At 52.4% G+C, this 57,671-nt stretch carries 43 protein-coding genes, 2 pseudogenes and 1 riboswitch (2 of these 46 only partly in view); of the genes and pseudogenes, 4 read left to right on the top strand and 41 right to left on the bottom strand.

Features of this window, described 5'->3' with window-relative positions; all coding sequences use genetic code 11:
- The 13 genes from AC50YG_RS00890 to AC50YG_RS00830 all read right to left on the bottom strand — a co-directional run.
- Positions 1 to 368, bottom strand: partial view of a YIEGIA family protein gene (locus AC50YG_RS00890; protein ID WP_473757536.1) — the start only. It extends 538 nt beyond the left edge of the window; 368 of the gene's 906 nt are visible here — the first part of the coding sequence; its start codon is at positions 366 to 368; its stop codon lies beyond the left edge, outside the window.
- A complete protein-coding gene (locus AC50YG_RS00885) occupies positions 365 to 997 on the bottom strand; it encodes a YphA family membrane protein (RefSeq protein ID WP_494824063.1) in 633 nt (210 codons plus the stop codon). The genes AC50YG_RS00890 and AC50YG_RS00885 overlap by 4 nt, the downstream gene beginning before the upstream one ends.
- A gap of 97 nt (positions 998 to 1,094) precedes the next feature.
- The gene (locus AC50YG_RS00880; protein ID WP_494824062.1) at positions 1,095 to 2,465 is read right to left on the bottom strand and encodes an SMI1/KNR4 family protein; all 1,371 of its coding nucleotides are present in this window, start codon (positions 2,463 to 2,465) and stop codon (positions 1,095 to 1,097) included.
- A 95-nt stretch (positions 2,466 to 2,560) separates the two neighbouring features.
- The gene (gene rpsA / locus AC50YG_RS00875; protein WP_494824061.1) at positions 2,561 to 3,790 is read right to left on the bottom strand and encodes a 30S ribosomal protein S1; all 1,230 of its coding nucleotides are present in this window, start codon (positions 3,788 to 3,790) and stop codon (positions 2,561 to 2,563) included.
- A 106-nt stretch (positions 3,791 to 3,896) separates the two neighbouring features.
- Positions 3,897 to 4,475 (bottom strand): lysophospholipid acyltransferase family protein, encoded by a 579-nt coding sequence (locus tag AC50YG_RS00870; RefSeq protein WP_473757539.1) that lies wholly within the window; start codon positions 4,473 to 4,475, stop codon positions 3,897 to 3,899.
- A 3-nt stretch (positions 4,476 to 4,478) separates the two neighbouring features.
- A complete protein-coding gene (gene cmk, locus AC50YG_RS00865) occupies positions 4,479 to 5,174 on the bottom strand; it encodes a (d)CMP kinase (protein ID WP_473757998.1) in 696 nt (231 codons plus the stop codon).
- 173 nt (positions 5,175 to 5,347) lie between these two features.
- Entirely contained in the window at positions 5,348 to 5,578 is a 231-nt protein-coding gene (locus tag AC50YG_RS00860; RefSeq protein ID WP_494824059.1) for a hypothetical protein, read from the bottom strand.
- Positions 5,579 to 5,637: 59 nt separating this feature from the next.
- Complete coding sequence (locus AC50YG_RS00855; protein WP_473757542.1) at positions 5,638 to 6,291, bottom strand: flagellar brake protein; 654 nt, start codon at positions 6,289 to 6,291, stop codon at positions 5,638 to 5,640.
- Positions 6,292 to 6,350: 59 nt separating this feature from the next.
- A complete protein-coding gene (ypeB, locus tag AC50YG_RS00850) occupies positions 6,351 to 7,718 on the bottom strand; it encodes a germination protein YpeB (protein ID WP_494824058.1) in 1,368 nt (455 codons plus the stop codon).
- A gap of 74 nt (positions 7,719 to 7,792) precedes the next feature.
- Positions 7,793 to 7,951, bottom strand: a complete 159-nt coding sequence (locus AC50YG_RS00845) for a hypothetical protein (RefSeq protein ID WP_338551755.1) — start codon at positions 7,949 to 7,951, stop codon at positions 7,793 to 7,795.
- Positions 7,952 to 8,006: 55 nt separating this feature from the next.
- Positions 8,007 to 8,705, bottom strand: a complete 699-nt coding sequence (prsW, locus tag AC50YG_RS00840; protein ID WP_341278190.1) for a glutamic-type intramembrane protease PrsW — start codon at positions 8,703 to 8,705, stop codon at positions 8,007 to 8,009.
- Between the two features lie 449 nt (positions 8,706 to 9,154).
- Entirely contained in the window at positions 9,155 to 9,769 is a 615-nt protein-coding gene (locus tag AC50YG_RS00835) for a genetic competence negative regulator (RefSeq protein ID WP_046232007.1), read from the bottom strand.
- A gap of 198 nt (positions 9,770 to 9,967) precedes the next feature.
- The gene (locus tag AC50YG_RS00830) at positions 9,968 to 10,288 is read right to left on the bottom strand and encodes a hypothetical protein (RefSeq protein WP_473757546.1); all 321 of its coding nucleotides are present in this window, start codon (positions 10,286 to 10,288) and stop codon (positions 9,968 to 9,970) included.
- Between the two features lie 192 nt (positions 10,289 to 10,480).
- Here AC50YG_RS00830 and AC50YG_RS00825 point away from each other — a divergent pair, with 192 nt between their 5' ends.
- Positions 10,481 to 11,362 (top strand): polysaccharide deacetylase family protein, encoded by an 882-nt coding sequence (locus tag AC50YG_RS00825; protein ID WP_494824056.1) that lies wholly within the window; start codon positions 10,481 to 10,483, stop codon positions 11,360 to 11,362.
- A 30-nt stretch (positions 11,363 to 11,392) separates the two neighbouring features.
- On the opposite strand, the gene AC50YG_RS00820 is transcribed toward AC50YG_RS00825, so the two are convergent.
- Together AC50YG_RS00820 and AC50YG_RS00815 are read right to left on the bottom strand one after the other, a co-directional pair.
- Positions 11,393 to 11,620: a hypothetical protein gene (locus AC50YG_RS00820; RefSeq protein WP_494824054.1), complete on the bottom strand. Its 228-nt coding sequence runs from the start codon at positions 11,618 to 11,620 to the stop codon at positions 11,393 to 11,395.
- Positions 11,617 to 12,222 (bottom strand): CPBP family intramembrane glutamic endopeptidase, encoded by a 606-nt coding sequence (locus AC50YG_RS00815; protein ID WP_473757549.1) that lies wholly within the window; start codon positions 12,220 to 12,222, stop codon positions 11,617 to 11,619. The genes AC50YG_RS00820 and AC50YG_RS00815 overlap by 4 nt, the downstream gene beginning before the upstream one ends.
- A gap of 107 nt (positions 12,223 to 12,329) precedes the next feature.
- Between AC50YG_RS00815 and AC50YG_RS00810 the strand changes: the two genes are divergently transcribed.
- Positions 12,330 to 13,247 carry a hypothetical protein gene (locus AC50YG_RS00810; protein ID WP_341278194.1) on the top strand — a complete coding sequence of 306 codons (918 nt, stop codon included), beginning with the start codon at positions 12,330 to 12,332 and terminating at the stop codon, positions 13,245 to 13,247.
- Between the two features lie 13 nt (positions 13,248 to 13,260).
- On the opposite strand, the gene AC50YG_RS00805 is transcribed toward AC50YG_RS00810, so the two are convergent.
- Positions 13,261 to 13,587 carry a rhodanese-like domain-containing protein gene (locus tag AC50YG_RS00805; protein WP_341278195.1) on the bottom strand — a complete coding sequence of 109 codons (327 nt, stop codon included), beginning with the start codon at positions 13,585 to 13,587 and terminating at the stop codon, positions 13,261 to 13,263.
- A 285-nt stretch (positions 13,588 to 13,872) separates the two neighbouring features.
- Between AC50YG_RS00805 and serA the strand changes: the two genes are divergently transcribed.
- On the top strand, positions 13,873 to 15,462 hold the full coding sequence (gene serA / locus AC50YG_RS00800) for a phosphoglycerate dehydrogenase (RefSeq protein WP_494824053.1): 1,590 nt from the start codon (positions 13,873 to 13,875) through the stop codon (positions 15,460 to 15,462).
- Between the two features lie 436 nt (positions 15,463 to 15,898).
- On the opposite strand, the gene AC50YG_RS00795 is transcribed toward serA, so the two are convergent.
- From AC50YG_RS00795 to AC50YG_RS00685, 23 genes and pseudogenes are all read right to left on the bottom strand, one after another.
- Positions 15,899 to 17,365, bottom strand: a complete 1,467-nt coding sequence (locus tag AC50YG_RS00795) for an ATP-binding protein (protein ID WP_473757553.1) — start codon at positions 17,363 to 17,365, stop codon at positions 15,899 to 15,901.
- Complete coding sequence (locus AC50YG_RS00790; protein ID WP_046231997.1) at positions 17,365 to 18,081, bottom strand: response regulator transcription factor; 717 nt, start codon at positions 18,079 to 18,081, stop codon at positions 17,365 to 17,367. The genes AC50YG_RS00795 and AC50YG_RS00790 overlap by 1 nt, the downstream gene beginning before the upstream one ends.
- A 27-nt stretch (positions 18,082 to 18,108) precedes the next feature.
- Positions 18,109 to 19,371 carry a cytochrome c biogenesis protein CcsA gene (gene ccsA / locus AC50YG_RS00785; protein ID WP_473757556.1) on the bottom strand — a complete coding sequence of 421 codons (1,263 nt, stop codon included), beginning with the start codon at positions 19,369 to 19,371 and terminating at the stop codon, positions 18,109 to 18,111.
- A complete protein-coding gene (gene resB / locus AC50YG_RS00780; RefSeq protein ID WP_494824050.1) occupies positions 19,368 to 21,029 on the bottom strand; it encodes a cytochrome c biogenesis protein ResB in 1,662 nt (553 codons plus the stop codon). Before resB ends, ccsA begins: the two co-directional genes overlap by 4 nt.
- Positions 21,030 to 21,041: 12 nt before the next feature.
- Positions 21,042 to 21,575 carry a redoxin domain-containing protein gene (locus AC50YG_RS00775; protein ID WP_341278201.1) on the bottom strand — a complete coding sequence of 178 codons (534 nt, stop codon included), beginning with the start codon at positions 21,573 to 21,575 and terminating at the stop codon, positions 21,042 to 21,044.
- Positions 21,576 to 21,665: 90 nt separating this feature from the next.
- Positions 21,666 to 22,409 (bottom strand): pseudouridine synthase, encoded by a 744-nt coding sequence (locus tag AC50YG_RS00770; RefSeq protein WP_046231994.1) that lies wholly within the window; start codon positions 22,407 to 22,409, stop codon positions 21,666 to 21,668.
- A gap of 54 nt (positions 22,410 to 22,463) precedes the next feature.
- Positions 22,464 to 22,997: a spore maturation protein gene (locus AC50YG_RS00765; protein WP_494824048.1), complete on the bottom strand. Its 534-nt coding sequence runs from the start codon at positions 22,995 to 22,997 to the stop codon at positions 22,464 to 22,466.
- On the bottom strand, positions 22,990 to 23,658 hold the full coding sequence (locus AC50YG_RS00760) for a nucleoside recognition domain-containing protein (protein ID WP_473757560.1): 669 nt from the start codon (positions 23,656 to 23,658) through the stop codon (positions 22,990 to 22,992). The genes AC50YG_RS00765 and AC50YG_RS00760 overlap by 8 nt, the downstream gene beginning before the upstream one ends.
- Positions 23,659 to 23,759: 101 nt before the next feature.
- On the bottom strand, positions 23,760 to 24,938 hold the full coding sequence (locus AC50YG_RS00755) for a D-alanyl-D-alanine carboxypeptidase family protein (RefSeq protein ID WP_494824045.1): 1,179 nt from the start codon (positions 24,936 to 24,938) through the stop codon (positions 23,760 to 23,762).
- A 248-nt stretch (positions 24,939 to 25,186) separates the two neighbouring features.
- On the bottom strand, positions 25,187 to 25,675 hold the full coding sequence (gene ytfJ, locus AC50YG_RS00750) for a GerW family sporulation protein (protein ID WP_473757562.1): 489 nt from the start codon (positions 25,673 to 25,675) through the stop codon (positions 25,187 to 25,189).
- Positions 25,676 to 25,932: 257 nt separating this feature from the next.
- Positions 25,933 to 26,619, bottom strand: coding sequence for a DUF2953 domain-containing protein (locus AC50YG_RS00745; protein WP_494824042.1), 687 nt, complete (start codon positions 26,617 to 26,619; stop codon positions 25,933 to 25,935).
- Between the two features lie 77 nt (positions 26,620 to 26,696).
- Positions 26,697 to 27,302 carry an SMC-Scp complex subunit ScpB gene (scpB, locus tag AC50YG_RS00740; RefSeq protein ID WP_046231988.1) on the bottom strand — a complete coding sequence of 202 codons (606 nt, stop codon included), beginning with the start codon at positions 27,300 to 27,302 and terminating at the stop codon, positions 26,697 to 26,699.
- Positions 27,271 to 28,050 (bottom strand): segregation and condensation protein A, encoded by a 780-nt coding sequence (locus AC50YG_RS00735; protein ID WP_056028893.1) that lies wholly within the window; start codon positions 28,048 to 28,050, stop codon positions 27,271 to 27,273. The genes scpB and AC50YG_RS00735 overlap by 32 nt, the downstream gene beginning before the upstream one ends.
- Before the next feature lie 150 nt (positions 28,051 to 28,200).
- Positions 28,201 to 28,671 carry a 6,7-dimethyl-8-ribityllumazine synthase gene (ribH, locus tag AC50YG_RS00730; RefSeq protein ID WP_056028895.1) on the bottom strand — a complete coding sequence of 157 codons (471 nt, stop codon included), beginning with the start codon at positions 28,669 to 28,671 and terminating at the stop codon, positions 28,201 to 28,203.
- A gap of 41 nt (positions 28,672 to 28,712) precedes the next feature.
- Positions 28,713 to 29,963 carry a bifunctional 3,4-dihydroxy-2-butanone-4-phosphate synthase/GTP cyclohydrolase II gene (locus AC50YG_RS00725; RefSeq protein ID WP_473757564.1) on the bottom strand — a complete coding sequence of 417 codons (1,251 nt, stop codon included), beginning with the start codon at positions 29,961 to 29,963 and terminating at the stop codon, positions 28,713 to 28,715.
- A 51-nt stretch (positions 29,964 to 30,014) separates the two neighbouring features.
- Entirely contained in the window at positions 30,015 to 30,704 is a 690-nt protein-coding gene (gene ribE / locus AC50YG_RS00720) for a riboflavin synthase (protein WP_494824039.1), read from the bottom strand.
- Between the two features lie 15 nt (positions 30,705 to 30,719).
- A complete protein-coding gene (gene ribD, locus AC50YG_RS00715) occupies positions 30,720 to 31,826 on the bottom strand; it encodes a bifunctional diaminohydroxyphosphoribosylaminopyrimidine deaminase/5-amino-6-(5-phosphoribosylamino)uracil reductase RibD (RefSeq protein ID WP_494824037.1) in 1,107 nt (368 codons plus the stop codon).
- A gap of 154 nt (positions 31,827 to 31,980) precedes the next feature.
- Positions 31,981 to 32,191: riboswitch (FMN riboswitch) on the bottom strand.
- A gap of 251 nt (positions 32,192 to 32,442) precedes the next feature.
- Positions 32,443 to 32,874, bottom strand: a complete 432-nt coding sequence (locus tag AC50YG_RS00710) for a peptidylprolyl isomerase (RefSeq protein ID WP_341278210.1) — start codon at positions 32,872 to 32,874, stop codon at positions 32,443 to 32,445.
- A 56-nt stretch (positions 32,875 to 32,930) separates the two neighbouring features.
- A complete protein-coding gene (lysA, locus tag AC50YG_RS00705; protein ID WP_494824036.1) occupies positions 32,931 to 34,262 on the bottom strand; it encodes a diaminopimelate decarboxylase in 1,332 nt (443 codons plus the stop codon).
- Positions 34,263 to 34,378: 116 nt separating this feature from the next.
- Positions 34,379 to 36,208: a spore germination protein gene (locus AC50YG_RS00700; protein WP_494824034.1), complete on the bottom strand. Its 1,830-nt coding sequence runs from the start codon at positions 36,206 to 36,208 to the stop codon at positions 34,379 to 34,381.
- 55 nt (positions 36,209 to 36,263) lie between these two features.
- The gene (locus AC50YG_RS00695) at positions 36,264 to 36,692 is read right to left on the bottom strand and encodes a stage V sporulation protein AB (RefSeq protein WP_341278213.1); all 429 of its coding nucleotides are present in this window, start codon (positions 36,690 to 36,692) and stop codon (positions 36,264 to 36,266) included.
- Entirely contained in the window at positions 36,685 to 37,335 is a 651-nt protein-coding gene (locus AC50YG_RS00690; protein ID WP_494824031.1) for a stage V sporulation protein AA, read from the bottom strand. Before AC50YG_RS00690 ends, AC50YG_RS00695 begins: the two co-directional genes overlap by 8 nt.
- A 198-nt stretch (positions 37,336 to 37,533) precedes the next feature.
- Positions 37,534 to 37,743, bottom strand: a pseudogene (locus AC50YG_RS00685) (transposase); the annotation flags it as partial.
- A 78-nt stretch (positions 37,744 to 37,821) separates the two neighbouring features.
- Here AC50YG_RS00685 and fabZ point away from each other — a divergent pair.
- Positions 37,822 to 38,238, top strand: a pseudogene (fabZ, locus tag AC50YG_RS00680) (3-hydroxyacyl-ACP dehydratase FabZ).
- A 56-nt stretch (positions 38,239 to 38,294) separates the two neighbouring features.
- On the opposite strand, the gene AC50YG_RS00675 reads toward fabZ, so the two are convergent.
- On the bottom strand, positions 38,295 to 46,085 hold the full coding sequence (locus tag AC50YG_RS00675; RefSeq protein ID WP_494824029.1) for an SDR family NAD(P)-dependent oxidoreductase: 7,791 nt from the start codon (positions 46,083 to 46,085) through the stop codon (positions 38,295 to 38,297).
- Positions 46,086 to 46,099: 14 nt separating this feature from the next.
- Positions 46,100 to 57,671: the 3' portion of a PfaD family polyunsaturated fatty acid/polyketide biosynthesis protein gene (locus AC50YG_RS00670; protein ID WP_494824027.1), read on the bottom strand. 863 nt of this gene lie beyond the right edge of the window; 11,572 of the gene's 12,435 nt are visible here — the last part of the coding sequence; the start codon falls outside the window, past its right edge — the gene reads right to left on this strand; its stop codon occupies positions 46,100 to 46,102.

Here is a 57,671-nt window from a genome sequence, read left to right as displayed (position 1 = left end):
ACGAGGTAATTGCGTCCTTCAAACACCATAGCGATGCCCTCTATATAAGTTGCCCCACGGCTGACGAGCTCCAAGCTGTCGATCTTCGTCAGCGTCTCGCGCTCCATTTTTCTGACATCCCGAAATTGCTGTGCGGCTAGTGATAAAAAGGTAATCGCCGTATAGTCTTTACTGTATAGCGCCGGAACAGCCACTGCCCCAAGCGCCGCAGCAATGACGCCTAGCGAAATATGGATAATCCTTCCGTGTGGATAAGTCGGATATTGGCGATAATCGGTTTTCAGCATCAGCAGCCTTGCTATAATACCGAATGCCATTCCAAGCAATACACCTAGCAGATGCTTATTTACAATTAAATAGTGGCTCATTTCGGGGAGCTCCCTCCTTTATTTCTCCAGCCCGCTCCAGATACCTTGCTGTAAGAAGCACGGAGCAAATAGAAAGCAATACTAATGATCCGCGCACAAGCAAAAGCAAGCCAAAAGCTGTCCCACCAAGCCAAGGAGCCAATTCTAGCCATGTAACCGCCGCTTGATAACAGCCCATTCGCTAATTCCGCCATTATTGCCGCGAGCAGCAATAGGCCAAATTGATGGCCCGCCTTCACCGAAAAAGCAGCTGCGAGCAGTCCGCCTAGCAGGCCTCCATCTGAAACGGGGTCAAGCCAATAAAACACCGGATCAAGCCGATACAGCTTCTGAATACCGCCCAAAATAATACCGGTCAAGCAAGCGCATAACAGCAGGTATCGTCTGGATTCGCCGGCTGCTCCTCTGCGCAGCGTCCAGCAGACAGAAGCTGCCGCAACCATAACACTCCCATAAATCTCAATGGCTGTCCCATAAACGGTTACAAGATAATGAAACGGCTGCGCAAGTAGACACAAGGCAGCAACGAACAACTTTGAGCGCCCTGCTCCGACATATTCCGCCCAGCCTGTCATCATTAATATGAAAGCCATAATCATAATCCAGAACGACAAATACCCTTCGTTCACAGCCAAATCACCCCACGTGAAGCTATTATGCGCCAAAAAAAAGAGGCTATTCCTAATTATGAAACATTAGGAACAACCTCAATTACAGTTCATGCATTTAAAGTTCATCATTTTTTCCAAACAGCTTGCCAACCTGTTTTAAGGCTGAAGAAAGCATCTTATCAAGCTGCTCCATATAGTTATATGGAAACTCCTTAAGCCGTCTCTCAATATTAGACCGAATATAATCTTTGTCAGTCTTATGCTGCTGCAGCAGACGCTCATAAATAGGGAGCAGTAGAGGATTAGTCACTCCAGACAGTGCCTGCAAGGTGATATGCTGTACTCTAACCGCCGGATCATCAAGCAATTGTATAAAATCGGCAACATAATCTGCTTTTTTGTCCGATTGGCCCGCCTGATATACAGCCTGCACGCGAATTTCTTCATTCGGATGCTTGAAAAAAGGCTGGAGCATGGGCAGTAAGTCAACACCGGCTGCTTGCAAAATATAACAGATGAAGCGAAACGCCTCCTCATCTGACTCTTTTGAGAATAGCGCAATTAATTCCTGATTAAAGCGTGAATCTCCTTTTGGCATATACCAATGAATGCACTGTATGGCATGCAAACGATTTTCAGCATGACTGCTTGTGAGCTCCTGCCTAATGAAAATTTCTGCCTCAGCCACATTCATTTTTGCAAGCACCTGCATCGACAGGCATCGCAAGGCTATGGAAGGTCCCGCATACACGTCTATTAAAAAGCTAATCGTCTCCTGCGAAATCTCCTTTAGCTTAAACATGCCGTCCAAAGCCTCGATTTTCACACGTTCATCCGCTGTAGATTGATACAATTCAACTAGCTGTTTATCATCTCCACCACGCCTCGTACCAAACCAGCTCGTTACATACCCGGCAATGACTTCATCTAGCCAGCGCTCATACCAGTCTAAAAAATGGGCTTCATAGGTCACGAACGGCTTCTGATAATCGAGATCAATATAAACGACTTTTCCACGGTATTTGCCTGTAATGACCAGCATCGTTTCGTATGTGCAGCCTTGTTCCCCTATATTGAGCAGTCCTTGGAATAGTTCTACGCTCGCTTTTTCGTATTCTTCATCGCTCAATACGCTTTCATCCTTGATCCAAGGATATTCGCTCTCCCATTGCTCCTTAGTCATTGCTGCTTGCAAAGGAGAAGGCTCACCTATTCGATCCAGATCAATAGCCTGCTTCGTCCCTAATGGATGGATACCATAATAGGGTCCAGCACCGCCATTTCCAATATGCATTAAAAAGGCTGAAAATTCCTCAGGTAAATTGACGCCATTCGCTTGTTCAAACTGACGAAGCTCATCGAGGCTAAGCGGGCTGTTCATTGCATATGTATGGCTTCTCGCCCCAAATAGCTGATGGTCTGCATCGGTCTGAGCTGCGGTCTTCAGCTTTTGCCTAATGCGTTCCAATTGCTTATGTATAGTCATAATATCACCCTATTAATGAGGTATATAAATGCTTATATAAAAAAACAAAAGGCCAAGCAGCTGCCTGGCCTTTCGAGAGAATACCTGTAAACGAATTATTTCAATTTATTCAGTTTGTCGCCGAAACGCTCAGCCAGCGAGTAGCTCATGCTTTGGCTGTTCAAGCTAACATTAGGATTGTTCAGTTCCTCTTGTTTAGGAGCGCGCTCGCGTTGTTGTCTTTCTGGCTTTTGCGGTTGCTCAGGAGCTTCTTCTGTTTCCTTGATGCTCAGGCTAACGCGTTTTTCAGCAGGGTTGAAGTCAAGAACTTTCGCTTGAACTTCTTGCCCTTCTTGCAATACCTCGAAAGGAGTCGCAATATGACGGTGAGCGATTTGGGAAATGTGAACCAAACCTTCAACGCCTGGAGCAATTTCAACGAATGCGCCGAAAGTAACGAGGCGACGAACTGTACCTGTTACGATATCGCCAATGTTGAATTGGCTTCCAGCTGTTTCCCAAGGACCTGGTTGAGCAGCTTTGATGCTTAGGCTGATTTTACCAGCAGCCGGATCAACTTTAAGCACTTTAACCGTTACCGCTTGACCTTCAGCTACTACATCCTTAGGATGAGCAACGTGCTGCCATGAAAGCTCGGAAACGTGAACAAGACCGTCAACGCCGCCGATATCAATGAATGCACCAAATGGTGTCAAACGTTGAACTGTACCTTCAAGCTGTTGGCCTGGCTCAATAGCCGCGATCAATTTTTGTTTGTTGCCTTCGAATTCTGCGTCCAATACTTCTTTCGCAGACAAGATAACTTTGCCGTTTTCTTGGTCGATTTCTTTCACTTTTACGCGAAGTGTGCGGCCTTTGTAGTCGCTGAAATCTTCTACAAAATGACGCTCAACCATCGAAGCTGGAATAAAGCCGCGCACGCCAACATCAGCGACAAGGCCGCCTTTTACAACGTCAGCTACGACAACTTCAAATACTTCGCCGCTCTCGAAACGAGCTTGAAGCGAATCCCAAGCGCGCTCGCCATCTACGCTTTTCTTGGAAAGAACAAGCTTTTCTTTCTCGTCATCAATGCTGATAACTTTAAGCTCAACCTCTTGGCCTACTTGTACGGCATCGTTTGCATTATCCAATTGAACTGCGGACAGTTCGCGAATCGGGATAACACCGTCATATTTATATCCAAGGCTTACGTAAGCTTGGTTATCTTCGATTTTGACGATCGAACCTTTAACTGTATCCCCTTTTTTCAAGGATACGAAATTATCCATAGCCTCTTGATTTTCCGCTACTGCGGACTCTTGCACATTGGTTTCTTCTGACATTGAAATAACCTCCTCAATTCATCCAACAACTTTTCAACTTACAAATTTATTTAAATCCGCCAACGTTCTAAAGTAAAACATTAAGCAGCATTTAAAACAGCTATGTTTATTTGTTCGCTGCAATAAGAGCGCGAACGTCCTTCATAATCGCATCAGTCAGACGGTCCAGCTTATCCGGTGAGGAATCATCAATAAATGCAGTAAGATCAACCGGCTTGCCATAATAGACCGTTACTTTGCGAAACAAGGAATAATTACCCACAATTGCCACAGGAATAACAACCGCATTGCTGCGAAGCGCAATCATTGCGGCTCCCTTCTTCGCTTCCCCGCCTTGATTGCGGCGAGAGCCTTCCGGGAAAATCCCCATTACATTGCCTTCCTTCAGCAGGGTGATCGATGATTTGATCGCCTCTTTGCTCACGCCTCCGCGCTTAACTGGAAAAGCTCCAAATGCCCGAATGAGCGGTCCGAAAACTGGAATTTTAAACAATTCCGCTTTCGCCATATAATGGACTTTCCGTTTAACTTTGACACCTACCGTAGGCGGGTCAAAATTGCTGACGTGATTGGCGCATAGGATAACAGGCCCGTCAGCAGGTATATTCTCAAGCCCTTTGGCTTCAAGACGGAATAGGCATATATAAAGCACACGGAGAAGAAATCGGAACAACAGGTATAACATAGTTTACTTCGCCCCCGCCAATTTGGTTCTGCTTAATTTGACAATAGCCTCGGCGACCTCTTCAATCGACATCGCTGTGCTGTCCAGCAGGATTGCATCTTCAGCGCGGACGAGCGGTGAAATCTCCCGCTGTTCATCCAGTTGATCCCGCTGCGAAATTTCTTCCGCAAGCTGTTCCAGCGTCACTGGCTGCTTGCCAGCTAGCTCCTTGTATCTGCGAAGCGCACGCTCCTCAACGGATGCTGTTAAAAAAACCTTCAACTCAGCGTTTGGAAGCACATGGGAGCCAATGTCCCTGCCATCCATTACAACACCTTTTTCCTCAGCCAGCCTACGCTGGGCTGCGCCAAGAAATTGCCTAACCGCTTCATTCGCCGCATAATGAGACACACTCAGCGTCACATCGCGTGAACGAATTTGTTCAGTGACATTTTCTCCATTCAAAAATACAGTCTGTCCATTGTTGCCAGCCTGGAGCTTAATGTCCAGATGTGTCACATGGTCAGCCAGCTTGCCAGCTTCCTGCGGCCCAATACCCGCCTGCTGCGAACTATAGGTCACGGCTCGATACATAGCACCCGTATCAATGTAAACATATCCTAATTGTTCGGCAACTTTACGCGCTACTGTGCTTTTCCCTGCCCCAGCAGGTCCATCGATAGCAATGTTGATCCGCTCGCCGTCACCGTCTTGCTGCATCACTAAAAGTCAACCCCCCTTATGTCGAGATGGCTGGCTTGATACACCGTGACAGATGCGACGCTAACCTCTCAATAAAAAAGCAGGCTTTGCCTGCGGACGTGAAAATTATACCACACTATACGAGCGGATGCAAAAACCCCCTCCACCCCACTTTCAGGTATTTGAACGCATTATGAAGAAACCTGTCCTTTCAGACGGGTTCCTTCCATACGCTCGGCCCCCGACAGCAAGTGTCTTACCGCGCTGCTTTGCAGCGCCGTTTGCGCAAGCAAACAGGCGATAAGCAGCGCGGCAGCCAAGATGCCAAGCCCTTTTCCTATTTGATCAAACCGAGCTGAAAAAGACTCGCCGGGAGCTTGTCCCACCTGCTGTTTCTTGCTTTGCCCAAACATTCGAGCCATGCAATCATTCCCTTATATCCCTATTAATGGATAGTATACCTAGAGGGTGCCTGCGCTATTCAGCGGTTGCGGAATTCCAGCTGACGCTCAAAGCAGTAACGAATAATTCGCTGGCGGTCTGAATCATTAATGCCGGCAAATTTAATCATCGCCTGATTGCGCCCCGTTTCAAGATTTACAATCCGCACAATTTCAGCATTAAATGATGCATGCTCTATGGAACCATTTTTATAAGGAACCAGCAGCCAGCACTCCAGCACCTGACCTTGGGAAATCGGCCATTTGCCATCGCAAATGAACGAAATTCCACCGCCGCCAACATCATCTGTAAGCGCCACGAAGCGAACCTGATCCGGCGTTTTCACTGCGATTTCAAGCTCCGCAGCTACCCGAAGAAAATTGCGCCGCTGCACCTTTGTAATCTGATCAAGCTCCGGCCTCCGGATTTTGACCAGCTTGACGACATCTTCCCGGAAACCAAGAACGTGGGAATTAAAGAAATGCTTGATTCCGTCCTCCGATACAAAATAGACCGAAAGCTCGTCGCCCAAAAACATTCTTTTCATTCTGCCATTTTGGCTATTTATCGGGTTCTCAATCAAAAAGTCTTCATCCAGCACCTCGGCAATACGTGCCTTGTACTCAATGGTAGCTTCTGCTTCATCAGAAGAAGCAATTTGGAAAAATAGCGTTTGGTTAATTTTCGGCAACAAGTTGGCTCCCCCCTATAATGCTGTCATTATAACACGACATATAGAGAGGAGCCATAAGGTTATTTACCGGAACTTGCCACTTTGTCAAGCGAAGACAAAACTTCAATCGATTCTTCCATGCCGTTGTCTGCATTAATGTAAATGCGGTAATCGTTATCGTTGATCCGGCCCGTATATTCATAGCATAACACTTCATTGCCATCATCGTTTTTGATCAGCGCCATCTGCTCATTCGACACTTTCATTTGCGGATTCAGCGCCTTGCGCGCGTCTGCTTTGGAGATGCCTGCCTTAGGGAGCGTCCGCTTATGATGCTCGAAAACATATTCATTCGCTTGCAGAGCCGCTATATCTCCATTATCAAGGGCAACCTTGATCGTCAGCTTGTCTGGGTAAATCAGCACATCGCCTTGGTTGCCGACGAAGCTGAACGTTCCTGCATTATCATAGGCGTCATAACTGACTGCCTTCATGCCGTCAAATCCATGTTCTTTCAAAAATTTTTCAGCCGCAGCCCTCGCTTGCTCGATGCCCAACTGCTTCTCTCCAATATCACGGGGATCCATATAAGCGATCAGTTGGCCACCCTTTTGCGAAAAATCCATATGAATCGAGTTACCGGACTTATGCTCGGACAATACTGCGGAATACGAAGCATATTCCGTGCCTTTGCCATTTTCCTCCACGCGAATGTTCTTTCCCTCGCCTTTTTTGCCGGCAAACTTGGCAGCGCGCTGCTTAATTTCATCCGGCGTTACAGCTTTACCACTCAGCATGCTGATCGGACGCTTCTCGTACATGCTCGAAACCGAAGGTCCCCAGTTGATTTCCGGATACTCGCTTACCTTTTTATCGACTCCCTTGAAGCCATCCACAATCGTCTGGTCGCCTTTGGCCTGCTGCGCAGCCAATGACAGCTCGACATCCATCCAGCGCAAATGATTGGAGAGCACTTTTTCCTGCATGCCCTGCAAATCTTGTGAAATATCCTTTGAGTTGGCATACAGCGTTTTGAGGGTTTTGAATTCATCCTCTGACAGCGGCTGCTTCGTCAAATCGCGAACGGAAGTTTTATAGGCAAAATTGGAGATGCGCGACAAAAAGTCCTCCGCCTTGTCAAATGGAAGCATCGAAAGCGGCAGCTGGTTGATTTCGTTTTGTGCCTGGCTTGTTAGCCGCCATACGTTAACGAGCCCTTTTCGATGATATGCTTGTGATGTGGAATTAACGGCTAATGTATTGCCAAGCTGCTGATGCAGCTTATCCACATGGTAAGTTAAATCATGGAACGCCCGTTGATACTGATTTTCCGCCTTCATCAAAACCGTATTTTTCTCCTGATGCTCCTGATAGCCCCAATAGAGCGAACCGACCAGCAAAATTGCAGCAATCGGGAACAACACCGCGCTTATCCGTTTATAAACCATACAAAAAGCTCCTTTCTTGTGCAAACCTGGTGTTAGTTTGGTTTGCCGAAAGGAGCTTTATGCATTCAATTTGGTTAAAAAGTATGTTCTTCAATATCAAGATCGTCGATGTTGTTGCAAATGCATTGCTTGAAACCTGTATCTACGCCGCTGCTTTCGCGCTTGCCGCGCAAAACGAACTTCTCGCCACATACATTGCAGCGAATGGTCACTTTCACTCTGACTGCTTCCATCCCTACCTCCAGCTTATCGAAAAATTTCCTCTAGCTGTCAGTATGGACGGCATCGTTACAATTTAACCTCTTCATCCCGCTTCAAAAAACGAAACGGAGAGCGCGAATTAGCCCGCTGCATTTTTCGGAGCCCGACGACCCATAGCACGGCCATGAACGGAATGATGAACCATATCCAGCTGGAACGCATCGTAATCATGATCCAATCATAACTGCCGTGCAGCATAATGGGCAGTAGAAACGATACGATGATATAATTTCTGCGTTTTTTGCCATTGCTTTCGAACTTCGCCTTGCCTACATAATAGCCCATCATAATGCCGAATAGGGCATGCCCCGATACCGGAAGCAGCGCCCTCATTATGAGCGATCCGAACGTTGCGGGTGTCAGGAAGGCATACATCACATTTTCGAGCGTCGCAAATCCGAGCGAGATGGAGGCGGCATAAACGATGCCGTCATAAGGCTCGTCAAACTCCGTATGATTATAAATAAAATGATAAAGAACGAACCATTTTATAAATTCTTCTACGCCAGCCGATTGCACAAAGGAAAATACGATCGGATTGTCCCCCCACCACAGCTGCAAGCCGCGCTGCACAACCATGATCGGCAGCACAATCAGCACGCCCAGCAAAAACATCCGGACGACCATATGAATCGGCTCCGTATCGTATTTGTCCTTTAAATATAAATAAGTCAGCAGCGCTATTCCCGGTGCCACTGCTGCTGTCAACACAGAAATCCACGTCATCGTCGTTGTTCACCCCCTTGCTGCACCCGCCCCCGATAGGGAGGCTTCCTCAATTTACGGCTATTCGCCATATAATCGGCAAGCCGCATATCCACTTTACGGTTTTGATGGATTTCGCATACTTGTACCAAACTGCGTATTATTCATATATCCCGCTTCACATCTATTTCGAATTCATCACCAGCAGCATGCTGTTTGAATCCCGCTTGTCCAACAAATTAGGATGTTCAATCCCTCTTCATTATACAACGCTCCGGACGCATCGGATATACCTATTATCATAATGACATTTCCCCTCACCGCTACGTTCTTCCTGTCTATGGTGCTATCTAGCAGAAGCGGCGGACACTATAATCCTGTTTTTTCATAAAAAAAAGAAGAAGAGCATCAGCAGGCTTGACACTCCCGCAAATGCTCTGTTCATTGCGCCCTCTTCGCTTAAGCATTGCCTAGTTGAAAAAATGAGTGCATATTTCTTTCACTGCCTCGGAAGGCATAATTACTTTCCCGTACTCCTCCAGCATCGCATAAGTGACCGATGTGGCTTCGCCGTATTCCGCCAGCAGGGCGATAACGGCATTATGGCGGGACGTTTCAATCAAAGCCGGTTCCAGCGCCAGTATATATTTATTATTGTAAGCATACAGGCGCCCATCCTCTGTTAGGGCAGCGGCTTGCAGCTGTCTGCAAACCTGTATAACATCCTCGAAATCCCGAAAGGAATACATGACGATATCGCTTTGCTCAAGCGTTACTTCCATTTCGTAGATTTCGTCATCTGCGTCATCATCATCGGAAGTTCTCTCTTCCGAGCTTCCGTTCATTTTGCCGCGAGTGACAATCACGACCATACCTTGGGCCGGCAGGGCAAACACTTCGACCGCTAACGGTCCGCTGGCATCGAATCCAAGTTCACTGTATGCTTGATCCATCATTTCACTGAATAGTTCGTGCACCTTTGGAATTTCGCGCCACATGTCGTCCTTCTGGATCCCTCGTTCCAGCAGGTCGTCGAACGTCAGAAATATTTTTATCTTGTCCTGACTAAGTCGTTCGATCTTCATGACAGGATCCTCCTCTGCAGCATCTGTTGTAACAGCGTATGAAATTAATAAGAAGATGTGACCAAAATGGTCAAATCAAACTATGTAACTACTTTATCATGTTCAAACTCGGATTGCACCTAAAATAGGCAAAAAGAATCGTTCGAATCTGCACTTTTTCAGTGCCTCGTTCAAACGATTCCTTCCAGAAACTGTTGGTTAATGTGTCGTGTTCGACGATTCCGCCATGATCTCCTCGGCTTGCTGTTTCAGCTCCGGATCACTGTTCATCATTGCTTCAATCTGAACCCAGCCGTCTCCGAATTTTCCGGCGGTATCGTCTGTACGCTTTGGGCCCGTATTTACAGCCTTTTGCGTCCAATTGTCGTTCCACAAGGACATCGCCTTATGGCTAATCGATGAGCAAGCGCTCGCCAGCACGCCCGCTGCAAGTGCAGCTGTACCTGGACGCTTGCGAGCAACATAGAGAGCAGCGGCTGCCCCGGCAAGCCCTCCGAGAAGAAATCCTCTTAGCCTCATAGTAGGACAAAACCTCCTTGATTTAGGGCCTTAAAAAAACCCATTCAATATTCGATTTCACCCTTTAGTGTGGCTTGCCCCACCTTATTTATCCTGCTTAATAAAGGAAATCCAGCAGCCTGCAAAACACAGCATTATTGATTATGCTACAATAATACCCATTGACAACTACAATATAAATGGAGGTTCATTATGTTTAAACGAATGACCGCAGCGCTCGCTGTTGTTCTGGGAGCCGCTTTAGTTGCTGCCGCTTGCAGCCAGCAAAGCGTCCCCTCAGGCAGCAGCCTGCCGCAGGAAAGTGCTTCCGCACTGGAAAGTCCAGCAGCAAGGCAGTCGCCTGCCGCTTCGCCAACCCTTCAGCAGGAGGAGCCAACGGCCTCGCCTCTTACAGAAGCCGAAGCAACGCCGTCGCCAAGCGAGGCACCGGCAGCCAAGCTTTACAAAATGGACAGCGTATACCGCTTCAAGCCGATTGATAAAGGGGTGGCGGACAAAGTCGTGCTGCTGACCTTTGATGATGGGCCGCACAACAAGGAGGTGCTGACCAGCCTGCTCGATACGCTGGACAAACACAAGGCCAAAGCGATCTTTTTCGTAAACGGCTACCGGGTTAAAGCGAATCCTGATTTGCTTTTGCTCATTCATGAGCGCGGACAGACGATCGGCAACCACTCCTGGGACCACATCAATTTGAAAAAAGAATCCGCCACTAAAGTGGAGCAGCAGGTGGCTGATGTCCAGGATAGCGTCATGAAGCTAACCGGTGAAGCGCCAAAGTTTTTCCGTCCGCCTTATGGCTCCGGCAACGATAGCGTTAAAGAAATCGTCAAAAACCACGGCATGCTGTACATGACGTGGTCCAACGGTTCGCTCGATTGGGAGCAGAAATCTCCCGGAGATCCTGATAAAGTCGTCGCGAGTGTGCTGGAGCAGCTCCATCCAGGCGCCAACATTTTAATGCATGAGCTGGCCTGGACCGCTGAAGCGCTTGACAAGCTGCTGACGCAGCTTGAAGACAAGGGCTATGGCTTCATCGATCCGGCTGCAATTGATACGGAGCAAACGAATTAAAGCGCTGGGGTAGCCAATCGCTGCAGCAGCTTAATTCGCATATTTCACTCCGTACCAGAACAATAAGCCGACCAAGCTCAAAAAGAGGAAAAACAATACATTATAATACCATCTCGTTATTTTGCTAGCGCCCGAAGGGAACTTTTTCCGTCTTGGGGGAAGGATATCCCTTCCCTCTTCATCAATTCGGGAAGCTTCCGTTGTCTCGGGCGACGGCCCTTTGCGCGTGGCTTTCCCGAATTTTTGTACCCTGCTCATAATTGCCCTTTCGGTTCCCTCCTGAATCTTATAATAAAGCCCATAATCATATCTATCGCAAAGTGCGCAAGAATTGGGGCCCATAAGCTGCCGGTTTGGATATAAATCCATCCTAAGCCGTAGCTAATGGAAAACACAAGTCCAGTTGGAATCCAATGCTTTAAATACCGGACATGAATGGCTGCAAAAATAATGCTTGTCCAATACGGCCCGAACGCATGCTGCAGAGCGCCCCTGAAGAGGAGCTCTTCACAAACCGAGACGACAAACGACAATACGATAATATGCCAAATCGGGCGTTCACGAAAAATCCGGTCATTTACACCGCCATCATCGGCTGCTTCATCAGGGACAAAACGGGAAATAGACAAATCTACAAGCAGTACAACCGCCGCCAAACCTAGTCCAAACCATACGACGGCAAGCTCTTTCGGAAAATGAAATAAAGTAATTATGCTTTGACGCTGAAATAAAACCCATATCAAGCCGATAATAAAAGTAAGTGCTTGCGTCATGTACAAATTAATGAGCAGCATGCGATCGTCAAGCTCGTCAACGGTCACCTTGCGCACTCGTATTTTACGGATGTCGAATTTTTTCATAACTTCCCGCCCGTCCTGGAGGTTCGTATTTTTGAAGTAAATTCACCTGTACGCACAGGCTGCAAAAGAGAGCAATAATGAATACATACATAAAAGGGAGTTTTGTTATGGAAAAGCAGCTAACCCGTTCCGCCATGTTTTACAGCATAGGTTTTATTTTCATGCTGGTTTGCGCAGTTGGCGCATTTTTCTACGGTGTACAGTACGGCAGTGAGCAGACAAAAACCAGCTACGAAATGAAACAGTTAAACAGTGAGGCAAAATCCAAGTCGACTCCGTATCAGCAGCAAGATCTCGTCTCCTACTATCATACTGTATTTCTGCCCTACCGTGAATTCCAAAACGAATGGTTCAATGCTATGAAGAAGCTGGAGCAGGATGATTCAGCCGATGGCAATGCCATTTTCAAGGATTTGTCCAAGCTGGCCAAGAAAAAGGCAGCCGAGGTCGCCTCCTTCAACATGCAGCAATCGCCACTGCTCGGTGAAGCACAGGCGAGCGTCATTAAAAGCCTTGAATTGTTTGAGCAAACGTCTAATAAAGCAGCAAACAAGGCGAAGACGCTCAATTCTGCGAAGCTCATTGCAGCCGTTGATGACGATTCCATTTACCAAGCAGCCGTGAAGCAAACCCTGTCCTCGCAGCAATCTTATTACAGCGCGATGATGAAATGGGCGGCTACCGTAAACAGTGATATTCCTAACGAATACAAATTCCCGAATATTTTGGAAATCAGCAAATGGAACAAGCTGCCCCTCATTGTGAAAAACAAATTAATGGCAGACCATTTGCTGTCGCATAAGCAGCTAACGAATTACTATCCACAGGATCTGGTTATCCGGATCGATGAATTTATTAAGACGGGGCAAGCGAGCAAAATGAAAATCCGCTCCATCGCTGCCATTGCTGAGCTGCTGATGAATACAGCCGCAGTACGCAACGGTGACTACAGCAGCGGCTCAGAGCAAATGTACAGCAAGGAAGTGCTGCCGCTGCTGCCTTTCTTCACCACGACTTCGTCTTAAGCGCCAGCTGGTGCTAATCGTATTGAAACCCTTGAAGCAGGGCTATGGCCGCCATCCCTCCCGTCACATTGAGGAGGCTGCCGTAGCCCTGCTTTTCTAAATATCCGCATACATTTGCGCTGCGAACGCCATGAGCGCATACGATATAAAGCGGCTTGTCATCCGCTAATTGTCCCAATTGCTGAGGGATCGTATTCATCGGAATAAGCGTGGACTGCTCCAGATGATAATAATCCCATTCAAATGACTCACGAACGTCAATGACTTGCCCTGCCTCTATATGTCCTTTCTCCAAAAGCTGCAAAAAAACATCCGCTTCGATCTCTTCCCAATTGTTCATGTCTCGTCTCTCCCCTTTATCTATTTAAGCAGGCAATGCATGAATCATATCAAAAAATTTCACATTTGATCAAGTTTGAGGATTGCAATTGTCCATGTTAATGCTTTAAAATGATAAAGGCTATCCTTTCTGTCCGTTCGACATGATTCGAGTAGCCGTTTGACTATATGAAACTCTCGCCTCGCATGCATAGTGTGCAAGGGCGGTTTTTATTTTAGTATCACACCTGATGTAGCTTACGAAATGATTTTTACATTCGCAAAAATTTTAGGGGGCAATCTACTTATGTTTAAAGTGCTAGTATCCGATCCCATCAGCGATCTGGGCATCCAACAGCTTGTAGACGCGGAAGATATCATTGTCGATAAAAAACCAGGTTTAAGCGAGGATGAGCTCGTCGCCATTATTGGCGAATATGACGCTCTGCTCGTTCGCAGCCAAACGCGTGTAACAGCACGCATTATGGAAGCTGGCAAGCTTCTGAAAGTCGTTGGACGTGCAGGCGTTGGCGTAGACAACATTGATCTGGACGCTGCAACCCAGCGCGGAATCATCGTTATTAACGCTCCTGACGGCAATACGATTACAACTAGCGAGCACACTTTTGCCATGATGATGGCTGTAGCCCGCCATATTCCTCAAGCTTATATGAAAACGGTCAATGGCGTTTGGGATCGCAAATCCTTCCTTGGCGTAGAGCTTCGCAACAAAGTGCTCGGCGTTCTCGGCATGGGCCGTATCGGCAGCGAAGTTGCAAAACGTGCAAAAGCTTTCGGCATGGACATTCTCGGCTACGACCCGTTTATGACGGAAGAGCGTGCAGAAAAGCTTGGCATTAAGCTTGCATCGGTGGAAGAAATTGTCCGTAACGCGGATTTTATGACGGTGCACACCCCGCTCACACCTGAGACTCATCATATGATTGGCAAAGACCAATTTGCTGTTATGAAGCCTGGCATGCGCATCGTAAACTGCGCTCGCGGCGGCATCATTGATGAAATTGCTCTGGTTGAAGCGGTCGATCAAGGCATCGTCGCTGGAGCAGCATTCGACGTATTTGAAGTAGAGCCTCCTGCTGAGGACCACCCGTTCCTGAAGCATCCGAAAATTATCGTAACGCCTCACCTTGGCGCATCGACAGTAGAAGCGCAAGAAAATGTTGCGATTGACGTTTCGGAGCAAGTGCTGCACATTTTGCGTGATGAGCCGTTCAGCAACGCAGTCAACATGCCGCCAATTCCGGCTGGCCTGCAAAGCAAGCTTCAACCGTATTTCATTCTTGGGGAGAAGCTTGGCAGCTTTATTTCCCAAATGACAGACGGTCCTGTACAGGAAATCGTTGTCGGTTATTCCGGTGATCTTGCGGAAGTAGATACTCAGCCACTGACTCGCTACGTTGTCAAAGGCATTTTGTCCCACCACCTTGGCACAGAGCAAGTCAATATCGTCAACTCGATGCACCTTGCGAAAGAGCGCGACGTCAACATTGTCGTTCAAAAATCGCATATTTCGAAGGACTTTACGAATCTCGTAACCGTATCGCTGCGCACGAAGAAGGAAGATCGCGTCGTTGGAGGCACACTGCTTACGGGTTACGGTCCTCGCATTGTGCAAATTGACAACTTCCCTGTCGATGTTACACCTGAAGGCAACCTGATTCTGATATCGCATAATGATAAGCCTGGTATTATCGGCCGCGTTGGTACGCTGCTTGGTACAAATGACGTGAACATCGCAACGATGCAGGTGGGTCGTCAGCTAGAGGGCGGCTCCGCGATTATGGTACTGCGTGTTGACAAAGGAACCCCGAAAGAGGTTCTTGAGCAGCTTATGAACTTAACTGAACTGAACACTGCAAAAGAAATCAAAATCTAATAAGGACTTCTGTCCATGCAAGAAACCCCTAAGTGTTCTTAATTGACCACTTAGGGGTTTTTGTTTGCCAATCGGCTTGCTATGGCCCTTCTCTACTCCTATTCCTGACAACAGGCTGCTACACGCTACACACTACACACGGCCTGATCGGCTTCTACCGCCTTAAATGTCTTGCCGTGTAGGTGATTAGCAATGCACCGCTATCGCCAAGATTGAACGTATCTGGACCCTTAAGCTCGTAGGACATTCCTACCTAAAGTGTAAGGCAGCCACTGCATCTGCATCAACTGCACATTCGCCGTATCCGAGGTTCCTGTCATTTAAAAACATTTTTTGTTAGAAAACTCTATTCTATTTATGAAAATGTTTCACGAGCAACAAGATTTAATGCTTCTTTTCAACAAAAAATAGCGCTCCGATAGGAGCGCCTTGACAGCTAATGCTTCGTTTCGACAGGCAGCAACAGCGTAAAGGTCGTTCCTTTGCCGAGTATGCTGTCTACTTCGATTTGCCCATTATGCTGGGTTATAATATTTTTGACGATCGCAAGACCGAGACCCGTTCCAACAGAGGTGCCTCGCTTGCGCGATTTGTCCGCTTTGTAAAACCGTTCGAAGATATACGGCAAATCCTCGCTAGGAATGCCCTGTCCTTCATCTTTAATTTGCATTTGAATAAAATGGGTCTGATTAATCGTCATTTGGCTTGCCGCAATCGTCACGGACTTGCCAAGCGGCGTATGCCGCAGCGCATTATCCAGCAAATTTGTCAGCACCTGCTCTAGCCGATCTTCATCCGCCCCTAGCAGCAAGAGCGGTATATCAGGCAGCTCTGTCTTAAACATAACTTCCCGTTCTTTGGCAAATACTTGGAACTTGCGATGCACACGCCTTATAATTTGCAGCAAATCGACCTGCCGCAAATTCAGCTCCACATGCCCAGCTTCCATACGCGCCATATCCAGAAAATCATTGACTAGCCTGCCCATACGCAGCGACTCATCATAAATGACCTGCACAAGCTCCTTGCGCTCCTCTGGAGAAGCCACAATATCATCAAGCAGCGCTTCGCTGTAGCCTTGCATCATCGAAAGCGGCGTTCTAATCTCATGTGAAACATTCGCCACAAAGTCACGCCGCAGCTTCTCCAGCTTATGCTCCTCCGTCACGTTCCGAATAACTGCGACCGCTCCGCGGGCAACGCCCTCGCGCAGCAGTGGAGCCATCACGACCGACCACATGCTGTTGTGCACGTATACTTTATTCGAAACATCGCGGCCTTCGTCCATGACCTTCTCGAATATATCAAGCAGCGGTCCAGGGACAGAAGAGTATGGCTTTGTGCTATCGTAAAAAGCATCGCCCCACTCCTGATTCAGATCAGCCCAGCGGTTTATAAGCAAATGCCCCGGCGGATTTGTCAAAATTATTTCGCCTTCAGCATCGAACGTAATAACTCCGTCCCCCATGCTGCGCAGGATGCTCGACAAATGCTCCTTCTCATGATTAAGATCATGAATTAGCTTATCGACCTGCTCAGTCATATTATTGAACGTATTCGCCAGCTCGCCAATTTCATCATTTGAGCGAATTTTCACCCGCATCTGATAATTTCCTTGCGATATCGAATCCGCAGCCTCCTTCAGCTCGAGCAGTGGCTGCTGAATTTTACGCGATAGAAAAAAGGCAAAGAAGGTCGACATCAGAAAGCCGATAACTGCAACGATGACGAACAGCAGCATCACTTCATGGCTCGCATCATTTTCAAATAAATACCCGATATACGGAATAAGAAATACGCCAAGCGTCAGCAGAACGACGGCCACGAGCAAAATAATCGTCACCCACAGCTTGCCTACGACGCTATGCCACAGTAGAAAAGGAGAGTACTTCCTCCAGTTCATTACTTTGGCACCTCAAGCTTGTAGCCGACGCCCCATACCGTTGTAATCATGGCTGCTGCATCGCCAGACACTTTGTTCAGCTTCTCGCGCAGGCGCTTGACATGCGTATCAACGGTTCGGAGATCACCGAAAAACTCATAGTTCCATACATCCTTAAGCAGCTCCTCACGGGAAAACACTTTATCCGGCGAAACAGCCAAATAGTGCAAGAGCTCATATTCCTTTGGCGTCAAGCTCACTTCCTGACCTGCCGCTGTTACCCGGTGGGCATCATGCTCAATGACCAAATGCGGAAATACGATATTGTTGCTGGAATTGACTTCCTTCGTCAAAAAGGCAGTCGCCGAGGAGCGGCGCAAAATCGCCTTAACCCGATAAATGACTTCGCGCGGGCTAAATGGCTTAACGACATAATCGTCAGCCCCCACTTCAAATCCTTGCACGCGATTCATTTCCTCGCCTTTCGCCGTCAGCATAATGACAGGCGTCGCCTTCACTTGACGAAGGCGGGAGCACATTTCCACGCCATCAATGCCCGGTAGCATAACGTCGAGCAAAATCAGCGCGTAGTCCGTAGCCGTAGCCATTTGCAGCGCGGATTCCCCATCTTCCGCTTCATCAATGACGTAGCCTTCCTTTTCCAAATACATTTTGAGCAAACGGCGAATCCGTTCTTCATCGTCAACAACCAAAATTCGGCTGGCGAAATTAGACATATTCACTAACCCCTTTCCCAATCGCGATTAATTCGTTCCCGCGTAAGAATGAAGACCCGCTATTACCAGATTTACACCCACAAGCGTAAACAGAATAACGACGAAGCCAATGACCGCGAGCCAGGAGGACCGCAGGCCCTGCCAACCGCGCGACAATCTGAAATGCAAATAAGCACTGTAGTAAAGCCAGGAAATAAGCGCCCAAACTTCCTTCGGGTCCCAGCCCCAGAAGCGCCCCCATGCAATATTGGCCCAAATCATGGCAAAGATGAGCGCACCGAGCGTGAAAATCGGAAAGCCAATCGCAATGGCGCGATAGCTGATTTCATCCAGATCATCCGGGTCTACCCCCTCCATGACTGGATGAATAACTGCTCCAAGCGGCTTGCGGAATACGAGGCGGAGCAAGCCATACAATATCGTTCCAGCAATAATCGACCAAATGACCGTATTGAGCTTGCGACCTGCATTAACGCCGTTCATCCAAGATGGTGCCTCCAGCTTCGTGTCTGTCATGCCAAGGAAACTGTCAGAATGGACGACCTGGCTGTTATAAGGCTTCACAATCGGAGGCAGGGAATAATCAACCGTTTCGACTTTAGACGACTCCATTCCTTTGGAGTCAACTGTCGACATCTCCTGCGAGAACTGAGCTTCATAACCAGCGGCACGGAAACCGAATACCGCAACCAGAAAACCAATAATAATAATAATCGTATATAGCGAAAACTCTACCCAAAAACGCGATCTCCGCGCTTCCTTCGTCTCGCTATTGAAATCAACAACCCGCAGCAAATACATAAGCCCGGCAGCAAAGCCGACGGCAAAAAAGGCTTCGCCAAGCGCAGCAGTCGTGACATGTACTTTAAGCCATATGGAGTTAAGCGCTGGAATTAGCGGCTGGACCTCCTGTGGAAAAACCGAAGCATAAGCTACGATAATAACGGTTAGCGGCAGGGAGAACATGCCCAGCAGCGCTTTACGATAAATCGCATATATAATCGTAAAAGCAATCATTATCGCCATACCGAGGAAGGTCATAAATTCGTACATATTACTCGTTGGAATTTGACCGCTACCTGCCCATCTTGTGAAGAAGAAGGTCAGATGGGCTGCCAGCCCCAAGCTTGAGGTGACAAACGCAATGCGTCCCCAGCGCTTCTCATGCTGAAACGGATCGCGGTTGCTCCACTTTTTCCCCGCAATCGCAATGACATAAAATAAAAAGGCAAAGCAATACAGAAAAAAAGCGGCTATAAAAGCATCACTGCTCAAATCAACTAAACTCACGCGTTATTCCCTCCGTTATCTAGCGACTTTGGATCTACGGTCACGCCAATCTTTTGAAGCGCGCCTGCCACATCCGCCCGCATGCCGTACCAGTTTTTATTCGTGTGTGCGCCAAGCGACAGCTGGCCGTCGTCAATGCGCAGCCATATTCTGCGATGCTGCCAGTATGAACCCATCAACAAGCCGATCATTGATATAGCTGCACCGACCCAGACAAAATTCAGCGCCTTGTCCACACGAACATTAAGCGAGGTAGAAGCTTCTGAGAAGTTGACATTTTGCATCCCGTCAACCTTGATCTCAAACTTGCTTGCTAAAGCGCCATTAATTTGATCTTGCCCAAACTTCTCCTTGTCCTTCTGCATCGGGAAATACATATAAGGCTGTCCCGCTTCAGGGAGTCCCGGACCGGTAATCAGAAAGACGAATGCTGGCGCATTTGGTTCACGCCCGAGCGTCGTTGGTTCGCCGTTCTCGCCAACTGCAAAATCCATGTAATTGGCAATCAGCCGCATTTTGTAAGGGCCGAGCTCATAATCGAGCGCAGCATCCTTCATCGTCAGCTCGAAAGGCCCGTATTTCTCGCCCGTCTCTTTGTTAATCAGCATAGGCTGGACGCTTATGAGTTTAGGCGTCAGATCGAAGTCAAACTGATACAGCTTTAAACCTTTGTATTTCAGTGGGCTGTTGACGATAATATCATGCTTCGCTACTTCCTCAAGCACCGGCGTCTCGCCAGCCTCGCAGCCGCTTGTACATGTATAAAGCACAGCCGCCGTTTCATAAAGCTTTGCCCTAGCTTGTCCCTTCAGCTCCGGCGGAAGCTCGTCATCCGTATAAAAATCAACGGTAAACTTTTCATTTTTGACATAATAGTTGGTGCCTTCAATCGGCACGGTCGCGCCGTCAGCAATCGAAATATAGCTGTCCATTTGCCAGCCAGGCAGGCTGCGGGCGAGTATCGACAGCAGAAACAAAATAAGGCCGATATGATTAATATAAGGCCCCCATCTGCTAAATCGGTTTTTCTCCGCAAGCAGTGCCGAGCCGTCCATATGAACGCGGTAGCGCTTCCGCTTTAGCTGAGCCGCAAACTGCTCCACCCATGCTTCGGCGGGCTCGTCCATTTTTGCGGAATATACCGTCTTCTGCCGATTGATGAACTGGAGATGCTTGCGAATTTGCTGCTTGCTCAGTGCCCTATAAAGCGGCAAAATCCGGTCCAGACTGCAAATGACGAGTGATGTACCGATCATTACAAGCAGCGTAATGAACCACCAGGACTCGTAAGTGTGCGACAAACCTAGCATATGATAGATTTTGCCTGGTGTCCCATATGTACTTTCATAATAAGCCGCAATATCAAAGTTATTGATAAATGTGTTTTCCTGCGGGTAAATCGTTCCGAGAGATGCGCTGACAAACGTCAGCACAATTAAATAAATGGCGATTTTCACAGAAGAAAAAAAGCTCCAAATCCGGTCGATTGGATTTTGGTTTTTTTTCTGCGAACGCCGGGCAATGCCGTCATAACGCATTTCCAGCGGCTCACTTTGCTGCTGGTCCTCCATAAGCGGCTTGCCGCAGCTTTCGCACAGCACAGTTCCAACCGCGTTCTGATGCCCGCATTCACACTTAGTGTTATGTATAGCTAACACGGAAGAAACCTCCTAATACGTTAACAGCTTCTCTATTCGCTCATCAATATATTCTTCAGTCATTCCACCAACCGTAATATCCATTATTGTACCATCCGGTTTAACGAAAAAAGTAGTCGGATACGATCTTAGTCCGTACTCCCGCTCCGTCTTCCGGTCCACATCCCGCAATATCGGATAGTTCAGCTCAAACTGATGGACAAAATTGTTAACGGTGAGTGTATCCTCACTCAAATTAATAGCCAGAATTTCGAGGCCATCATTTTGCCATTTGGCAAATTGACGCTCGAATTCCGGCATTTCCTTCACGCATGGCGGGCAAAATGTTCCCCAGAAATTAACGACAATCGCTTTGCCCTTGTAATCGGACAGCTGATGTACGTTGCCCTGTATATCTACAAGCTTAAACTCCGGAGGTGTGCCTCCCACCTTCGGAACGCCCCCGCTTTGGCCGGAAGCAAACAAAGTTGTTCCAATCGCATACCCTCCGATAATGAGCACGGCTGACAATATGACGATCTGCATGATTTTGCGTGACGATTTCATAGAGCTTTCATCACCTGCATTTCGATTAGTGTATCAACATAGATAGATCCATTATAACGAAAAGCTGGCGGCAATTGCCGCTGCCGCCGTCTACTTTTTATGAACTTTATGTGACTTACGAGCAGCTTCGCGCAGCTCCTTCACTTCTACAGGCGTCAGATGGCGGAATTGCCCCCTTGCCAAATTATGCAAGCCCAGCTCGCCGAACTTCACCCTTCTCAAGCGAACAACCGGATGATTAATCGCTTCGAACATCCTTCTAACCTGGCGATTACGGCCTTCATAGATCGTAATACGGACAGTCGATGTATTTTCTTCCGTATTCACGTCCTGGTACTCAACCTCAGCAGGAGCGGTCATGCCGTCTTCAAGCTTAACGCCCTTCTTCAATTGATCCAGCAGCGTTCCGTGAGGCACGCCCTTTACTGTCGCATAATAGGTTTTTGGTACATGATGGCTCGGATGAGTCAGAAGATTGGCGAACTCGCCGTCATTCGTGAGCAGCAGCAGCCCTTCCGTATCGTAGTCCAGACGGCCTACCGGATAAACGCGCTCTCTGATGCCCGGCAAATAGTCGGAAACGATTTTGCGGCCTTGCGGATCGCTCGCGCTCGTAATAACGCCCTTCGGCTTATTCAGCATCACATACACTTTTTTCTCATTTCGGATCGGCTTGCCATTCACGAGAATGACATCTACAGCAGGGTCCGCTTTCACACCGAGCTCGGTCACTTTCTCGCCATTGACTTCAACCACTCCAGCCAAAATCATTTCCTCGCATTTTCTCCGGGATGCGATGCCCGCTTGCGCTAATATTTTCTGTAAACGTTCCAATACTTTCACCTCAAACTTTATCATAACGATATGAGGCGCAAAGCACAAGCGCTGTTAACCGAATATGTACATGCAAATGAAAATTGCTGCTAAAAAACCGACCAGATCGGAAAACAAGCCCACTTTAAGCGCATATTTGGTTTTTCGGATTCCGATAGCTCCAAAATAAACGGTCAGCACATAAAGCGTCGTATCCGTGCTTCCTTGAATAGTAGAAGCAATTCGCCCAATCATCGAATCCGGGCCATAGGTTTGAATCAGATCTGCGGTAAAAGCAAGCGACCCTGCCCCAGTTAACGGCCTAAGCACCGCAAGCGGCAATACCTCGCTCGGTATGCTGAGCCAATCGAACAGCGGGCGAACGACGCCAGTCATAAAATCCATCGCGCCAGAAGCACGAAACATGCTGATTGCGACCATCATCCCGACGAGATGGGGAATAATTGCAATGGCTGTACCGAAGCCATCCTTGGCACCTTCAGTAAATGTCTCATAGACGGGAACTTTGCGAAAAGCCGCATAAAGTGGAATAAATACGATAATAGCAGGTATCAACCATGCTGATGCTCTGGTAAAAGCGTCAAGCAACGCCGCCACCTCCCCCCGAAGCTGCCGCTGCTCCCGGCTTGGCTGCTGGGGCAAGAGGCTGGGAAGGACCTTTGACAATAGGCGGCTTCTGCCTGCTTCGGTACCAGCGATCGGCCACAATCGCCGCGGCGGTAGCAATAAACGTAGCGGCGAGCGTCGTGCCGACGATTTCCGCCGGATTCGCCGAGCTGTAATTCATGCGAATTGCAATTAATGTTGTCGGAATCAGCGTAATGCTGGATGTATTTAACGCGAGCAGCGTACACATGGCTGGAGTTGCGACAGCTGGATCTGGGTTCAGCTTCTGCAGCTCCTGCATCGCCTTAATGCCCATCGGCGTTGCCGCGTTGCCTAATCCGAAGAGGTTGGCGCTCAGGTTGCTCATAATATAGCCGAGTGCCGGGTGGTTTTTGGGCACATCCGGAAATAGGAAGCGAACGATGGGGCCGAGCAGCTGTGCCATTTTTTTCAACAATCCTGCGTCCTCTGCTATACGCATCATGCCCAGCCAGAACACCATAATGCTGATCAGTCCGAAGCTGATCGTCACGCCAGCTTGCGCTCCTGTGAACGCAGCTCCGGCTACTGCATCAATTTTGCCATTAAAAGCGCCGACGACGACGCTAATGACAATTAAAAACAGCCAAATAAAGTTAACCATGCTTCCCGCCTCCCCAAGCAGTCAAGCGTAAACGGCGGCTACCTTTTCAATACGAAGCAGCCGTTTCAGATTCGATTAAAATAGACAAGCTGCTGGCTTTTTCATTTAAACAAAGCCCGAATAGCCTCGCCTGCCGACGCCAAATAACTTCTCTTCCCCAATCCATCATTGAAAAAAGCATCCGCCTCAGCCTTTCTGCGCTCTGGAAGCGTAAGTCTGCTGCTCCCCGTATCATAGATGGGCACAGCTCCTATTTTCGCCCCGTTCATATACCACTCGAGCGAACCTCTTTCGCCTAATGCATAACGCGTCGTTGCTGTATTTACAACGATAAGCCGTGAAGTCAGCTGGCCTTTTTCCTCCTCCGTTAGAGGGTAGCTGAAGGTTTGCCCTACAGCATAAGGATAGCCGGTGAGCGCCTGTCCTTTGCCCGCTATTTGGGCTAGCGGATAATGCTGAAAGCCCCAATCAAGCATATGGCGATGATCCGCCCAATCGTCTCCATCGCTTAGCGTGACAGCTGCCAGCTGCTGACCGCCTCGGGTGGCGGAGCTGACAAGGCAGCGCAGCGCCTGCTTCGTGTAGCCAGTCTTCACGCCATCTGCGCCATCATACATTTGGAGCATTTTATTTTTGTTCACCCATTTATATTGCCACTGCTCATGCGGGTTTGGGACCTGCTTGACGGGTGTGCTGACAATTTTAGCGAATACAGGATTGCGGAGCGCATAAGCGGTCAGCTTAGCAAGATCGTTAGCTGAGGAATAATGCCCCTTCTCATCAAGGCCATGCGGGTTTTTAAATTGGGAATTTGTCATTCCCAGAAAAGCCGCTTTTTCATTCATCAGCATAACAAAGCCTTCCTCTGAACCGCCGACATGTTCTGCAATCGCGGTTGCTGCGTCATTTCCCGATCGCAGCATGAGGCCATACAGCATGTCCTGCAATTTCATTTCTTCATTAAGCTGCAAGTAAATCGAAGAGCCTTCCTTGCCTACCGCCCGCTTGCCCGTCTTGACGGTGCCTGACAGATTGCCATGCTCTATCGCTACAATTGCCGTCATAATTTTGGTTAGGCTGGCTATAAGCATCGACTTGTCTCCATCCTCACTGTAGAGCAATCTGCCCGAGGTGACATCAATCAGCGCCGACGCTGATGCATGTGTGCTCAGCGGTTCTGGTTCAGCCGCGTAGCCTGGCGCTGGCAGGCTTGTCCCTAACAAACAGATCGCCAAACCTAACAAGAGCGATATACGAGCTATTTTCACATTGCTAATCATTGTTCGCGGCCCCTTTCCTATGTGTAAGTCCGATACTCATGAGAGGACAATGCCTTCCCCGCAGACTTTTAAACGCCTTGTACACTGTATGCTTGTCTCGGCAAAATTAGACTGAGATGTGTAGATGGCTTCCTCTTTTCTCGGCGGACAAATGCCCGCTTTGCATAAATAAAACCCTATTTATATCGGCTCCGCTTATAAAATTTTGTGCTTTAAATGAAAAACTGCCCTTGCGGGCAGCTTTGGCCTTAAATAACGGTTGAGTCCGTTGTACTCATATAGCCTGAATTCATATTGGTGCCTGCTAATTGGCTCGTGCCACTGGACGAGCTGCGCATCATGGATTGCACCTTATCGAAAACATACGGTGTCGAATCAATAATTCGCTCCAGCAGATGCGTGTTATTATCGAGCGGCACGATTTTGACGCCTTGTGTGCCAACAACGAGAAAGGCAATAGGCGTGATTGATACACCGCCCCCGCTTCCTCCGCCGAATGGCGCAGCTATTGCCGCCTTGTGGCTGTCATCGGAGCTGCTCGACGAAGCTGAACTGTCACCGCTGAACCGCATATCACTGCCGCCTGCAACAAATCCAAATCCGACCTTGCTGATCGGCATAATAATACTGCCATCTGGCGTTTGCACCGGGTCGCCAACAATTGTGTTTACATCGACCATTTCTTTAATATTTTCCATTGCTGTCTGCATAAGGCCTTGTATTGGATGCTCTTGCACGACATCTCCTCCTAATTGTACAAATCAATTTAATGCAGGCTACGCTAATAATGTTTCCCGCAGCCCCACATTGTATGTATTAAGCGTAAACGGTTGAAGCCGTCCTATGGCGGCGCCGCGCTTTTCAGTCAGAGAAATAAAAGCATAGTGCGACGAAAAATTATGCTTTGCTTCTAAAAATAAAAAAAGCAAAACCCCGCTCTTCTTTAAGGAGGCGGCTTTGCTTTATTGCGAAATATTCTGTTTATACTCATCCATTATTTAAACAAAATTTGGTGCCACATTTGGATGCCATGAGAGCCTTTTTTGAGTCTAAATAGCAAGCTAAGGCCTGATTTTACCGCATGGAACATGCTAAGCTTGGCCGTACATTGCCATTCAGTCTGAAAATAAGTCCCTTGGTACATCGGCTGCACCTGAAGCACCGGATCGGCTTTAAGCAAAACGAACTGTGATATGACGCCCAGCATCGTCGTTTTAATCGACCACACAGCCCCAGTCGTCATGGCCGTCCACATCGCGTCCCCAACGCCTACCGTTGTCGACCATTTCCATTCGGTCAATTGCACCTTTTTCAGAAGCTGCTTGACCCAGCCTCGCAAATTATCGGTTACTTCCAGCGCATGCTTCAGTTTTTCAATAAACCGCTGTACATTTTCGGCGTCAATTTTCCCCTGCTGCTCCTTGGAATGCTCCACGCCCGCCTGCTTGGTGCTAATTTGCTCATGCAGCCGGATTGTGGCTCCCTGCAATTTCAATTGTGGGATCTTCACCTTATAATGCAGCAGACCATACAGCCCTACAATTCGCACATCGATATGGTCAAGGTCGCCCTTCCTTCTAAGCTTTCCATATACGCGCACCGGCGAAGCAAGGGCAAGCAGCAATAAGAACAAAAAAAAGAGACCTGCCGCCGTCATCAAGCCGTAAAGGTTTCCGGGCATAGTGCTTCCTCCGTTTTCCTATTATGGGTTGAATATAGTATGACCCGGCGGTCAAATCTCATTCTCTGCAAGCCTGATTAATTCGGCGGAATCTCGTCAATCGTCATTTGCCGCTCGCCGATGCGTTCAAACAGCATTTGTGTCTGTTCTTCAAGGGCGTCTTCCACATCGATATGCTTCGGCTCTGGCAAAGCTTTAATGCTGGACAAGCCGAAATAATCGAGAAACGCTTTGGTCGTGCCATACAAAATAGGACGTCCAATTGCTTCCGCGCGGCCCACCTCTTCAATTAAATCTTTGGAGACGAGCGACTGAATTGCTCTATCGGTTTTGACACCGCGAATTTCCTCGATATCAATACGGGTAATCGGCTGGCGGTAAGCAACGATTGATAATGTCTCCAGCGCTGCTTGCGATAGCTGCGAACGTGTTGGCGTATAGGCCATCCGCTCAAAATAAGCGGCGTGATCGGGATGAGTCGTCAACCGATAAGCACCAGCAACCTCCGTTACCTGAACGCCTCGCTCCTCTCGAGCCAAATCCCGATGCAGCTCATACACCAAATCGGCAGCAAGCTCGGCATCAAACTGCATAATATCTGCAATTTGCCGCTTCGTCAGCCCTTCATCGCCTGCCATGAACAGCAGGCCCTCAATAATCGACTTCAACTTCTGATAATCCACTGTCCTCCGCATCCCCTCTCCAATGAATCACAATATCATCAAACAGCTGATGCTGAAAACAACGAATATGCTTCATCTTCATCAACTCCAATATCGCCAAAAACGTTACGACGATTTCATGCTTGTCCATATTTTCACGAATCAGCTTTGAAAACTGCACCGTCTCATACTGCCGCAGCACCTCTACAATGTCGCGAATCCGATCCTTTACGGATATTTCGTCCCGCTGCACAGTCGCCACAAATTGGCGCCTCGCCGCCTTTTTGAGCGCACGCTGAAAAGCCGCAACCAGATCAGACACATGCAGGCCCTCAAGCGGGTTAATGTCCTGCTCCTGCAAAAAGGGGGTCATGTCCTCCGGCTCACGCGAAAAAACGAGGCTCCGCTGCGTTTCCTTCTCCCGCAGCTGCTCGGCAATTTGCTTGAATTTTCGATATTCAACGAGCTTCTGAATGAGCTCATCGCGAGGATCAAGGCCATCATCCGGCCAGTCCTCATATTCTTCCTCAAACACGGGCGGCTTCGGCAGCAGCTGCCTGCTCTTAATGGCCAGCAGTGTAGCCGCCATCACCAGAAACTCGCTGGTCACCTCAAGCTCCATCTCCGTCATTGCATTCAAATAGTCCATATACTGATCTGTAATCTCGTTGATTGATACCTCATGAATATCGATTTCTGCTTTATCAATCAAATGCAGCAGCAGATCCAGAGGCCCTTCGAAAGATTCCAGCTTGTAAAGCACTGACACTGCCATTTCCTCCCGACTAATCTTCCGATAAAATCGCTGCGCCACTCGTAAGCGTAAACAGCTGATGCCAACCAACCGCAACCATCCGTTACGCCAAAAATAGAAAGGCCTCTTCTCAGAGGCCCTTCTCGTGAGCTGCAAGCCTTAAGCTTAATTATGCAGCAATTTTGTTAAATTAGCCATCTCTATTGCACTGGCTGCAGCTTCGTACCCTTTATTTCCAGCTTTTGTTCCTGCACGCTCAATCGCTTGCTCGATGGAATCAACCGTCAATACGCCAAAAATCGTCGGTACGCCCGTTTTCAAGCCAACAGCCGCCACTCCTTTTGCCGCCTCATTGCACACGTAGTCAAAATGCGGTGTTGACCCCCGAATAACGGCACCTAGCGTAATAACCGCATCGTATTTGCCGCTCTCTGCCATCTTTTGCGCGATAAGCGGAATTTCAAAAGCTCCCGGTACCCAAGCAACCTCAACCTCGTTATCCAATGCACCATGGCGTTTAAATGCATCAAGCGCTCCGCTAAGCAGCTTGCCGGCAATAAATTCATTAAACCTTCCAACAACGATTCCGTAACGCAAGCCTTCCGATACTAAATGTCCCTCATATACATGTGGCATAATTAAATTCCTCCCAATTGGTTTTTATAATGCGTGTAATATTACTTTTGTTCCTGATTTTGATCCTGAAAATCAAACAGATGACCGAGCTTCGCTTGCTTGGTCCGCAAATAACGGTCATTGTCCTTATTCGCTTCCATTTGAATCGGCACACGCTCGGTAACTTCAAGCCCGTAGCCTTCCAGCCCTTTAATTTTGCGCGGGTTGTTGGTGAGTAGGCGCATTTTGCGAATGCCGAGATCGCGCAAAATTTGTGCTCCAATGCCGTAGTCGCGCAAGTCCGGCGCAAATCCAAGCTGCAAATTGGCATCGACCGTATCAAGCCCCTGCTCCTGAAGCACATAAGCTTTGAGCTTGTTGATTAGGCCGATTCCGCGTCCTTCTTGGCGCATATAGAGCAGCACGCCATTGCCCGCTTCCTCAATCTGCGTCAGCGCTGCCGCAAGCTGCGGTCCGCAATCACAGCGATGCGAATGGAATACATCGCCCGTCAAGCATTCCGAGTGCACGCGCACAAGCAGCGGGCTTTCCGGATCAATCTCGCCTTTTACAAAAGCGACATGCTCCTTGCCGTCTATATCATTCGTAAAACCAATCGCTTTAAAATCTCCGAAATCCGTCGGCATATTAACTTCAACGACACGCTCAACGAGCTTTTCCTTCGCATTGCGGTATACAATTAGCTCTTGGATTGTAATAAGCTTGAGATCATGCTCATGCTTAAACTCAACAAGATCCGGCAATCTTGCCATCGTGCCATCTTCATTAATGACTTCGCAAATGACCGCTGCGGGCTCTGAGCCGCACATTAAGGCCAGATCAATACCCGCCTCTGTGTGGCCTGCCCGTCTTAGCACGCCGCCATCTTTCGCAATTAGCGGAAAAATGTGGCCCGGCTTGCGGAAATCCGCCGCCTTCGTATTCGGGTCAATGAGCGACTTGACCGTCTCGGAGCGCTCATGCGCAGAGATGCCGGTCGTTGTGGAAATATGGTCAACGGAAACGGTAAATGCCGTTCCATGAAAATCCGTATTGCGTGCTACCATCGGCGGCAGCTCCAGTTGCTCCGCCCGCTCTGCGGTAATCGGAACGCACACAAGCCCGCGGGCCTTCGTAATCATAAAATTGATCACTTCAGGCGTCGCCATTGAGGCCAGCGCAATGAGGTCGCCTTCATTTTCACGATCCTCATCATCTACAACGATAACGGGCTTGCCAAGCAGCAAATCCTCAAGCGCTTCCTCAATCGTATTAAACAATGACTTCTCCAAAGGCTGATCCTGCTGTCCCATAAAGCTTCCCTCCCTGATCGTTCACCACTTCAACTAAACATCTATTCGTTATTACATAAATCCATTTTCACTTAAAAAAGCATTGCTCAGCTTCGTTCCGCCTGCCTTGCCAGCTTTGCTGCCGGAAGTCGCCCCAGCCTCGCGAGCTGGCTTGAAATGCAGCAAATGCTCCACATATTTGCCAATCATATCGCATTCGATATTAACGGAATCGCCTATGCGCTTATCGAGCAAAGCCGTTTCGCCAAGCGTATGCGGGATGACGGACACCGAGAAGCCCGAATCATTCGTGCCAACAACCGTTAGGCTGATGCCGTCAATGGCGATCGAACCTTTCGGAATGACATATTTCAGCGTTGCCGCATCGTTCAGCTTAATACTGAATATAACAGCATTGGCGTCGGTTGCCCTTTTTGCAATGACGCCTGTGCCGTCAATATGCCCCTGCACCATATGACCGCCAAAGCGCCCTCCAGCCAGCATCGCGCGCTCCAGATTGACCTGTTCACCGGGCTTTAGCTGGTGAAGATTGGAGCGCCGGTATGTCTCCGGCATTACATCAGCGTCAAAGGTGCTGCCTGTAAAGGAGATGACCGTCAGACAAACGCCGTTTACGGCTATGCTGTCGCCCAGCGCCACACCTTCGAGGACGCGGGAGGCGGCAATCGTTACTACCATAGCCTCGCCCTGCTTGACCACCCGCTTCAGTTTGCCGACTTCTTCAATCAGACCCGTAAACACGGCTAACCCTCCTCTCTAAACATGACGGTAGACCGGGTAGCCGCTTATGCAAATATCAGCTCCCGCTTGCTCCACCTGCGTGCGCTCCAGTTCAATAGCCTGCGCCATTTTTTCAAAGCCTTCAAAATCAAAGGTGCCGGGAGCTGCTGCTCCGCCAATGATTTTGGTAGCCATGTAAATCATGATTTTATCGATGAGTCCTGCTGTTAGCATTGCGCCATTGAGCTTACCTCCGCCTTCCAGCAAAATCGACCCTATTTCCAGCTCGCCAAGCTTTCTCATCGCTTCCGGCAAATCAACCTGCTCTCCGGTGCCTGCCCGAATGAGCTCGACGCCAGCAGCCAGCAGCTCCTGCGCCTTGGCGTCATCCGCCTGCTCAGTCGCAATGACGATCGTTCTTGCTGTCCGATCCGTGACCACGCGCGCGGTGAGCGGCAGCTTCAGGCTGCTGTCGATGACAATACGCACCGGATGCAGCGCCGGTACGTCTGCTCTTGTCGTGAGCTGCGGATCGTCTGCAAGAACGGTGCCGATACCGACCATGATACCCATATGCTGATGGCGCAGCGTATGCACCTGCTCCCTTGCAGCACTGCCCGTTACCCATCTGCTGTCGCCGGTGCGGGAAGCAATTTTGCCATCGAGCGTGCTCGCTGTCTTAAGGGTGACAAACGGCAGCTTCGTTGTAATGTATTTATTAAATTTTTCATTCATTTGGTTGGAACGTTCCCCTAGAAGGCCCACCTCAACCTCAATACCGCATTCCTTCAGCCGTTCAAGGCCCCGCCCAGCTACCTGTGGGTTCGGATCGGTCGTTGCAACGACTACCCTTGCCACCTTGGCATCAATAAGCCGCTCGCAGCAAGGCGGCGTCTTGCCAAAATGGCTGCAAGGCTCCAGCGTTACATACGCGGTAGCACCTTCCGCTTCTTCGCCCGCCATTTGCAGCGCATGCACCTCAGCATGCCCGGTTCCCCGCTTGAGATGTGTACCAATGCCGATAATTCGGCCTTCCTTTACAACGACGCAGCCGACGATTGGATTAATATCCGTCTGTCCAGCCGCCTTCTCTGCCATATCCAGTGCTAAGCTCATATAATAACTGTCATTCAAAATATCCATGAACGCAAAAAACCTCCATTAGCAACATAGCCAACGGAGATGAGAGTATATCTTAGAGACCCGCTTTCAAGTACACAAATAATCGATTTTAACAGACCTAATTGCCCAGCGAAAAAAAGTGCAAGCAAATAAGCATGAAATCACGCCTTGAAAGTGTCTCCTTCTCCCATCCAGACTGTACTGTCGGTCCCGGAATTGCACCAGGTCAGCCGTACACAATCCGTTCATGCGTTCACACGCTCTGAATTCATTGTATACGGGTCACGGACTGACAGGCAGCATATCTGTCGCTTCAACGTTCCAAGCGCTTAGACAGCCTCCTGATCACCGCCGGTTGGGATTTTCACCCGACCCCGAAGGAAAGCCACTGTATTATTTTTTTCTATACGTTTCGCCAAAACGATGGCGTCTAATAGAAAGAACGCCGTCAGGCGTTTTTCTTATAGTCACTTACTTTTAAAATGTAACTCTGATGAAATGTTACCACCGCAAAATTGAAAAAGCAAGAGTTTTCGATTCTGATTCTCAATTAGCATTCATAATGTTTGAGCCTTTTATAAAAAAAACCGCTCGTTCCCCCGACCAATCGGAAAAACAAGCGGCCTTCTCGCAACGATTAAACCGTTACAATTTCAACTTTTTCCATTTTTTCGCCTTGGCGGAACGTGTCAACATGTTCCATGCCTTTAGCTACTTTGCCAAATACAGTGTGTCCGCCATCCAGATGCGGCTGTGGAGCATAGCCGATGTAGAATTGGCTTCCGCCTGTGTTGCGTCCAGCATGCGCCATTGCAAGGGAACCGCGCTCATGCTTGTTTGGGTTGATTTCACAGTTGATTGTGTAGCCAGGTCCGCCAGTGCCGTTGCCAGTAGGGCAGCCGCCTTGAGCAACGAAGCCCGGGATTACGCGGTGGAAAGTCAAACCATTATAAAAACCATCGTTGGCAAGCTTCTCAAAGTTTGCAACTGTGTTAGGCGCATCTTGATCAAAGAGGTCAATAATAACCTCTGCTCCGTTTGCCATTGTAATTTTCGCTTGTTTTGCCATCTATTAAACATCTACCTTTCTATATCCGAATAAGACTACGTTACCAAATTTAACCCTTATTTCGCAAGGGCTGTTTTGCGAAGTCTTGCCGGAAGCAAGTCATTGCCGACAATATTGTCCAAAGATTCGCGCTGAACGACGAGATCAGACACGCCATCTTTGACAAATACGACAGCTGGACGGCGGAAACGGTTGTAGTTGCTCGCCATCGAATAATTATAAGCGCCTGTGCAAAATACTGCAAGCAGATCGCCGCTGTTTGCTTTCGGCAATTCCAAATCAATAATGAGCTTGTCGCCGCTTTCGCAAGCTTTGCCCGCTACGGTAACCGTCTCTTCGCTTGCCTCGTTCGCACGATTTGCAAGCACCGCTTCATAAACGGATTGATAAAGCGCCGGACGCGGGTTATCCATCATGCCGCCATCTACAGCGATATATTTGCGCACGCCTGGAATTTCCTTGCTAGTTCCAACTGTATAAAGCGTTGTGCCTGCATCGCCGACGATGCTGCGGCCCGGCTCAACCCAAATTTCAGGAAGCGGGAATTCCGCTGCCGTAAAGCTGGAAATGAGCGTATCCGTAATCGCTGCAACGTATTGAGCAACTGGAAGCGGGGAATCTCCGTCTACATAACGGATGCCGAAGCCGCCGCCAAGGTTTATAACCTGGAACGTCAAGCCAAGGTCTTGGCGAATTTCAATTGCAAACGCCGACATTTTCTCAACAGCCATCTTAAAGCCGTCTACTTCAAAAATTTGCGAGCCGATGTGGGAATGAACGCCAAGCACATCCAGATTGGACAGCTCCATCGCTTCCATAATCGCCAGTTTAGCCGCGCCATTCGTCAAATCGAAGCCGAACTTGGAATCTTGTTGGCCCGTGGAAATATAGTCATGCGTATGCGCCTCAACACCCGGCGTAATCCGCAGCAAAATTTTAACCGTCAAGCCTTTGTCCTTCGCCAGCGCATTAAGCACTTTAAGCTCAGTAGAGTTGTCTACTACGAAGCAGCCGATGCCTGCATCCAGCGCCATATTGATTTCATCCGGCGATTTATTGTTGCCGTGGAAGTGAATGCGCGCTGCTGGGAAGCCCGCTTTCAGCGCCGTGTGCAGCTCTCCGTCGGAAACGACGTCAAGCGACAGGTTTTCCTGCTCGGCAAGCGCACACATTGCCATTGTGCTGAATGCTTTGCTTGCATAGGCCACTTGAAATTGCAGGCCGGATTTTTGAAAAGCGGTCACATATTCATTCGCGCGCTTTCGCACTAGCGCCTCATCGACAATATATAGCGGCGTACCATATTCTTTCGCCAGCTCCGTTACATCACAGCCGCCGATTTCCAAATGCCCCTGGGCATTAACTTTGCTCGTTCCGTGCAAGTACATTGTTATTATTCCTCCATACGTGAATAGATTCGATTTACACCAATAGCAACAGTATATCGCAATCTACCCGCAAGCGTAATGGATAATTTAACAAGTCATTTGCATTATTTACGGCTTTACTCCGTTTCGGGCATTTTATCGAGCTGCTGGGGCCGCAGCAGATTGGGCCGCTTGCGATTTTGCAGCACGGGCGTCCGGAAAATGATATTCATCATCGCCCGGAAATCAAACGGAATGAACGGCCACATGTAGGGACGATTGAACGAACGCTCCATGCACAAAAACAGCAGGATAACCGTCGTCCCAACAATGAATCCCGGCACCTGAAAGGCTGCCACAAGCGTAATGAGTACAAGCCTGACAATGCGGTTCGCCAGCCCCAGCTCATAGCTCGGCGTCGCAAACATCCCAATAGCCGCAACCGACATATACAAAATGACCTCATTGACGAAAATGCCCGTCTGGACCGCAATATCGCCAATGAGAATAGCTGATACGAGCGACATTGCCGTCGCCAGCGAAGTTGGCGTATGCACCGAGGCGAGCCGCAGCAGATCGACACCGACCTCCGCCAGTAGAAATTGTACGAGCAGCGGCAGCTTGCCTGTTTTCGATGGCCCGAGAAACTCCAGCGCCTGCGGCTTCAGCTCCGGATGGATAACGAACAGCAGCCAGAGCGGCAACAGAAAAAGCGAGGCGAATATGCCAATAAACCGTACCCAGCGCAGATAGGTGCCGATAAATGGCGTCTGGCGATTTTCCTCAACATGCTGGATAAGATCGAAATACGTCGTCGGCAAAATCATGACGCTGGGCGATGTGTCCACGAAGACGACAACCGCTCCTTCCAGCAAATGCGAGGCCACAACATCCGGACGCTCCGAATAACGGACGAGCGGGAATGGGCTCCAGCCCCGTTTAACGGTCGCCTCCTCCAGCTGCTTGTCGGCAAGCGGAATGCCGTCTACCTTGACCAGCGAAATTTTTTCCTTAACGGATTTAAGCAATTCCTTATCTACCAAATCATTAATGTAGGCGATACATACATCCGTCTGTGTGCGCTCGCCAATCTGCACCAGCTCGTAACGAAGCTGCGGATCACGCAGCCTGCGCCTTACAAGCGAAATATTCATCATCAACGTTTCGACGAAGCCGTCGCGACTGCCTCTGACGACCCGCTCCAGGCTTGGCTCGTCCGGCGAGCGTGCCGGAAAGTTTTTGGCGTCAATAAGCAGCGCCGTTGCTTCCTTGTCGATGAACAGCGCCGTTCCGCCAGAGAGAATGCCCGTCAGCAGCTTATTCCAATCCTGCTCGGACTTGACCTGGGATGCTGGCACATACATATCGAGAAAGGCATGCAGCGCATCGGATGATAAATCATCCGGCTGCAAGTAGGTCAGCCGCTTCAGCACTTCTGTTTGCAGCGTATCCTTTGCCAGACCGTTCATAAACACGAACGCGACTCGCCGCTCGCCGAATATCATTTCCCGAACAACAACATCGAAGCTGCTGCCGTAGCCAAGCTCATTTTTCAGCCGCTCCAATACATCATCCAAATCCGAAGGAATCCGCTCCTCGCGACCATCCTGCCGTTGCTCTCTGCCTTGCGACTTCCCTCGATCCTGCGTATGCCGCTGTCCCTGCCTGCTTCTTTGCGCTTTGGCACGGGCCTGCAGCGGCTGATCGTGGCCATGCTGCCCTTCCTCCCTATTTTGCTGGTGGTCGCTTCTACTCTCCACGTGCGGGTTCTCCTTCTCCCCGCCAGCAAGCTGCTTGGCATGAATAAACCCCTTCACCTGCCGCCAGCCTCGCTCTCTTTTACCGGAAGAATGCTTCTCCCTGCCCGCTTCGGTGTCCGGCTCATTTCCCAGCTTCATCATGCCAGGAATGCTAGCCTGCCTGTAATCTTGCCCCGGTTCATTGTGCTGCTCTTGATCCTTATCCATCTTCTTCCTTCACCTCAGTTCTCCAGCATAGCCCTGCTCATTCTCTACCATTTCCCTACCATTGATACCAAAGCCAGTCCAGCAGCGACCCGAGCGTCTTGCCAAGCACCATCGCCATCACAAGGCCAACTAAATAGTCCGACAGATGGATGCGTTTGGCGAGGATGGGAAACACATTCAGCACTTCCGTCAGCGCCGCCGCAAGCAAGCCGACGAAAATGCCATTGAGCAGCCCGACAGCAATCTGTGACGTAATGCCAGCAAGCGAAAGCTTCCAATCGAAAAAATCTGCGAATGTCCAATAAACCGCACCGCTTATTACCGCCGTTTCAAACCAAATGGACAGGCTGTAGGCATAGGCAATTTGGGCCAATCGCGGAATAAGATCCAGCACTGTTAGCAGCGCCACCAGTCCGCTGCCTACCGCAAGCCCTCCCGATAAGCCCAGCATGACAATAAACGCATGAATCGGCCAATCAAGCATCGTCCTCACTCCGAGCGGTTTGACGATCATTTTTTTTACGCATCTCGTCGGCGATAACATAGGCGTTCACATTTTCCTGGTAGGTGAACAGCTCTACTTCTAGCGGATTCGGCTCTTCATTGAATTTTTTTCGGAACAGATGGTTGAAAAACAGCACCATGCCAAGCCCAATGCCGAAGGAATATGGAATTTGAAACCAAAGCGGATGTTCATTATGCTCTCCGGTAATCAGCTCGACGATCCGAATATGGACCTCCTTCATACTGACATCCGTATGGAAGTTCATAATCGCCAGACCTGCGCCGAAAAACAGCAGCAGCCATGAAAAAATCAGCAGCGGAATGCGCGGCTTTGGCGGCTTATCCGCAATCATAACCAGCACCTGCGGATCGCCATAGGCTTCAATAGACAGACCAGGCTCCAGCTCGCGCAGCCGGCTGACAATTTGCAGCAAATCGATGACGACGCGGTTGCCGTCCGGCTTGCTGTGACGATATAGTACGAGCTGGCCGAGGCGCTGTTCCTGCTCTTCGGACTCGCCAAGCAGCCTCGCCGCCTGCCCGAGCGTCACTTCCTTCTCGGGACGTATCCCAATACGCTTGCGCAAACGCAAATAGAAAGGCTGCCGCTGCGTCGTATCCATCCGTCATCAGTCCTTTATCTGTACTTTGGGTTCGTTTCCCTTTTAGTATGAGAAAAACAGGAATCAGATAGTCACGACGCAGCAGGTAAAAACAAGAAAAAATGGGCTGTCCCAAAAGTAGTTTTTTATCTACCTTGTGAAGCCCTTACCGCTTCGAATTTTGAATGAGATAAAAAAAGCGCGAGTTTCGGGGCTAAACTAGCCCCAGAACTTGCGCTTTTGCTTCAGCGTTGCCCACTTGAGCAAATTGTGGGCAAGCGAAAGCCACCTGACCTCAAGACTCACTTTGGGTAAGCCACGAAGCAGATAACGCCGGAATCCCCGGTTACTTTTCGGTTGCCCAAAGACACTTTCGGGTTCAATCATACGACGAACCGAAAGGTGGTACCCTTCTTCGCTTTGAAGCAGTTGTATTGCACGGGTCGCAGCGTTCGCGGGCAGAGCTCGGACCTCGGGCGTACGGAAACGATTGAGGAGACGGCGGAGATGGTCACCCAGGCCGGCGGCCTCGGGATTGCGGTGCAGATCGATCATACGGAGGAAGAACAGGTGCGGGCGCTGTTTGCATTCAAGAATGTCAGCATCAACGAACCGTTTTTCCAAGGGCATTTCCCAGGATTTCCGGTGATGCCGGGGGGGGGGGGGGGGGGGTAGGGCGAGGCAATGGCACAGGTTGGGGGAGTCGCAATGTTGAGCGTGCCGGACTTTAAAGGCAAGATTGCCTTCCTGGCAGGTATTGACGGTGCTCGCTTCCGCCGCCAAGTCGTTCCGGGCGACCAACTGCGCATCGAAGTCTCGATCACGAAACTCAAAGGCGGCATCGGCAAAGGACAGGCCGTTGCTTATGTCGACGGCGAGCTGGCCGCTGAAGCGGAACTGACCTTCGCAATCAAAAAAGACTAATTTTGAAGGCAAAAAAAAGGGATTCTCACGACCCGCGTGAGAATCCCTTTTTGGCGTTATGAAGTGGTGCCGACGCAACTGCGATGCTCGTGGGCAAACGTTACAAGGAACGTCGGGTCCAGCCCGAATGCGGAGTAGAGCTCTTGGCTGAAGGCAAGGATCGATGCAGCTGCTTTTGGTTCCGAGAGCAGCATCATGTGGTTGGACGAGTCAATGTCGAATAGGTGGAAATCGTCGATCTGACGTTCAAATTCGGACCAATAATCCCCTTGGTCGAATACGGGGCTCGTCTTGACTTTGAAGTACGGTTCCAGTGCCCCGAGGAACGAGCCGCTTTTGTTGCGGAAGAAATAGGCGCTGACCTCTTGCGGATAGGTCAACGGCAAGATGGTAAATCCACTGCGGTCGATCGCTTCCTGCACGTCAGAACTACTCTGAATCATGGTGTTTAGGTAGTCTTCCGTGCGCTTGTAGCCGCGCTCGCGGGCCAGGGTCAGCAACTGCTTGGAATATTCCTCATCCGAGAGCGTCGGGTCCAGATCATCACGGTGAATCAATGTGGTCGGAATCTTCTCCGGCTCGTGCTGAATCTCGGTGAGCAGGGACATGTTGACCGACTGCAGGATCGCGGTTTTTCTATTGAACATCGCTTCCGGCAAAATGGTCTTGGTATAGATTTTGTCCGAATACAAGGTGTCGAGGAACATGATGGAGTTCACCTTTTGCCCCAGTTCCTGCAATTGACGGGCCACTTCGTAGGCGAGAAGGCCGCCGAGCGAATAGCCACCGAAGTCATAAGGCCCTTCCGGCTGCACGCTCTGAATGATGTGCACGTAATACGCGGCCATCGCATAGATGCCTCGGATCGGGGTGCGGTTGCTCATCCAACCACGCGCTTTGATGCCGTAGAAGGGTCGGTTGCTCACTTTGGCGATCATCGAGTAGATGCCGACGCCGCCTGCCGTCCCGTGCATCCAGAAGATCGGACGACCTTCCGTGGCTTGGTTCAGCAGGACGAGTTCCGGGAACTGCGGCAAGCTGGTCTGCACGGGCTTGTGGGCCGGCGGTGCTGCGAGCGGTGCTTGCGGCGGTGTGGGAGTCTGGCTCACGATCTCCGCTTTAGGCTTCGCCTTGGTTGTCCCATTGGGAACCAGCTCTCGAATCAGGTCTTCCATCGATCGGCAATCGCTCAGTTTGACGAAGGAGAAAGATGGGTCGATCTGCGTTTGTATCTGCTGCAGCAGTTGCATGAACAGAATCGAGTCAAATCCGTAGTGGTCGAGCGGCTTGTTCACCTTAAGCTCCGCAGGCTTGAGACCCACCAGTTCGGAGATGATGCCGATGACTCGCTCCTGCAGATCCTCCGCGATGGCGAGGTCCTGTTCCTCCGAGACGGGAGCCGCCTCGGAAGCAGAAGCTGCAGCAACTGCTGGCAGGCTCTGCGTTGTCAGCTCTCGTCTTGCGATTGTCGGAGCGGTCAGCCAGCAGCGGCGGCGCTCAAACGGATAGGTCGGCAAGGAGATGCGACGAGCGGATGCTCCGCCTTGCAGCGCTTCCCAAGGAATCTTGCCGCCTTTCGCCCAGTAGAGGGCTAATTTTCCAAGATTACCCTCTGCCAGCAAGGCTCGAAGAACGGTCTCTCCGGTGATCACGGCCAGAAGATCGAGGATCTCGGAATGAGACTCGTTCAGGTCGCCGAGATAGAGCACGATGGGCGCGTCGCCTTTTTTCAAATAGCCTCGCAGACCTTGCATCAGCTCGTCGCGGCTTTGTACCACCATCGCAAGTCGCGCCTCCATCTCGTCACGGCCGACTTGCAGCGTGTGCGCGATGTCAGGCAGCTTCAAGCTCTCGTCGGCTTCGAGGAACGCGAGCAGTTGTGCGGCAACCTCGTCCAGACGCTCGCGATTCTTCGCGGAGAGGACGATGATCTGCGGTGCTTCCGTCGGTTCTTGATCGACCGCCTCTTGCTGCGCCGGGATGTATTCTTCGACTACAAGATGCGCGTTCGTGCCGCTGATGCCGGTCGTGCTGACTGCACCGAGGCGCGGGCGCTCATCGGCTGTGGTCCACGATCTGTTCTTGGTATGAATCACGAACGGGCTGTCTGTCAGGTTGATGTAGTCGTTGCTCGATTCATAGTTGTGCAGAGCCGGAATCGTCCGCTCTTTCATCGCCATCAGCATGGAGATCAAGCTGACGACGCCGGATGCGGCGAACGTATGCCCGATCAACGGCTTGATCGAGCCGAGCGCGCAGTATTGCGTCCGGTCAGTGTGTCGGCGGAAGGCGTTAGTGAGCGCCTGCACCTCGATGGGGTCTCCCAATTTGGAACCGACGCTGTGGGAGAGCACAAACTGGATGTCGGCCGGGTTGATGCCGAAGCGCTTGTAGACTTGATGAAGCAGGTCTGCTTGGCTCGCAGGGCTCGGCGCGGTGATGCCGTTGGTCTGGCCGTCGTAGTTGACGGCGCTGCCCTTGATGCAGCCGTAGATCTGATCGCCATCCTCCAGCGCTTTGCTCAGCGGCTTGAGCACGACGACAGCTACCGCTTCGCTCGGCACCAGGCCATTTGCACGCCCGTCGAACACAAAGCAGGTGCCATCCGGGGAGAGCATGTCGAGCTTGCCCATGCCGTTGTGGATCATCGGCGAGACCAACAAGCTGACACCGCCAGCCAGCGCCATGTCGCATTCGCCTTGGCGCAGGGCTTGGCAGGCTTGGTGAATCGCGACGAGACCGGACGAGCAGGCGGCGGTGATCGCCATGTTCGGGCCCTTGAGGTTGAGCGCATAGGAGATGCGGGCCGCGAGCGTGGCGTTCTGGTTGCTGTTCAGCGGACTGTCCTCTCCGGCCAAGAACCCGTACTCTCCCTCTTCCACCCCGACATAGACGCCGCATGCGGTTCCACGAATGCGCTCGCCCATATAGCCGGCATCTTCCAGCGCATGCCATGCTTCCTGCAGGAACAGGCGCTGTTTCGGATCGATGTACTCCGCTTCTTTGGGCGAGATCTTAAAGAACAAGGGATCGAAGCGATCCACGTCCGGGACAAATCCGCCCCATTTGCCCATGCCCTTCTCTTCCCGCCAGTCCCAGCGGTCAGACAGGACGGCCGTGATCGCTTCCTTCCCGTCTCGGATGTTTTTCCACAGTTCCTGCGCGTTGCTCGCCTGCGGGAATCTGCCGCTGATCCCGACAATGGCAATCGGCTCCTGCGCACTGCGCACCGCTCCTCCGGCCGCGAATCGCGCCTTGCCGGTCTTTTTGCGCGAAGGGCGCTTGGACGGAGTGCTGACGATTGGAGCGACTGGTGCTGCCGCGATCGCCGGTGCGGATGCCGCTTGCTCTTGGTAGAAGCCCCGCATTGCCTCCCCATGTGTGACCGCGTAAAACTGGGTCAGAGCTCTGATCGTGGAATGATCAAAGAACAAGGCTGGCGTCACGGCAATGCTGTAGTGTTTCGACAGGAAACCGGCAAACTCGGCCAAGCTAATCGAATCAAACCCGAAATCGGCCAAGTTCTCCTCGACGTCCAGTTTGGTGCGCGGAATCTTGAGAACGGAGCTGATCTGCTCTTTGAGATCCCACCCCACGCACTGTTCGAGCGTGAATCCTTTCATCTCCGGACGTCTTCCCTTGCCGCAAGAGGTGTTGCTGCCGGAATGCACGGGCACCGGAGTGGGCGCTGCCGACTTCGCGAGGCCCAGCATGTGTTCGATGCGGCTCGGCTGGCCGACCATCACAAGATGCTGGGTGCGGTTCTGCGACAGGATGCGGTCAAAAATCGCAAGGCCCTCTTCCACTTCCAAGAAGCGTTGCCCGCTGGTCTTGAAGTAGGCTTCCGTGTTTTCTTTCTTCTCAAAATGCATGCCCCCGGCTTTCCACAGCGGCCAGTTGATGACGAATGTTGTCCCGTTGCGCAGCTCGCCATAGGCCATTTGGAAGCGGTTAGCAATCGAATAGTCGCACGAGCCGAAGTCCCCGATGATCGCCGATGAAGAGGAGAAGTAGCAGGTAAAATCAAGTTCCGGCTCCCCTTGCAGCAGTTCGTCGAGCAGAAGCGTTCCTTTGACCTTCGGGTCGAGCACTTGCTGGAACCGGCGGTCATCCTTGTCGAGAATGCTTTCGGCTCCGACGAGGCCGGCTGCGTGCAGGACGCCGTGAACACGGCCGAACTGCGACCTGGCTTCTGCAAGCCCCACCTCCATACGCGTGCGGTCACATACGTCCGCTTGCAGATAGAAGACGCGGCTGTCTCGTTTTTCAAGCGCTTCGATCTTCGCCTGTTTGGCAGCATCGAGCGCCGAGCGCCCGGTCAGGATCAGGTTGACCGGGTGTTTGCCAGCCAGATGCTCGGCGAGCAAGTAGCCCAGACCGCCCAGACCGCCAGTAATCAGGTAAGTGCCTCCCGATTTCAGCAAGGTGGAAGAGCCCGCTTGGATGCGGGTTGGCTGTACCTTGCAGACGTGGCGCTTGCCGTTTTGGTAGAGGACGCTTTCGATTTTGGAAGCATTGAGCTCGTCCAGAAGGAGATGCATGTTCTCCTGCAAGGAAACGGCCCCGGCTTCTTGCATCACGACAGCCGCTCGGGTATCTGGGAGCACCAAGCCCAAGGAGCGCTCAAAGCCGATCCATGATTCAAGGAACGCACGCTCGGTCGTATTTTGGTGCTGGCCGACGAGCATCAGGCTCTTGGCTTTAAGCTTCGTCGTCGCAAGGGCTTGTACGATGTCGAGGATCGGTTTCGTGTCCTCCACGAGCGAAGCGTCTTCCAGCGGCCAGAGGTAGAGCAAGGCATCAACTTCCCCCTGCTGTTCTTGGACGCTGCGGAGCGCCTGCTGACAGGATGTCCCTTGCGCGACGAAAAGGACCTGCGTCTGCGGGCTTCGCGCTTGCACCGCTTCCACGACCGCACGCTGAGCCTCCGCATTCGAGAGGAAGCAGAGCAGCGTGTTCAAGTTGGAAGGCGCGTGGTTGTTTCGAGCTTTTTCTTGCCAGATCTCCTCAAAGGTCATCAAGGCAAACGGCTCGGCGGATGGAGAGACCGCTTGCGGGCGGTTCTTCTGCGTTTGCAGACCGCTGATTTGCAGACAGACCTTGCCTTGTTCGTCGCAGAACGTGAAGTTGCCGTCGTCTGCCACAACCCACATGGAGGGAGGGCAAGGGGCATAGATCGCGACCTCTTGCAAGGTGGCGGGCACACTCCCTTGCAGCACGGTGTCCAGCAAGTGCGGATGGAGCAGAAACTGCGAAGGCACCATCGGCAGCGTGACGCGCGCGCCCCGCTCCTGCAAGGTGGACGCATCGAGGAGTGGCGCTTCGTCCTCTGTCAGCAAGGCGCTTCCTGATGCGTGCAGCTCTTCCTCGTCATTGTAGATCTCAAAGGAGATCTCGCCATTAGCGGCCAGGTACAGTGCGATGTGCACCTGCGACCCGTCAGCACCCACTGCGAGCGGCGACTCCCAGACGATATTTTGCAAACAAAGGCGGGTGCGACCTTCCTTTAGAGCGCCGGACGCCTGTTCCACAGCCGCGCGCGCCATCTCCAACAGGGCGAATTCCGGCACCATCCGATCGCGAAGGAAGGTTTCCTCGCCGACGAAGACGGTGCTGTAGCGCATTTCGTTCAGGTCTGACGTGTTGCGATGGAGCAGCGGATGCAAGACGTTGACGGCAGATTTTTCCTGCTTGCCGAAGCCTGTCTGCACGATTTGAAACGCAGGCAACGGGTAGCGCTCTTGCGCAAACGAATAGGTCGGCAGTCCGGTCAGTCGCTTGACCGTCCCCGCCGGGTAGAGCCCTTCCCAGTCGATCCGGGTGCCGTTGACCCACAGTTCTGCAATCGTCTTGAGCTTGCAGTTGTGAAGCAGGCTCAGGAGGAACGCTTGTCCCTCTTCGGTGTCGGCCAGATTGATCCCGTTGACGCTGCCGTTTTTGCCGACGGTGCCCTCGAAGACTTCTCCAGACTTGCCGGCCCCTGCTAGGTAGCGTTCGAGCTGGCCGATCAGCTGGTCCCGGTCTTTGACAACGATGGCAAGCCGTTGTGCCATGCTCTCTCTCGCCACTTGGTAGGTGTACAGGAAGTCGGGGAGCGAGACGTCCGGGTGAGAGCGGAGGTAGCGGAGCGCGGCATCGGCATTGGCTTGCAGCGATTCTGCACTTTGGGCCGACAGCACGAACAGACCTGGCATCGCTTCATTGAACGGCGCTGCAATCGCACGCGACGGATTGGAATAGTCTTCAATCACCATATGGGCATTCGTGCCGCTGTAGCCGAACGAGTTGACGGCAGCCAGGCGCTTGCCATTTCGATTTGGCGTCCACTCGCGACGAGCTGTGTTGACATATACCGGGCTGTTGGCAAAGTCGATGTGCTTGTTGCCCTGTGCATACTGGATGGAGGGTGGCATCTCTCCATGCTTCATGCTCATCAACACTTTGATCACACCAAGCACGCCTGCTGCAGCCGTCGTGTGACCAATGTTCGCCTTGAGCGAACCGATTCCGCAGAAGCCTTTCTGACTCGTGAACTTGCGGAAGGTGTTGTTAAGGGCGTGAATCTCGATCGGATCGCCAAGCTTGGTGCCCGTGCCATGCGCTTCAATGTATTGAATGTCTTCCACGTCGATCTCGTACTTGCGGTAGATCGATTCTTGCAGCTGGCTCTGCGCGAGGAAGCTCGGCGCGGTGATGCCTGAGGTCTGGCCGTCTTGGTTCGTGCCGCTGCCTCGGATGATGCCGTAGATGTGGTCGTTGTCCCGCTCGGCATCGCAGAGGCGCTTGAGAATCAAGACCCCGACGCCGTCGCCTACAACGATGCCGTTCGCTCCATCGTCAAACGGACGGCACTCGCCATTGGGAGACAGCATCCCGGCGTTGTGCATGGAGATGAACGAGCCCGGATGGCTGTAGACCGTGATTCCGCCTGCGATGGCGAGGTTGATCTCCCCGCTCTTCAACTGCTGGCAGGCCAGGTCGATCGCCACCATCGAAGAGGAGCAGGCCGTATTCACCGCCAGCGCCGGCCCTTTCAGATCCAGATAGTACGCCATGCGAGCCGCGAGGATGCTGATGTCATATCCGAGCATGGAATAATGGGAAAAATCTTGAGCGAGCGCCGAGGAACCGGCGGTGCCGATAAAGGTGCCGACGGGCTGCCCGCGCAGCTGCGTCGGGGTGTAGCCGGCATCTTCTAAAGACTTGTACGCTTCTTCCAGCAAAATACGCTGGGTGACATCCATCTTCTCAGCTTCGATGGCCGAGATATTAAAAAAGAGCGGGTCAAAGCGGTCGATGTCGTCCATCTTGCCATAGTTGATCGGAAACGGATTGGACGAATGATCTTGGATGTATTCCAGCCGTTTCGGATCGCTCACTTCGCTGATGCATTTTTTCCCGTCGCGAATCAGGTTCCAGAATTCTTCTTGGTCGTTCGCCCCGGCACTCCGGACGGAGAGACCGATGATGGCGATCTCCTCGGTCTCGACCCGTGCTTCGCGAGCGGGCGGAGTGGGTGTCGGTGCTGGTTTCGGTGTCGGTGTCGGCGTTGGTGCCGATACCGTCGGCTGTGCTTGTTTTGCAGGTTGTACGAGGGTATGGAACTGCTTTTCCATGTAGACCGCCAGAGACTCAAGGTCTGCACATTCAAATACGATGCTGGTCGGCAGGTTCAGGTCGAACCGGACGTTGATCGCTTCGAGCAGTTCAACCGCATTGAGCGATCCGATTCCCAGTTCTTTGAAGGTATCCGATTGCTCCAATTCGGTGCGTTCCAAACCCAAGGTCTGTTCGAAGATATCGAACAGGATCTCTTTGATCTCAGTTCTGGTAATCCCGTAACTCATGCTCCCTCACTCCTTTAGATTTGTTGCAACATGTTGCGCCGAGCTTCCAGATACGGTGTCCTGTTGGACATCTGCTTTGCGTTGTGCTCTCGCAGTTCTGCCGGGCTGAGAGCTGAATTTTTGATGATGACGAACAAACAGTAGCTAATCCAGCCTTTCTCAAGCGCGATCGAGCTATTGGCAAAGTTCCGAATGGAATTTTGTACGACTTCCGGCAGACCTTTCGTATTCTCCGCGTGCTCAGGATCATGCAGAGAGTTGGCGACCTGCTTGGAGACGTCAATCACTTCGTCAAGAACGAGGTGATGCTCCGCCAGCAGGTCGATCCAGCCTTGTACAGTCGGGATGTAGATGTCGATGCTCGGATCGGCAATGGCTCCGCACAGGTTCGCGATGAAGTCCATCATCAGCACCTGCCCCCCTTCGTTGAGCGCCGAGGACATGTTCTGGAACAGCCCCTGCTTGCCAGGGATGTGGCAGCTAACTTCGATCCCGATCATCATGTCGTAGCGACCTGGGAATCGGTCTTTGGAGCTGTCACCATGGAAGATGGCAGCTTGTGCGCCCAAATTCAGTTCTTGAATTCTCCGGTTGCCAAGGTCCACCTGCGCCTCCGTGATCGTAAAGCCCTGCGTTTTCAGATGCGGGTAGCGCTTGGCCAGCTGAATCACGTCCGTCCCATGACCGCATCCGATGTCGAGCAGAGCCTGCGCGCGCTGGAAATCGCCTCGGCTGAACAGCACGCGGCGCATCTCGATCTGCTTGCTGCGCACCATCTCAAGTTCGGCTGGATATTGTTCCGGGTTCAGGTACACGCGGCTGATCGAGAAGTCGGGAATTTTTTCCTCAAACGGGCAGAAGGTCAGATACTCTTCTTGGAAGCCGGAGTCTCCGCTTTCGACGACGCGCGTATAGAACTCGGCCGCCTTGTTGGAGATGGCAAATTCCTTTTCTTGCGGTTTCGGCCCCTCCACCCAGCATCTACGCTTCACAAATGGATAGGTCGGCAGCGAGACGCGCTGCACGTTCTTGTCGTCATGTAGTCGCTGCCACGGCACTTTGCTGCCGGAGAGCCAGAGGGCGGCCAGTTGCTCAAGATTGCGCTCTTGCAGCGCGGTTTCCACAAGGGCTCTGGCTTGGTGGCGATCCGGTGCAGGACGTGTCTCGTCCACAACAGGCGAGGAGATGTATTCCTGCAAGCGCTGCAGCAGTTCTTCTTTGGAAGAGACGATGAAGGCTGCGCGCTTTTTCATCGGCTCGCGACCGACTTGCAGCGTGTAGGCGATCTGGGCGAGCGTCAGGGATCGGCCCGCTTCGCTCGCGAGATGCTCGGTCAGACGAGCCGCCATGTGCTGCAGGCGATCGTGGTTTCGGGCCGAGAGGATCACCAGTTGCTGTGCTGCGCCAAGTCGTTCTACCTGCACAGCCATCGCGGTCGGAATGTATTCTTCGATCACGGCATGGGCATTCGTGCCGCTGATCCCTGTCGTGCTGATCGCGCCGACTCGCGGGCGGTCTTCCTGCGTCGTCCACGCTCGGTTCTCGGTGCTGACGACGAACGGACTCTCCTCAAATCGGATGTATTCGTTGCTCGATTCGAATCCGTGCAAGCCCAACAGGGTGCGTTCGCGCATCGCCATCAGCATGCTGATCAGGCTGACGATGCCCGATGCGGCAAACGTGTGCCCGATGAGCGGCTTGATCGAGGAGAGCGCACAGTTCTGCTTTTGAGCACCAGGCTTGTGGAAGGCGTTGGTCAGCGCTTGGATCTCCATCGGATCACCTAGCTTCGACCCGGTGCTGTGTGACATGACGAACTGGATATCAGACGAATCGATTCCATAACGGTCATACACGCTGCGGATCAGATCGGCTTGAGCGTCCGGGTTAGGCGATGTGATACCATTCGATTGGCCGTTGTAGTTGACTCCGGTCGCTGTAATGCAGCCGTAGATCTGGTCGCGATCGGCGATTGCTTTGGACAGAGGCTTGAGCACGACGACGGCAACGGCTTCGCTCGGCACCAACCCGTTCGCACGCGAATCAAACACATACGAGTGTCCGTCCGGGGACAGCATGTCGATCTTGCTCATCCCTTGGTAGATCATCGGGGAGATCAAAAGATTGACCCCACCGGCCAGCGCCACGTCGCAGTCCCCTGCGCGCAAGGCTTGGCAGGCTTGATGTAGCGCAACCAGCCCGGAGGAGCAAGCGGCGGTCAACGCCAGATTCGGCCCCTTCAAGTCGAGGGCGTAGGCGATGCGGGCGGCCAACGTCGCATTTTGATTGCCGTTGAGCGGGCCCCCATCCCCTGTCAGGAACCCGTATTCACCCTCTTCGACACCGACGTAGACGCCGCACAACTTGCCGCGAATCTGATCGCCCATGTAGCCGGCATCTTCGAGTGCATGCCATGCTTCCTCCAAGAACAGGCGTTGTTTCGGGTCCATGTACTCTGCTTCTCTCGGCGAGATCTCGAAGAACAGCGGATCGAAGCAGTCGACGTCTTTTACGAATCCGCCCCATTTGGACGTGATTTTGCCTTCTTCATAGTCACTTTGCCAGTCCCAGCGATCCGAAGGAATCTCGGTGATCGCGTTCTTTCCCGATTTGAGGTTCTGCCAGAAGTCCTGCACACTGTCCGCTTGTGGGAAGCGTCCGCTCATCCCGATTACGGCGATCGGTTCGTGAACGCTGGATGTCGGCGGCGGCACGAGAATCTCTTTTGTCACCGCGACTTCTTGCCGGGCCGGAGCGACAACCGGAACGGGTGTCGGTTCAGGGGCTGGTTCAGCAGTCGGTTCAAGGTAGTACTGCGTCATCAACGCCTCGTGTTCGCGCAGGAAGTGCAGGGTCAATTTTTCCATCGTGGAGTGGCTGAAGAACAAGGCCGGCGTCACTTCGAGGCCGTAGTTTTTGGAAAGACGGTTGCCAAGCTCGGCCAAGCTGATCGAGTCAAACCCAAAGTCGACCAGATTTTCCTCGATATCGAGTTCGTCGCGGGAGATTTTCAGGATCTGGCTGACCTGTTCTTTGAGATCCCACTCGATGCATTGCTCAAGCGAGAATCCTTGCAGCTCCGGACGCATCGCTGTACCCGACGAGACGCTGACAGTCGGCGGCGTAGTGGGTTGAACCGCTGTCGGCGCTTGTGCAGCCATTCCGAGGAAGCGTTTGACGCGGCTTGGCTGCCCGACGAAGATCAGATGCTGCACGTCGTTCTGCGAGAGGATCAGGTCAAAGAGCCCCACTCCCTCCTCCGCTTCCAAGAAGCGCTGTCCGCTCGACTTCAGGTAGTTCGCCGTGATCTCTCCTTCATCAAGACCCATTCCGCCTTCTTTCCAGAGCGGCCAGTTGATCACCAGCGTCTGGCCCGGCAACTGCTGTTCGTGACGGTGTTGCGCGTAGGCCATCTGGAAGCGGTTGCCGATCGCGTAGTCGCAGGAACCGAAATCGCCCAACACGGCGGATGACGAGGAGAAGTAGCAGACAAAATCAAGATCGGTCTCCTCCGCCAGCCATTCGTCGAGCAGCAGGGTTCCTGCGATCTTCGGGCTCAGAACCCGTTCAAACGCCTTGATGTCCTTGGCAAAAAGGCTATCGTCCCCGGACAATCCTGCTGCGTGTAGCACGCCGTGCAGAGGTCCGAAGCGATCGCGTGCACGAACCAACCCGGCTTGCATCTGCTCTTTGTCACATACGTCCGCTTGCAGGTAGAAGACTTGGCTACCCAGCATCTCCAGATCGCTCAGCTTTCTTCGCTTCTCTTCGTCGAGCTCGGAGCGGCCGGTAAGAATGAGGTTCACAGGCTGTTTTTGGGCCAGATGCTCCGCGAACAAGTAGCCGAGCGCACCGAGGCCGCCGGTGATCAGGTAGGTACCGCCTGCCCGCACCGTGCGCCCGCCCGCTTCAAGGCGGGTCGGCTGGACGGTGCAGATGTGGCGCTTGCCTGCTTCGTACAGGACGCTTTGCGCTTGCGGGGCATGGAGTTCACGCCAGAGCAGCGGCATCCAGTCTTGAAGCGAGGAAGAGCCCGCCTGCAAGACCGCCGTCACCTTCGTGTTAGGCAGCACTAGGCCCAAAGATCTTTCAAAGCCGATCCACGATTCGAAGTAGCTTCGCTCCACTCCGTTCTCGAATTGCCCAGCCAACAGCAGGCGTTCGGGCTTCAGACCGGATGCGTCGAGGAACTTCAGGATGTTCACGATACTGGAGTACTCTCGAATCAGAGACTTGTCTTCAAGCGGCCACAGATACAGCATCCCGAAGACGTCTCGACGCTCCTCCTGCATACGTTGGAAGGACTCTGGAATCGAGCTTCCCTGTGCGATGAACTCGACTTGCAGGCTCGGGCTCAGGAACTTGAGCGCCTCCCGCACCGTTTGCTGCAGTGCCGGATCGGACAGGAAGAAGACGAGCGTTCCAACGTTCCGGACTGTGACAGAAGGCAGGGATTGCTCTTGCCAGATTTCTCGGAATGTCATCAACTCGAAGGATTCCGGCTGCTTCTTGGCTTGTGCAGGTTTCGCTTGTGCAGGTTCAGCCTGCAGTCCAGTCAGGCGAACGCAGGTGTTCCCTTGGGCGTCGCACAGTTCGATGTTGAGCGTACCATCGCTTCCCTCTTGCACCCTTGCTTGCAGGTTCGTCGAGACCGGGGCCAGCACTTCAAGGTTTTCCACGACGCTCGAAGACATCAGGGTGCGTGCCGCTCCCGCCCTTCCTTCCGGCACCCAGTATCGCTGTTTGGCAAACGGATAGGTCGGCAGGCTGATGCGGCGCGGCTTGTGTTCGCCGTATAACTTGTTCCAGTCCAGCTCCAATCCTCGGACCCACAGGTCGACGAGCTTGACGTGCTTGCGGCGCTGAATCCATTTTTCAATCGCTTCCTGCAGCTCTTCATCGGCGAGGAAGAGCGAAAGGGTGTCTCGGTTGGCTTTGACATGACCGCGATAGAGGGTTGGGACATTCTCTTGACCGGACACGCAGGCGCGCAACTTGGTCGCGAGGTCTTGAAGCGAGTCGACGAGCAGCGCCATGCGCGCATCGTGCGCTTCGCGACCGATCTGCAAGGTGTAGGCGATGTCAGCGATGTCAGCATCTGTGAACGGCTGAGTCTCGATCGCGTGAAGCAGACGCGCGGCCAGCTCCTGCAACCGTTCTTCGTTCTTAGCCGACAACACGATCACGGCCGGATTCTGCGGCGTCACCTCGACAGGCGTGCGCAGCGACTCTGCCGGTACGTACTCTTCGATGATCACGTACGCGTTGGAACCGCCCGCTCCAAACGATGAGATGCCAGCTATGCGCGGCACTTCGCGAACCCGCCCGCCGATCTCCACCAGCGGGCGCTTCCACTCCGCCAGCTCCTGCTGCACGACAAACGGGGTCGCGTCAAAGTCAATGTTCGGGTTGAGCACCTTGGCGTGCAGCGATGGTGCGAGTTGACGATGCTTCAGCTGCAGCAGCACCTTCGTAACGCCGGCGATGCCCGCTGCGCTCTCGCAGTGCCCAATGTTTGACTTGGCCGAGCCGATGGCACAGGATTGCAGATTAGCGTTTTTCCCTGCTTGGAAAGCCTTGGTCAAGCCGGCGATCTCAATCGGGTCGCCAAGCGAGGTGCCAGTTCCGTGCGCTTCGATGTAAGAGACCATGCTCGGGTCAAGCCCTGCCTGCCGCAGCGCCTGCTCGATCACATTCGCCTGCGCATTCGGGTTCGGGACGGTGTACCCGTTGGTTTTGCCCCCGTGGTTGATCGCGGTGGCCTTGATCACGCCGTGGATCTGATCGCCGTCTTCAATCGCCTTGGACAGAGGCTTGAGCAGCACCGCGCCAACGCCTTCGCCCGGCACGTAGCCGTCGCCCCCTTCGCCAAAACTCTCGCATCTGCCCTTGCTCGAAGCGAACTTGCCTTGGCCGAGCAGCAGGTACTTGTTCGGGTGAATCGAGACGTTGACACCGCCGGCGATCGCCAGTTCACAGCCGCCTTGGAGCAAGCTCTGGCAAGCCAGATGAATCGACGTCAGCGAAGACGAGCACATCGTATCGACGGCAAGGCTCGGCCCGTGCAGGTTGAAGAAGTACGACACCCGGTTGGCTATCGACGAGGGGTTGCCAGACAGGGCAAGCGGTCGGCCGAGGATCGTCTCCTGTGCGCCGTACAACTGATACTCTTCGTACATCACGCCGACATAGACCCCGACGTTGCCGTCAAGCCCCAGCCCGCGATGTTTGGCGAGCATCTCGCGCGTATACCCCGCATCTTCCATCGCCTCGTAGACGGTCTGCATGAACAATCGCTCCTGCGGGTCCATGATCTCCGCCTCGCGCGGGGAGATGTTGAAGAACAGCGGATCGAATTGATCCACGCCGTCAATAAATCCGCCCCATTTGCTGTTCGTCTTGCCCGCCTTGTTTTTGTCCGAGTCAAAATAGAGGCTATGATCCCAGCGTTCTTGCGGAATTTCCGTAATCGAATCCTCGCCGTTCCGCAGATTGCCCCAGAATTCCTGAAGGTTGCGCGCCCCCGGATAGCGCCCGGAGACGCCGATGATCGCGACGTCCTGTTCTTCCTTGGCCGCCTTCGCAGGTTGCGCGACCGGCGCTGCATGCACAGCCGTCGAACTCGTGGCCAGCCTCGAACGTCTGCGGCTGCTGATAGCCGACGGCTCAGGAGTGGACGTGGACGCCACCGAAGCGGATTCCGAAACCCGCTCCTGCTCCCTTATGCCCAAGAGCTGCTGCAAGAGAACACGATGGGCGTCCAGGAAGTATCCGGTCAGCTCGCGGAGGTTTTGATATTCAAAGAACAGCGTTTTCGGCAAGGAGCCAAACGTCTTTTCCAGTTGGTTGGTCAGCTGCATGATCAGAATCGAATCGATGCCGTATTTTTCAAAAGGCGCATTGGCTTCAAGCCGGCTGGCTGGCATCTTCAGGACGGAAGAGAGCAACGTCTTGAAATACTCGATCGCTCTCTCTTCAAAATCGCACGAAATGAGAGTCGGCTCTTCTTCCAGCCTAGACACTGGCCCAGCTGCGGCTGTCGGTGCTGTTTTTACAAAAACGGTGCGGATGCGATCCAGATCGCCTTCGCAGACAAGAATCTGGTCTTGCTCGGAAGCCATGCCCTGATACAAGGCGCGAATCCCGGTTGCCGTCTGCATCGGCTTCATGCCGAGGGTCTCTCGCAACGTCTGCTCCGTCTCCTGCTCCACCTGCATCCCGCCGTCTTGCCAGAGCGGCCAGTTGATCGACAGCGTCCGGCCGGAGCGTTTGCCGTTTGCGACCCGCTCGTTTCGATACCCCGCAAAAGCATCGAGGAAGGCATTGGCCGTCGCATAGTCCGCTTGCCCCGGGTTACCGATGGCTCCGGCCACCGAGGAGAACGTCACGAAGAAGTCGAGCGGCAGATGTTGCGTCGCCTCATCGAGATGCACGGCACCGGCCACCTTGGGAGCCAGCACGTCCTGCAACTCCGCTGTCGTCTTCTTGAGGATCAAGTTGTCGCGAATCACGCCTGCGCTGTGCAGGATGCCGTGAAGAGCGCCATGCTCAGCTTGAATGCTCTCAATCAGCTGCATGACCCCCGCGAAGTCGGTCACGTCCACTTGCCTGTACACAACATTTGCGTCCAAGGACTGAAGTTCTGCCTGTTTCTCAGCGCTCAGCGGCCCCCGTCCCGTCAGGACGAGCGTCGCCCCTTTCACTTGCCGTGCGATTTCGCCAGCAAAAATGCGGCCTAGGCCCCCTGCGCCCCCTGTGAGCAGGTAGACGCCTTGGTCCTTCCACGGCATGCGCAACACCTCTTCGCCCGGCTCGACTTCGCTCCATCCTGTTCCCCAGCGTTTGCCGCCTTGGTAACGGACGTGTGCGTCGCCTGCCCAGCGAGCATTTTCTCGCAAGGTCTCCGCAAGGTTGCTCGCATCGTCAACTTCGATCAGTTGCCCGACAAGGTTCGGATTCTCCAGTTGAGCGGTCTTCAGCAGTGTAGAGAGGCCGGCGAAGACCTGCCCGTCCCCTTGCGCCGGAACGACGATCTGCACGAGCGTCTTCCCTTTGCGTCTTTCTTGCAAAATCGACTTGATCGCCTCAAACGCATGTGCTGCATAGGCCTCGAAGCGCTCTGCAAGCCCTTTTTCCTCTGTCTGCAAGATCAGGCTCCGCATCCCGCTCTGTTCGATCTCAGCGACCACTTCGCAGAGCATCACCAGATGGTCCGCATACACCGTCTGCACAGCCTGTAGATTGACCGGATGCTCTGTCCAGTCCGGTCTTAGCATCAGCGTCCCCACCTCGGCTCCTCGCTCACGCTCGAGTATGCGAGAGGAATAGCCCTTCATCCGCACGCGGACGCTTCCGCTCTCGTCGCACAGGTCGAGATCGAGCTTGTGTACCTTGTCACCTGGCTTGTTACCTTCACTGCGGCGCATGAAGGCCCACATCGAAGTGGTGCAAGGCCCGAAGATCTCCAGTTCCTCCAGCGCGAACGGCAGGGCCGTCTGGAGCGTCGTTTCGTCAGTCAGGAAGCCAATGGCCGTCTGCAGAGCCGAGTCCAGCAGGCTCGGGTGCAGGATGAACTGACGCGCGGTGCTGGCGACGGCGGCTGGCAGCGACAAGCGGGCCAAGATCATCTCCTGCCCGACATAGAGGTGCTCCATCCCTTGGAACGCCGGCCCGTACTCAAAGCCCGCTCGGCGGTACAAGTCATAGCATTCCGCCGCGCCTCGTTCGCGCTGCCCGCACTGCTTTTGCAGAGAAGCAAGGTCGAGCACGGGAGCCTCGTCGTCCGACAGGGCCGGTACCGCGTGCCCTTGGCTGTGTACGATCTCGCCATCCAAGCCGCTGTACACTTCAAATCCGATCTCGCCGTTCTCTTCCGGGAACAGCCCGATCTGCACCGACACCGCGTCTTCTTCTGCGATGATCGGACGCGCCCAGACCACATTTTTCAAAGTGATCGACGGCATGTCGGCGGCCTGCTCCAGCGCGGCGCGCGCCATTTCCAGATAGGCGACTCCCGGCAGCACCTTCCGCCCTTGCACCTGATGATCGGACAGGAAAAATTCTCGCCCGGTAAACGTCGAGGAGAAGCGTTGCTCCGTCAGTTTGGAGGTATTGCTGTGCAGCAGCGGATGCAGGGCGGCTGTCAGCGTCGAAGCCTCCCCTTCCTCCATCTCCGGCTCCGGCACCCAGAAGCGCTCTCTGGCAAACGGATAGGTCGGCAGATGAGCACGGCGCGGCCTCGAATCGGCATAGAGTTCCGACCAGTCGATTCGGACGCCCTTCACCCAGAGTTCGGCGATCTCTTGCAGTGGCTTGTTTGCAATGCCCTGCGCCTCCTCCTGCCCCGATCCCGACTGCGACGTCAAGAGACCGGGGAGTGCCCCCCCCTCTGCATAGGTTTCAAAATTCTGACGCGCTTCGTCTCTCGAATGGGCCACAAACGCCAGCCTCACCTCTCTTGCATCGCGTCCTGTCTGCAGGGTGTACGCGATGCTCGCAAGGCTCAGGTCGCACTCCCGTTCGAGGAAGCCCGCCATCGAGGCTGCATACGTCCGCAGCTGTTCCTCGGTCATGGCAGACAACACAAAGAGCAACGGCGCATCCGCTTTTCCTGCTGCCGAAGCCAGACTCTCTTTTTCCAAATGCTCTTCGATGACGACATGTGCGTTCGTCCCGCTGAATCCGAAAGAGCTCACCCCGGCACGGCGCGGCATCCCGGCTGGTACCTCCCATGGAATCAGGTCGGTATTGATGTAAAAAGGACTCTTCGCGAGCCGAATGTGCTCGTTCAATTGGTTAAAATGCACCGTCGGCGGCACCTGTCGATGCTTCATGGCCAGCAGCACCTTGATCACCCCGGCCACTCCGGCTGCCGTCAACAGGTGTCCGATGTTGCTTTTCACCGAACCGAGAGCGCAATAGCCGGTTTTCTCCGTGAAGTGCCGGAAGGACTCGGTCAGCGCCTCGACTTCAATCGGGTCGCCCAGCTTCGTGCCCGTCCCATGCGCTTCGATCAGAGAAATCGTCTCCGGGTCGATGCCAAATCGTTCATACACGTCCTGCTCCAGCTGGATCTGCGAATTGACGCTCGGCGCGGTGATCCCGTTCGTCTTGCCGTCCTGGTTGACACCCCAGCCGCGAATCACGCCATAGATCGGGTCTTCGTCCCGCACAGCATCTTCAAGGCGCTTGAGCACCAAGACGCCCACGCCCTCCCCTGGCACAAAGCCGTTGGCGCGCGTATCAAACGAATAGCAGCGTCCGTCTGGCGACAACATGCCCGCCTTGCTCGTCATGATGTGCAAGGAAGGCCCCGCCGCCGCGTACACCCCGCCGCTCAATGCCAAGTCGTTCGTTCCGAGCAGCAGGCTGTTACAGGCTTCGGCCATCGCCACCAGCGAGGAGGAGCAGGCGGTGTCGATCGCAAGGCAAGGGCCTTTGAGGTTGAGCAGATAAGAGATGCGAGCGCTGAGGATCGAGGAAGCCGCCCCCATCAGGCCTTGTGCGTTCAAGCCTTGATGGTTCAGCGCCTGCCCGTAGTCGTTCGTGCCGCAGCCGACGAACACGCCGGTTCGGCTGCCGGACATAGAGGACGGCGCGATGCCGGCGTCTTCGATGGCCTGCCATGCGCTCTCCAAGAACAGCCGCTGCTGCGGGTCCATCAACTCCGCTTCGGCAGGCGAGATGTTGAAGAACAGCGGGTCGAACTTGTCCGCATCCTCCAGAACGCCCATCCACTTGGAGTAGGTTTTGCCCGGTGCGCTCGGGTCCGGCGAATAGTGCTCGTCGAGCGACCAGCGCGTCGCCGGAATCTCGGAAATGCAGTCGCGGCCTTGTGCGAGGTTGTTCCAGAACTCGTCTGCATTCTTGGACTTCGGGAATTGACCGCTCAGCCCGATGATCGCGATCGCCGCTCCTTCAAAACTCGGCACCGCTTCTGCGCCGGCTGCCGAAACGGACGTGGACTGACGGGATTCCAGATGTTCACACGCCTTGCGCATCAGCAGTTCTGCCACCGTGTTCACATGGCGCTGCTGCCAAGACTCATACGGCGTGCCTTGTACCCACCTGTTGAACGCCCCCATCGCCGGGCCGCAGAAGATCTGAAAATTATCCCGCTCCTGCTCATCCCCTCGCAGAGTCGCCTGTGCGGAATGGGCAAAATACCACTTGAAGATCAGCCCCATCTTGAAACGCGGGTTCTCGGCCGCCTCTTCGAGCTGCTCCGGATGTTTGGCGCGCTTGTAAGCGCAGACGAAATCCCAGACTTCCTCAAACGTCTGCTTAAAATATTTCGTTTCGATCTCACGCCGGATCGACAGCGGAATCTCGTCGATCGAGTTGTATTGGTGGAACAGCTGGTGCAGCTTGTTGGCGCGGGCGGCGAACCGGGTGTTTTTTTTCACCACCTGCACCTTCGCGCCGATCTCAAACATATCGCCTGCAACCGTGATCGCCATGTCGTGGATTGAAACGGACTGCAGCAGGTCCTTGACGACCGGATGGGCCCCGCTCTCTACCGTGCATTGATTGATCGATCCTGTGAAAATAAAATCAGCCCCGAGCATGAAGGCTGACGCGACCGCT

It is taken from the genome of Paenibacillus sp. J31R34 (assembly GCF_059383715.1).
The sequence above is the reverse complement of the archived record's forward strand: the minus strand, read 5'-3'. Positions and strand labels throughout refer to the sequence as shown.

Bases quoted from the DNA above. Each gene is read 5' to 3' on its own strand.
- AC50YG_RS00845 (WP_338551755.1), bottom strand. From the start codon at position 7,951: ATGGAAGCAGTCAGAGTGAAAGTGACCATTCGCTGCAATGTATGTGGC.
- AC50YG_RS00815 (WP_473757549.1), bottom strand. From the start codon at position 12,222: ATGAAAAAATTCGACATCCGTAAAATACGAGTGCGCAAGGTGACCGTT.
- ribD (WP_494824037.1), bottom strand. From the start codon at position 31,826: ATGGATATTTTGAATGACAGTTATTATATGAGCTTAGCACTGGATATG.
- rpsA (WP_494824061.1), bottom strand. From the start codon at position 3,790: ATGTCAGAAGAAACCAATGTGCAAGAGTCCGCAGTAGCGGAAAATCAA.
- AC50YG_RS00675 (WP_494824029.1), bottom strand. From the start codon at position 46,085: ATGAGTTACGGGATTACCAGAACTGAGATCAAAGAGATCCTGTTCGAT.
- AC50YG_RS00810 (WP_341278194.1), top strand. From the start codon at position 12,330: ATGGAAAAGCAGCTAACCCGTTCCGCCATGTTTTACAGCATAGGTTTT.
- AC50YG_RS00830 (WP_473757546.1), bottom strand. From the start codon at position 10,288: ATGAGGCTAAGAGGATTTCTTCTCGGAGGGCTTGCCGGGGCAGCCGCT.
- AC50YG_RS00725 (WP_473757564.1), bottom strand. From the start codon at position 29,963: ATGGGACAGCAGGATCAGCCTTTGGAGAAGTCATTGTTTAATACGATT.
- AC50YG_RS00835 (WP_046232007.1), bottom strand. From the start codon at position 9,769: ATGAAGATCGAACGACTTAGTCAGGACAAGATAAAAATATTTCTGACG.
- AC50YG_RS00860 (WP_494824059.1), bottom strand. From the start codon at position 5,578: ATGGCTCGAATGTTTGGGCAAAGCAAGAAACAGCAGGTGGGACAAGCT.
- AC50YG_RS00805 (WP_341278195.1), bottom strand. From the start codon at position 13,587: ATGAACAATTGGGAAGAGATCGAAGCGGATGTTTTTTTGCAGCTTTTG.
- prsW (WP_341278190.1), bottom strand. From the start codon at position 8,705: ATGACGTGGATTTCTGTGTTGACAGCAGCAGTGGCACCGGGAATAGCG.
- AC50YG_RS00690 (WP_494824031.1), bottom strand. From the start codon at position 37,335: ATGGATACGACGCAGCGGCAGCCTTTCTATTTGCGTTTGCGCAAGCGT.
- AC50YG_RS00880 (WP_494824062.1), bottom strand. From the start codon at position 2,465: ATGACTATACATAAGCAATTGGAACGCATTAGGCAAAAGCTGAAGACC.
- cmk (WP_473757998.1), bottom strand. From the start codon at position 5,174: ATGCAGCAAGACGGTGACGGCGAGCGGATCAACATTGCTATCGATGGA.
- AC50YG_RS00700 (WP_494824034.1), bottom strand. From the start codon at position 36,208: ATGGATAAGGATCAAGAGCAGCACAATGAACCGGGGCAAGATTACAGG.
- AC50YG_RS00790 (WP_046231997.1), bottom strand. From the start codon at position 18,081: ATGTCTAATTTCGCCAGCCGAATTTTGGTTGTTGACGATGAAGAACGG.
- AC50YG_RS00775 (WP_341278201.1), bottom strand. From the start codon at position 21,575: ATGAAATCGTCACGCAAAATCATGCAGATCGTCATATTGTCAGCCGTG.
- AC50YG_RS00825 (WP_494824056.1), top strand. From the start codon at position 10,481: ATGTTTAAACGAATGACCGCAGCGCTCGCTGTTGTTCTGGGAGCCGCT.
- AC50YG_RS00795 (WP_473757553.1), bottom strand. From the start codon at position 17,365: ATGAACTGGAGGAAGTACTCTCCTTTTCTACTGTGGCATAGCGTCGTA.
- AC50YG_RS00820 (WP_494824054.1), bottom strand. From the start codon at position 11,620: ATGAGCAGGGTACAAAAATTCGGGAAAGCCACGCGCAAAGGGCCGTCG.
- AC50YG_RS00745 (WP_494824042.1), bottom strand. From the start codon at position 26,619: ATGCCCGGAAACCTTTACGGCTTGATGACGGCGGCAGGTCTCTTTTTT.
- AC50YG_RS00710 (WP_341278210.1), bottom strand. From the start codon at position 32,874: ATGGCAAAACAAGCGAAAATTACAATGGCAAACGGAGCAGAGGTTATT.
- AC50YG_RS00760 (WP_473757560.1), bottom strand. From the start codon at position 23,658: ATGGTTAACTTTATTTGGCTGTTTTTAATTGTCATTAGCGTCGTCGTC.
- AC50YG_RS00755 (WP_494824045.1), bottom strand. From the start codon at position 24,938: ATGATTAGCAATGTGAAAATAGCTCGTATATCGCTCTTGTTAGGTTTG.
- lysA (WP_494824036.1), bottom strand. From the start codon at position 34,262: ATGTACTTGCACGGAACGAGCAAAGTTAATGCCCAGGGGCATTTGGAA.
- AC50YG_RS00695 (WP_341278213.1), bottom strand. From the start codon at position 36,692: ATGCTTGATTGGCCGATTCATGCGTTTATTGTCATGCTGGGCTTATCG.
- ypeB (WP_494824058.1), bottom strand. From the start codon at position 7,718: ATGGTTTATAAACGGATAAGCGCGGTGTTGTTCCCGATTGCTGCAATT.
- AC50YG_RS00870 (WP_473757539.1), bottom strand. From the start codon at position 4,475: ATGTTATACCTGTTGTTCCGATTTCTTCTCCGTGTGCTTTATATATGC.
- serA (WP_494824053.1), top strand. From the start codon at position 13,873: ATGTTTAAAGTGCTAGTATCCGATCCCATCAGCGATCTGGGCATCCAA.
- ribH (WP_056028895.1), bottom strand. From the start codon at position 28,671: ATGCCACATGTATATGAGGGACATTTAGTATCGGAAGGCTTGCGTTAC.